Raw genomic sequence first — 54757 nt, 5'->3', positions numbered from 1 at the left:
CTTTGTCGTGATCGGCGGCGGGCGCATGCTGGCGCTGCTGGCGGTCTGGGGCGCGGGCATCGAGCTGCCGCCGCAGCAGCTGATGGCCGGCCTGTTCGGCTACGGCCTGCGCAGCCTGGGCGCCAGCGGCGCGCCGGTGGCCGGCAGCCCGCTGGGCATGGCGGCCCTGGTCGGCGGCGGCATGGTGTTCGCGCTGGCCCTGGTGCTGCCGGGCCTGGTCTATCTGCGCGGCTGCTGCGCGGTCTACCTGGTGCTGCGCGGCGCGCCGGAGGACGAGCGGGCGTGACGGTGGCACCTGTCCGCATCGCCAGCCTGGTGCCCTCGATCAGCGAGCTGCTGGTCGCGCTGGGCCTGGCGCCGCTGCTGGTGGCGCGCACCGGTTTTTGCATCCACCCGGCCGAGGCGATGGCGGCGATCCCCAAGGTCGGCGGCACCAAGGACGTGAACCTGGCCAAGCTGCGCCGGCTGGCGCCCACGCATGTGATCGTCAATGTCGACGAGAACCGGCTCGAGACCTTGCAGGCGCTGCGCGAGTTCGTGCCCGAGGTGCTGGTGACCCATCCGAACGGACCGGCCGACAACCTGACCCTGCTGGCGCAGCTGGTCGAGGCCTTCGGCGACGCCCTGCCCGGGGTGCGCGAGCGCGCCGCGGCGCTGGCCGAGGCGCTGCGGGCCGAGCTGGCGCGCTGCGCCGCCACGCCCTGGCCGGGCGAGCGGGTGCTGTACCTGATCTGGCGCGAGCCCTGGATGACGGTGGCGCGCGACACCTATATCGCGCGCATGCTGGCCCAGGTCGGCTGGCAGAGCTGGCCGGCCGTCGAAGGCGGCCCGCATGGCGCGGCGCGCTATCCGGTGCTGGCCGGCGACGAGCCCTGGCTGACCGGTATCGAGCGCGTGCTGCTCAGCTCCGAGCCCTACCGTTTCGACGCCGGCCACCTGCCGCTGGCCCAATCCCTGTGCCCGCAAGCGCGGGTGCAGCTGGTCGATGGCGAGCTGCTCAGCTGGTACGGCCCCCGGGCGGCCCAGGGTCTGGCCTATTTGCGCGCCCTGGCCGGCGCCGCACAATGACGCGATGGATCTGTACAAACCGCTGATCGCCCTGCTGGCGATCGTCAACCCGATCGGGGTCGTCCCCTTCTTCATCCACTTCACCCAGAGCTTCACGCGCCAGCAGCGCCAGCGCACGATCCGCGTCAGCGCCTTCACCGCCTTCATCGTGATCGGCGTCAGCGCGCTGGCCGGCCTGAAGGTGATCGAGTTCTTCAACATTTCGCTGGCCAGCTTCCAGGTCGGCGGCGGCACCCTGCTGCTGATCAGCTCGCTGCAGATGCTGAATGCCCAGCCGGCCGAAAGCCGCAAGGAGGATGTGCAGGAGGGCGCCGACAAGGCCGACGCCGGCGCCAGCATCGCGGTGGTGCCGCTGACCATCCCGCTGCTGACCGGCCCGGCGACCATCTCGACGATGGTCATCTATGCCGACAAGACCCGCTACTGGTGGGAACTGGGCGTGCTGGTCGGCTATGGCGTCGTGGTCGGCCTGGTGACCTTCGCGGTGTTCTCGGCCTCGGGCCGCATCGCCCGCGTGCTGGGCCAGACCGGCATCAACATCATGACGCGGCTGATGGGCCTGATCCTGGCCGCGCTGGCGGTGGAGCTGCTGGCCGACGGCCTGACCAAGCTGTTCCCGATCCTGTCCTCGCACCTGGCCCGGTGATGTCCGCCCCCCGCCAGCGAGTACCCTGGCGGCCCCCCGAGGGGGCGCAAGCCGTTCTTGGGAGCGGCCCGGCGAACGGCTTGAGCCGGGCTGCCCTGCTGCTGCTGGAGGATGACCCGGCGATCGCCCAGACCGTGCAGTTCGCGCTGGAGCGCGAGGGCTTTGCTGTCGAGCCTTGCGGCTGGCTGCAGGAGGCGCGCATGCGGCTGGCGCGCGGCGGCATCGCCGCCGCCATCCTCGACGTCGGCCTGCCGGATGGCAGCGGGCTGGACCTGTGCCGCGAGCTGCGCGCCGGGCCGCAGGCGCGGCTGCCGATCCTGATGCTCAGCGCGCGCAGCGAGGAGATGGACAAGGTGCTGGGCCTGGAGCTGGGCGCCGACGACTACCTGGCCAAGCCCTTCAGCCCGCGCGAGCTGGTGGCGCGGGTGCGCGCGCTGCTGCGCCGGGCGGCGCCGCAGCCCGCCGATCCGGCGCCGGCCTTCGTCGTCGAGGGCGCGGGATCGCGGGTGCGTTTCCATGGCGAGCTGCTGAGCCTGACCCGGCGCGAGCTGGGCCTCCTGCTGAAGCTGCTGGACGCGCCGCAGCGCATCCACAGCCGCGAGCTGCTGCTGGACGCGGTCTGGGGCCAGGACGCCGACAGCGCCGACCGCACGGTGGACACCCATATCAAGACCCTGCGCGCCAAGCTGCGCGCGGTGCGGCCCGAGCCGGACCCGATCCGCACCCATCGCGGCCTGGGTTACTCGCTGGAATGAGGAGCCTGCCTTGCGGCTCGGCTTGCGCCTGTTCTTCGCCTTCTTCCTGATCGCCGGGCTGTCGTCCTTCCTGCTGCTGCGCGTGGTGCTGACCGAGGTCAAGCCCAGCGTGCGCGAGGTGATGGAGGACATCATGGTGGACACGGCCAATCTGCTGGCCGAGCTGGCGCTGGACGATCTGGCCGCCTTGCCGCCCGGCGGCGACCTGCGGGCCAGCCGCTTTGCCGAGCGGGTGCAGGACTATGCGCGCCGCCCCATCGACGCGCAGATCTGGGGCCTGCGCAAGCAGAGCCTGGACTTCCGCATCTATGTCACCGACGCCCGGGGCCGGGTGCTGCTGGACACCGGGCCGGGCGCGGCGGTCGGCGCCGACTATTCGCGCTGGCGCGATGTGGCCCTGACCCTGCGCGGCGACTATGGCGCCCGTTCCAGCCGCGCCACCTATGGCGACGACCGCAGCACCGTGCTGTACGTGGCCGCGCCGGTGCGCCGCGGCCAGCAGGTGCTGGGCGTGGTCACGGTGGCCAAGCCGGTCGCGACGATCCAGCCCTTCATCGACCGGGCCGAGCGCCGCATCCTGATCGCCGGCCTGGCGCTGCTGGCGCTGTCGCTGGCGGTCGGGGTCGCGGTGACCTGGTGGATGGTGGCCAGCGTGCGGCGCCTGCGCCGCTATGCGCAGCAGGTGCAGGCCGGGCGGCGCGAACCGCCGCCGCCGGTGCCGGGCGAGCTGGGCGAACTGGCCCTGGCGATGGACGCGATGCGCGGCCGGCTCGACGGGCGCGAGCATATCGAGCACACGGTGCGCGCGCTGACCCATGAGCTGAAGAGCCCGCTGGCCGCGCTGCGCGGCGCCGGCGAGCTGCTGCAGGAGGAGCTGGCGCCCGCCGACCGCCAGCGCTTCGCCGGCCAGGTGGTGGCGCAGAGCGAGCGCCTGACCGAGCTGGTCGAGCGCCTGCTGGAACTCTCCAAGCTGGAGCTGCAGCAGGGTCCCGGGCATCCGGCCCTGCTGCGCCTGGACCAGGCGGTGGAGCAGGCGCTGGCGCGCCTGGCCGACCGGCTGGCGCAGCAAGACCTGACCCCGCATTGGACCGCGCGCGCGGCGCCGGAGGTGCGCGCCGATCCGGAGCTGCTGGCTTTGGCGCTGGCCAATCTGCTGGGCAATGCGCTGGACTTCGCGCCGGCGGGCTCGGTGCTGGAGCTGGCGGTGCGCGTGGAAGGCACGCAAGCCGTCTTCGAGCTGCGCGACCAGGGCCCCGGCGTGCCGGAGGCGGCGCGGCCCCAGCTGGGCCAGCGCTTCTTCTCGACCGCGCGGCCCGGCAGCCTGCGCAAGGGCTCGGGCCTGGGCCTGGCGATCGTGCGCCGCGTCGCCGAGCTGCATGGCGGGCGGCTCGCGTTCGAGCCGGCCGAACCGGGGCTGCGCGTGCGCCTGTTCCTGCCGCTGGCCTGACTTCACGCTGGCCTCACAAACTTCCTCGTCCGCTCACCGAGCGCTTCCAGACTGCGGCTCCTGTTCAATAGAAGGAGGAGCCCGAGATGGGATCGTCGCGTGCCTTGTTGTGGAAGCTGATCATCCTGGCCGGGGTCAGCCTGTTGCTGTCGGTGGTGCTCTTGCGCATCGGTTTCCTGGTCGACGAGCGCCAGGGCCGTCAGCGCGAGGCCTTCGAGAGCGTGGTGCAGGCCCAGGCCGGCGCGCAGACCCTGCTGGGCCCGTTGCTGCTGCGCCATTGCAGCGAGGAATGGGAGAGCGTCAGCGGTGAGGGCAAGGACCGCCGCGTCAGCCGCGAGAAGCGCCAGTTCATGCTGAGCGCCGTGCCCAGCCAGCTGAATCTGAGCGGCGCGCTGAACCAGGAGCCGCGCTACCGCGGCATCTTCAAGGTCAATGGCTATGCCGGCCCGCTGCAGCTGGAGGCGCAATGGGCCTCGCTGGAGGCGCTGCAGCCGCGCGCCGAGCATGCCGGCTCGCGCCTGAGCTGCGAGGACCCGGTCGTGATGCTGGCGGCCAGCGATGCGCGCGGCCTGCGCGCCGCCGAGCTCAAGCGCGGCCAGGAGCTGCTGCGCATCCGCCCCGGCACCCGCCATGACTGCTATCCGCGCGGCCTGCACGCGGTGCTGCCGGAGCTGGCGCCGGACCAGCCGCTGCAGCTGAACCTGCGGCTGGAGCTGGCCGGCACCCAGCGTTTCGCGCTGGTGCCCGCCGCCGCCGCGACGCGGATGAACCTGCGCTCCGACTGGCCGCATCCCAGCTTCGGCGGGCGCTTCCTGCCCGGTGAGCGCGAGATCGGCGAGGCCGGCTTCGGCGCCGTCTGGCAGATCACCGAGCTGGCCAGCAGCGCCGCGGCCGATGTGCTGGCGCAGCGGCCCATCGGCGAGCTGGACACCTTGGAGTTCGCGATGGTCGACCCGGTGAACCCCTATGTGATGAGCGACCGCGCGATCAAGTACGGCCTGATGTTCATCCTCCTGACCTTCGTCTGCGTCGGACTGGTCGAGCTGCTGGCCGGCGCGCGGGTGCATCCGGTGCAGTACCTGCTGGTCGGCCTCGCTTTGAGCGTGTTCTTCCTGCTGCTGCTGAGCCTGTCGGAGCACCTGAGCTTTGCGCTGTCCTATGCGCTGGCGGCCGGTGCGGCGGTGGCCCTGCTGGGCTTCTACGGTGCGGCGATGCTGGGCGGCTGGGCGCGCGGCCTGGGCTTCGGCGCGCTGGTCGCGGGCCTGTACGCGGCGCTCTATGCGCTCCTGAACATGGAGCAGACCGCGCTGGTGATCGGCGCGCTGCTGATGTTCGCGGTACTGGCAGCTGTCATGACGCTGACAAGGCGCATCGACTGGTATGCGCTGGGCGCAACAGCCCGGGGGGCGACTCGGTAGCAATGCCCTTGTCCGCACCGCTGGCCTGGGCCAGCATCGCGGGCATGAGTTCTTCCGCGTTCGACTACATCATCGTCGGCGCCGGCACCGCCGGCTGCCTGCTGGCCAACCGGCTCAGCGCCGACCCGCGCAAACGGGTGCTGCTGCTGGAGGCCGGCGGGCAGGACGACTACCACTGGATCCACATCCCGGTCGGCTATCTCTACTGCATCGGCAACCCGCGCACCGACTGGCTCTACCAGACCGAACCGGCCGCGGGCCTGAACGGGCGCAGCCTGCGCTACCCGCGCGGCAAGGTGCTGGGCGGCAGCTCCAGCATCAACGGCATGATCTATATGCGCGGCCAGGCGCGCGACTACGAGGGCTGGGCCGAGGCCAGCGGCGAGGAGAGCTGGCGCTGGGGCCAGGTCTTGCCATTCTTCAAGAAGCACGAGAACCATTGGCGCCTGGACGACGGCGCGGGCTCGGACGAGTTCAAGGCCCTGCACGGCCATGGCGGCGAATGGCGGGTCGAGAAGCAGCGCCTGTCCTGGGACATCCTGGACGCCTTCTCGCGCGCCGCGCAGCAGGCCGGCATCCCGGCCAGCGAGGACTTCAACGGCGGCAACAACGAGGGCGTCGGCTATTTCGAGGTCAACCAGCGCGCCGGCCTGCGCTGGAACACCGCCAAGGCCTTTCTGCGCCCGACCTGCCTGGGCCGGCCCAACTTCGAGCTCTGGACCGGCGTCCAGGTGCAGCGCCTGCTGCTGGAGCGCAGCGATGGCGCACTGCGCTGCCAGGGCGCCGAGGTGCGCACGCCGCAGGGGCTGGAGACGGTCTCCTTAAGCCCCGGCGGTGAGCTGCTGCTGGCGGCCGGCGCGATCGGCTCGCCGCAGATCCTGCAGCTCTCCGGCCTCGGGCCGGCCGCGCTGCTGCAGCGCCATGGCATCGAGGTGCAGCAGCATCTGGGCGGGGTCGGCGCGAACCTGCAGGACCATCTGCAGATCCGCGCGGTGTTCAAGGTGCAGGGCGCGAAGACGCTCAACACCCTGGCCGCCAGCCCCTGGGGCAAGGCGCGCATCGGCCTGGAATACCTGCTGCGCCGCAGCGGGCCGATGAGCATGGCGCCCTCGCAGCTGGGCGCCTTCGCGAAGAGCTCGCCCGACCTGGCCTGGCCCGACCTGCAGTACCACGTGCAGCCGCTGTCGCTGGACGCCTTCGGCGAGCCGCTGCATGGCTTCAACGCCTTCACCGCCAGTGTCTGTAACCTGAACCCGACGAGCCGCGGCACGGTCGAGATCCGCTCGGCCGACGCGGCCGAGGCGCCGCTGATCGCGCCCAACTACCTCGGTACCGAGGAGGACCGCCGCATCGCCGCCGAGAGCCTGCGCCTGACGCGGCGCATCGTCGCGCAGCCGGCGCTGGCGTCCTACCGGCCCGAGGAATACAGGCCCGGCCCGCAGTACCAGAGCGACGAGGAGCTGGCGCGCCTGGCGGGCGATATCGCGACCACGATCTTCCATCCGGTCGGCACCTGCAAGATGGGCCGCGCCGAGGACGAGATGGCGGTGGTGGACGGCCGCCTGCGGGTGCATGGGGTGGCCGGCCTGCGCGTGGTGGACGCCAGCGTGATGCCCAGTATCACCAGCGGCAACACCAATTCGCCGACCCTGATGATCGCGGAGAAGGCGGCCGCCTGGGTGGCCGAGGCGGCTGCCCACCCATGACCGATGGCAGGGGTGGTCCCGCGCCCCTAAGCTCGCGCGGCTCGCCGCCTGGCGAGGGGATGGGGACCACCAGCGATGAAAACATTTGAACTGCTCGTCAACGGCGAGAAGCGGCGCGTGCGCGCCGAGGCCGACAAGCCACTGCTCTGGGTGCTGCGCGAGGACCTGGGCCTGAGCGGCACCAAGTTCGGCTGCGGCGCCGCCCACTGCGGGGCCTGCACCGTGCATGTGGACGGCGCGCCGATGCGCTGCTGCGTCGTGCCGGCGCCGGCCCTGGCCGGGCGCCGCATCACGACGATCGAGGCCCTGTCCGGCGAGGCGCGCGGCCGCGCGCTGCAGGCGGCCTGGATCGCGCACCAGGTGCCGCAATGCGGCTATTGCCAGAGCGGCATGCTGATGGCCGCCGCGGCCCTGCTGGCCGAGCATGCAACGCCCAGCGATGCACAGATCGACGCGGCGATGACCAATCTGTGCCGCTGTGGCACCTACCCGCGCGTGCGCGCGGCGATCCATGCGGCGGCGCGCGAGCTGGCCGGGAGCCGGCCCTCATGATGCAGCGCCGCGATTTCATGCTGCGCTCCGGCCTGGTCGCCGGGGCCTGGGTGCTGGCCGGGCCGTTGCCGGCCGCGACGCCGGCGCAGGCCGCGCCGAGTTTCTCGCCCTGGCTGCGCTTCGAGCCGGACGGCCGGCTGATCGTGCTGAGCAATGTCGTCGAGATGGGCCAGGGCGCGCATCTGGGCGTGCAGCGCCTGGCGGCCGAGGAGCTGGACCTGCCGCTGGCGCGGGTGGTGGTCGAGCAGGCGCCGGTGGCGGCCCGCTACGCCAGCCCGGCGATCAAGACCTATGCCAGCTACGGCAGCCTGGGGCTGGAGCTGTCGTTTCGCGACCTGCGGCCGGCCTGCGCCGCCGCGCGTGAGATGCTGAAGCAGGCCGCGGCCGCGCGCTGGGGCGTCGACGCGCCGGCCTGCCGCACCGCCGAGGGTCAGGTCTTGCATCCGGACGGCAGCCAGCGCCTGGACTATGCCGCGCTGCTGGCCGAGGCCGCGCGCCTGAGCCCGCCGGAGAAGCCGGCGCTGAAGCCGCCGGCCGACTGGCGGCTGCTCGGCAAGAGCGCGCCGCGCGCGGACCTGCCGGCCAAGGTGGACGGCAGCGCGCGCTTCGGCATCGACGTGCGCCGGCCCGGCATGAAGGTCGCGACCGTGGCCCATGCGCCGCAGTTCGGCGCCAAGCTGCTGGCGCTGGACGAGAAACCGGCGCTGAAGATCGCCGGCGTGCGCCGCGTGCTGCGCCTGCCCGGCGGCACCGTGGCGGTGGTGGCCGACAGCTACTGGAGCGCGCGCCAGGGCCTGCAGGCGCTCAAGCCGCGCTGGGCCGATGGGCCGCAGGCGGGGCTCGATGCCGAGCCCTTCCGCCAGCGCCTGCTGGCGGCGGCCCAGGCCGGCGAGGGCAAGCCCTTCGAGAAGCACAACGACCCGCGCATCGACCGACCCGCCGTCGCGCAGGCGCTGGCCGGTGCGGCCCAGCTGCTGGACATCAGCTACGACGTGCCCTTCCTGGCCCATGCGACCCTGGAGCCGATGAACGCGATCGCCGAGGTGAGCCCGGACGGCGCCCGGCTCTGGCTCTCGACCCAATGCGCGCAGGACGTGCAGCTGGGCGTGGCGCGCGTGCTGGATCTGCAGCCCGAGCGGGTGCAGGTCCTGCCGCAGCTGATCGGCGGTGGTTTCGGGCGGCGCCTGGAGCATGGCTTCGCGATCGAGGCCGCGCTGATCGCGAAGGCGATGAAGGGCGTGCCGGTGCAGCTGATCTGGTCGCGCGAGACCGATATGCGCGCCGGCGGCTACCGGCCCGCGGCGGCGGCGCGGGTGCGCCTGGCGCTGGACGCGGCGGGGCAGCCGACCGCGCTGCGCGTCGATGCGGCCAATCCCTCGCTGCTGGAGTACACCACCCTCACCAACGGCACGCCCAGCCCCGAGTTCGACTGGTCGGCCGGCATGGGCCTGATGTGGCAGGACTATGCGCTGGGGCCGATGCAGCTGGGCTGGACCCGGGTCGACGCCGGCGTGCCCTGCGGCTACTGGCGCTCGGTCGGCGCCTCGCAGAACGTGTTCTTCCTCGAATGCACGATCGACCGCGCGGCGGCGCTGGCCGGCATCGACCCACTGGCCTACCGGCTGCGCCTGCTGGCCGAGCGGCCGCAGACCCGGCGCCTGCTGGAGGCGCTGGCCGAGCGCGCCGGCTGGGGCCGGCCGCTGCCGGCCGGGCATTTCCGCGGCATGGCGATGAGCGCCGGCAACTCGGCGCGCAGCGCCCATGTGGTCGAGATCGCGCTGGCCGGGCCGGGGCGCTTCCGCCTGGTGCGCATCCATGCGGCGGTCGATGCCGGCATGGTGATCAATCCGGATGCGGTCGAGGCGCAGATGATGGGCGGCACCCTGTTCGGCCTGTCGGCCGCGCTGGCCGGCGAGATCACCCTGGCCGATGGCCGGATCCAGCAGGGCGGCTTCGACAGCTACCCGCTGGTGAGCCTGGCGCAGACGCCGCCGCTGAACGTGCTGGTGCTGGGCAACGGCAACCGGCCGCGCGGCGTCGGCGAGGAAGGCCCGGCCTCGATCGGCCCGGCCATCGCCAATGCGCTGTTCGCCGCCACCGGTCGGCCGGTCCAGCGCCTGCCGCTGACGCGGGCCGGCTGGACTCTCGCCGACTGAGGGCGCTCAGCCCGTGAAGCGCTGCTCCAGATAGGCCAGCAGGGTGCGGATGGTCTGCGCCTCGCCGCCGATCGGGCGGCCGGGGCGGGGGCCGTCGTTCCAGGCGAACAGGTCGATGTGCAGCCAGTCCTGGTGCTCGGGCACGAAGTACTCGAGGAACAGGGCGGCATTGATCGCGCCGGCGAGGGCACTCTTGCCGGTGTTGACGATGTCGCCGATGGTGCTTTCGATGCCGCCCTTGTAGGGCGCCCACAGCGGCATGTGCCACAGCGGGTCGTCCAGCTTCAGGCCCAGATCGACCAGGTCGCGCGCGGTGTCATGGTGCTTGCTGAACAGCGCCGGCAGCTGCGCGCCCAGCGCGACGCGGGCCGCGCCGGTCAGGGTCGCCAGGTCGATGATCAGCTCGGGCTTGCCCTCGCTGGCATAGGCCAGCGCGTCGCTGAGGATCACGCGGCCCTCGGCATCGGTGTTGCCGATCTCGATCTGCAGGCCCTTGCGGGTCGGCACGATGTCGCCGGGGCGGTAGGCATTGCCCGCGATCGCGTTCTCGACCGCCGGGATCAGCACCTGCAGGCGCACCGGCAGCTTGCAGGCCATGATCAGGGTGGCCAGGCCCAGCGCATTGGCCGCGCCGCCCATGTCCTTCTTCATCTGGCGCATGCCGTCGGCCGGCTTGATGTCCAGGCCGCCGGTGTCGAAGCAGACGCCCTTGCCGACGATGCTGACCAGCGGATGCTTGGGGTTGCTGCCCCAGTTCAGCTCGATCAGGCGCGGCGCGCGGGTCGCGGCGCGGCCGACCGCATGCACAGCCGGGAAGTTCTTCTTCAGCAGCGCGTCGCCGACGATCTGGCTGAACTTGGCGCCATGCTGCTTGGCCACCAGCTGTGCCGCCTTGGCCAGCTCCTCCGGGCCCATATGCTCGGCCGGGGTGTTGACCAGGTCGCGCGTCGCGCTGATCGCGGTGGCCAGGGCCAGGCCGCGCTGGGCCGCGGGGCTGTCGGCCAGCGCCAGGGTGGCCGGGGCACGCAGGCTGCCGGGCTTCTTGTAGATGTCGAAGCGGTAGGCACCCAGCTCCCAGGACATGGCCGCGGCCTCGGGATCCAGCACCAGGCCCGCCTCGGCCAGCTGGTAGACGCCCTCCGGCAGGGCCAGCGGCAGGCTGGCCAGCGCGAACGGCGCATTGGCCTGGGCCACGCCGGCGAAGACCTGGCCCAGCTTGCCGTCGGCGCCGGGTACCAGCGCATGGGTGTCGGGCGCGCCCTTGAAGCCCAGGGTCTCCAGCCAATGGCGGGTGGGCGCGGGCAGCTGGGGAGCGAGGGCCTGGAAGGCGGCGCGGTCGACCACGGTAATGGCGATCGCGGCGGCCGACATCTTGTTCTTGAGTTGAACCGTCATGGCTGTGAGGGGGTTTTGTGCGAAGCGGGGATTGTCTCAGCAGCTGCTCTGCAGCCGGGCGAGCAGCGCTTTCGCGGCCGGGCCGGCCTCGGCGGGCGGATCTGCTGCGTCCTGCAGGCTGGTCAGCAGGCGCTGGGCGGTGGCCAGCTGGGGCGTCAGCGGGCCGATGAACAGCAGCTCGCGGCCGCGCCCGACCAGCAGGGTCGGGAAGGTCTCGACCTCCAGGTCATCGACCAGCTCGGCATCGTCCTCGATGTCCACCCAGACGAAGCGCCAGTCCGGATGCTGCTCGCGCAGCGCGGCGAACACCTCGTGGTAGCCGTCGCAGACCCGGCACCAGCCGGCGCACAGGCAGGCCACCAGCATGGTGGCGGGGGGCGGCGAGGCGGGGGCGGCGGTGGACCTCGGTCCCGACTGTAGCGCCTGCGGCCCTGCAAAGATTTGTTGCACCCCGCTGTCAACCATGCACCGCGAGCCGGCGTTGAACCGGCACTGTGGCCTCGTTGGGCACCAGAATGAGGCAAAAAAACGCCATGAAAAGTCAGCATCGCACCGAACCGCAACCCCGCCGCCAGCCGCTGCCGGACTGGAATCCCGACAACAAGGGCCGCAAGCACGAGGCTTTCGAGGCCGTCAGCCTCGGTTGCGACCGCCGCAGCCTGGCCCGCGCGCTGCGCTTCGACAGGAAGCGTTGACCACCCCCTACGGCCTTCGGCCGCCCCCTGAAGGGGGCGAGTCCAGCGGCCCGGCGGAGCCGGATCCTCGGACTCCGCGCGGTAAATGCACCACGACGGTGCTTTTTGCTAGCCCAAGGGCGCCAGCAGCAGTTTCAGGTCTTCCTCGGTGAACTTGGCCGCTTCGGCCGGGTCGCTGCCCAGAATGCCTTCGGCCAGCGCCCGCTTGCGGCGCTGCAGTTCCAGCATCCGCTCCTCGATGCTGCCCTCCACCACCAGCTGATAGACCAGCACCGGCTTGTCCTGGCCGATGCGGTGTGCCCGCGCGCTGGCCTGGTCCTGCACGGCCGGGTTCCACCAGGGGTCGAGGTGGATCACCATGTCGGCCGCGGTCAGGTTCAGGCCGACCCCGCCGGCCTTCAGGCTGACCAGCAGCAGCGGCACCTCCTCGGCCTGGAAGCGCCGCACCACCTCGGCACGCCGGGCCGGCGCGGTGGCGCCGGTCAGGCTCAAGCAGTCCAGCCCGCGCTCCCGCAGCGCCGCCTCGACCAGCTCCAGCAGCCGGGCGAACTGCGAAAACACCAGCACCCGCCGTCCCTCGGCCAGCAGCTCGGGCAGCATGTCCAGCAGCAGCGCCAGCTTGGCACTCTGGGCGCCTTCCGCCCCCTGGGTTCCGCTGGGCAGCAGCCGCGGGTCGCAGCAGACCTGGCGCAGCTTCAAAAGCGCATCCAGCACCGTGATCTGGGCGGCGCCGAAACCCTGCTTGGCCAGCGCGCGCCGCACCTGGATGTCGGCCGCAACGCGCACGCTCTCGTACAGCTCCAGCTGCCGGCCCTCCAGCGCGACCCGACGCAGGGTCTCGGTCAGCGGCGGCAGCTCGGCCGCCACCTCGCTCTTGCGCCGGCGCAGGATGAAGGGCCGCACCCGGCGCGCCAGCAGCTCGGCGCGCAGGGTCTCGCCGCCCTCCTCGATCGGCTTGCGCCAGCGCTGCTGGAAGCTGCGCGCATCGCCCAGGAAGCCCGGCATCAGGAAGTCGAACTGCGCCCACAGCTCGCCCAGATGGTTCTCCAGCGGTGTGCCGGTCAGCGCCAGCCGGTGCCGGGCGCGCAGCTGGCGCAGCGCCTTGGCCGAACGGCCGGCGGCGTTTTTGACCCATTGCGCCTCGTCCAGCACCAGCAAGTGCCAGGGCTGGGCCTGCAGCGCGCGGGCATCGCGCCACAGCAGCGCATAGCTGGTCAGCACCAGGTCGGCCCGGCCCAGTTCGGCGAACTGCTCGTGCCGCTGCGGGCCATGCAAGGTGAGTACCCGCAAACCGGGAGCGATGCGCCGGGCCTCGGCCTGCCAATTGAACAGCAGCGAGGTCGGTAGCACCACCAGGGCCGGGCGGTCGAGCCGGCCCGCCTCTTTTTCGAGCAGCACATGGGCCAGGGTCTGGGCGGTCTTGCCCAGGCCCATATCGTCGGCCAGCACGCCGGCCAGCCCCTGCGCGCGCAGGTATTGCAGCCAGGCCAGGCCCTGCAGCTGGTAGGGCCGCAGCCGCAGCGCCAGGCCGGCGGGCGCCGCCACCGGCGGCGGGCTGCCGGCGGCCAGCAGGGTCTGGGCCATGCGGCGCAGGTCCGCGTCGCCATGGATCTGCCAGCGCGTCCGGTCGTCGAGCAGCGGCGCCAGGCGCAGCGCGTCCCAGTCGTCCAGCAGCAGCGCGCCGTCCGGCGCCGTCTCGCGCGGCAGGGTCAGCAGGTCCACCATCGCGCCGACGATGGCCTTCAGCAGCTCGGCCGGCGCATGCACGCGCCGCCCGCCGGGCGCGCGCAGCGGGATCAGCGCCAGGTCGTCGATGCCGGCCAGCGCCTCGCGGCTGCTCCAGCGGCTGTCGCGGCGCAGCAGGTCGGCGATCAGCGGCGCCAGGTCCAGGTTCTCGCCATCGACCTCGACGCCCAGGCTGACCAGCCAGGAGCCCTGGCGGTTCGGCAGGCTGACCGGCTCGATCTTCAGCTGCCAGCCCGAGGCCGCAGCCGGCCGGTGCGCGAAGCCGGGCCGGACCTCAATCTCCCAGTCGTGGGCCTTCAGCAGCGGCACCTGCTCCAGCCAGAAGTCGCCGAAGAACTCCTCCTGGGCCAGGGTCCAGAGCTTGTCATGCCCGCGCGCGGCGGCCGGGCTGCGCCATTGCAGCCGGCCCGGCTCCAGCGGCAGCAGGCCGGTGGCCCAGAGCTGGTCGCGCGCCTCGGCCTCGGCGCCCAGGTCGCGCGCGATCAGGCGCTCGCCATGGGCATGGCTGGCGCCCGGCCGGCTGTTCAGCAGGCTGCGCGGCGCCGGGATCTCCAGCGGCTCGGCGCCGGCGGGCCGATAGATCCAGTCCACCCGGGCCACCGTGACCTGCTCGCCGCGCGGCCCGATCGCACCCTGCGGCGTCAGGCCCAGCAGGCCGTCGCCGCGGCTCAGGGTCTGCAGCAGCAGGCGCGCTCGGAACGGCGCGGCCTCGCCGACCGCTGGCGCCGCTGGCGCAGCGGCCGGGGCCGGCGCCTCCTCCTCCGGCTGATTCAGCATCAGATCCATCAGTCGGGCCGCGTCGGCCTCGGGCAGGCGCGGCAGGGCCTGCAGCTCGGTGCGGCTGGCGCGCCGGCGCAGGGCCTGGACCCAGGTCTGCAACAGGGCCTCGCGGCGCGGCGCGTCGGCCTCGTGCACCAGGCGCTGCAGCAGGGCGGCCGCATGCTCGCAGAAATGGCGGGTCTTGCAGCTGCACAGCGCGCTGTAATGCGGCCGCCCCTGCGCGTCCGGCACGCCCTGCAGCACCAGCTCATGCTCGTCCAGGCGCGCGCTGGCGCCCTGCGCATCGGCGCGCACCTGCTGCAGCCGCGGCTGCAGCGCCACCCCGCGCTTGAGCCGCGCCGGTGTGAACAGGCGGCGCAGCTCCGCCTCCTCGGGCGGCCACAGGCGGGGGGACGGGTGCGGTGTCGACATCGGCCGCGATTGTCTCCGCGGCCGCGCCCGCCTCAGCGCGGTCGGCGCGTCAGCGGCACCAGCAGCAGCGCGCCCAGGCCCAGCACCGCGACGCCGACAAGGGCGCCGGCCTTCACATAGACCAGGCTGGCCCACAGCAGGTAGAGGCAGCAGGCGACGAACAGCAGCGGCAGCAGCGGGTACAGCGGCACCCGGAAGGGCCGCGGCGCCGCGGGCTCGTGCCGACGCAGCACGATCAGCGCCGCGCCCGACAGGCTCAGGAAGAACCAGTAGACCGGCGACAGATAGTCCACCATCGTCGCGAAGCCGCCGCGCGTGGCGGCGCCGAAGGCCACCAGGGCCAGCGCGACCGCGCTGGTCGCCAGCACCGCCGCGGTCGGCGTGCCGCGCTTCGCGTTCCATTGCCCGAGCCGCAGCTCACGCTGCAGGTCGCGCGCCGCCGCATAGGTGGTGCGCGGCCCGGCGATCAGGATCGCGTTCATCACCGACAACGCGGTCAGGGTGACGATGCCGACGATCACAAGCTCGCCGCCGCGCCCGAAGGCCGCGCGCATCAGCGCCGCCGCCGGCGCCTCGCTGGCCGCCAGGCCGGCCAGGCCCAGGCCCTGCAGATAGGCCCAGTTGGCCAGCAGATACAGGCCGGTCACCAAGGCCAGGCCGATCAGCAGCGCGTGCGTGATGCCGCGGCGCGCGTCGCGCATCTCGGCCGACAGGGTGGCCGCGTCGCTCCAGCCGCCATAGGCCAGGAACACGAAGATCAGCGCGGTGCCCCAGTCGCTGCCGCTGGCGGCGTTCGCCGCGGCTTGCGGCGGCGGTGCCGCGACGCCGGCCGCGCCCAGCAGCAAGAGGCCCAGCAGCACCACGCCCATCAGCGAGAGCTGGGTGCCCAGGCCGACGCGCAGCCCGGCCAGGTTCAGCCCGGTCAGCAGCAGGATCAGCGCCGCCGCCAGCCAGGCGCTGGCCGCCTCGCCCAGCCAGGGCCGCAGGTCGACCGCCTGGGCCAGGTAGTCGCCGAACACGAAGGCCAGCAGGGCCATCGAACCGGTGTGGATCACCGCGAAGCGCGACCAGGCGAACAGGAAGCCCAGGCGCTGGCCATAGGCGCGGCGCAGGAAATGGTAGTCGCCGCCGGCGTCCGGAAAGGCCGCGGCCAGCTCGGCGAAGCACAGCGCGCCGACGAAGGACAGCAGGCCGCCCAGCGCCCAGGCCAGGTAGAGCTCGGCCGGGCTGCTCAGCGCGGCGGCGGCCATCGGCGAGGTCTTGAAGATGCCGGCCCCGATCACCATGCCGACGCAGACCGCGACGGCATGGCGCACATCGAGCTGGCGCTGGGGCAGGGCGGCGGGTGTGGCGCAGGACATGGGCGGCGATGCTAACCGCGGGCCGCCGCATGAGCATATGCCCATTGCGTCCTTGGTCCGGGCCGCGGCCCGGGCTAGGCTCGGCGGGGTCAGTTCTTGCTCTCCCCGCCTCGATGCACAGAAGAAAAGTCCACCCCCTCGCCGGCCTGATGCTGATGCTGCTGCCGGCCCTGACCGCCCAGGCCCAGACCCCCAGCCAGCTCGAGCAGGTGCTGGTCACCGGCACCCGCGCCAAGGATCGCAGCCTGCTGAACACGCCGGTGCCGGTCGATGTGCTGAGCCGCGAGGACCTGCGCCGCGCGGCGGCCGGCGACGGCAATCTGGCCGGCGCGCTGCAGACCCTGCTGCCCTCGTTCAACTTCCCGCGCCAGTCCAACTCCGGCGGCGGCGACCATGTGCGCGCGGCCCAGCTGCGCGGCCTGTCGCCGGACCAGGTGCTGGTGCTGGTCAACGGCAAGCGGCGCCACAACAGCGCGATCGTCAATCTGGAGTCCAAGACCGGCAAGGGCACGAACCCGGTCGACTTCGCCAGCATCCCGGTCTCGGCGATCCAGCGCATCGAGGTGCTGCGCGACGGCGCGGGCGCGCAATACGGCTCCGACGCGATCGCCGGCGTGATCAACATCATCCTGGACGAGGCCCGCAGCGGCGGCGAGCTGGAGGGCACGCTGGGCGCCCATCACACCGATTTCAAGCCGACCGGGCAGCGCCTCACCGACGGCCGCAGCCGCGAGCTGCGCGCCAAGCTGGGCCACCGGCTCGGCGATGCCGGCTTCCTGCGCTGGGGCGCCGAGGCCGCGCAGCGCGACGGCACGAACCGCGCCGGCGCCGACCAGCTGCCGCCCTGGGAGGTGCAGACGCCGGCCAACCTGGCCACCGTCGGCCGGCGCAATTACGCACCCGGCGAGCCCGAGACCGACAGCCTGCAGCTCTGGTTCAACAGCGGCCTGCGCCTGGCCGGCGATGCCGAGGCCTATGCCTTCGCGACCTACCAGCGGCGCAAGAGCGTCGGCGCCGCCTACTTCCGCTACCCGGACAGCGCGGCCAATCTCCGCAGCGTCTATCCGGAGGGGTTCCGCCCCCAGACCAGCGGCGACAACCGGGACCTGCAGCTGGTCGCCGGCCTGCGCGGCGCCTGGGGCGCCGACTGGAACTACGACGCCAGCCTGAACCTGGGCCGCAACGAGTTCGACTATGGTCTGCGCCGCTCGCTCAACACCTCGCTGGGCGCGGCCAGCCCGACGCGCTTCGACCTCGGCGACTTCGGCAGCCGCCAGCTGACGGCCAGCCTGGACCTGACGCGCGAGCTGGCGCTGCCGGGGCTGGAGAAGCCCGCGACCCTGGCGCTGGGTGCCGAGGCGCGGCATGAGCGCTTCGAGACCGGTGCCGGCGATCCGGCCTCCTACGCTGTCGGGCCCGTCGAGGGGCCGGCCGGCGCGCAGGCCGGGCCGGGCCTGCAGCCGGGCGATGCGGTGCGCCGCTCGCGCCGCGTCGCCGGCCTGTATGCCGATCTCGGTGCGGACCTGACGCCGGCCCTGTTCGCCAATGCGGCGCTGCGCTGGGACCATTACTCGGACTTCGGCTCGGCCGGCACCGCCAAGCTGTCCGGGCGCTATGCCTTCACGCCGACGCTGGCGCTGCGCGGTGCGCTGTCCAGCAACTTCCGCGCGCCCTCGCTGGCGCAGAGCGGCTTCTCTTTCACCGTCACCGACCGCGGCGAGGGCGGCGTGCTGAGCCAGGTCAAGACCCTGCCGGCGGGCGGGGCTGTGGCCCGTGCCCTGGGCGTGCCGGCGCTGAAGGCCGAGAAGGCCGGCAATGCCAGCCTGGGCCTGGCCTGGCGGCCCACCGCGGCGGCCAGCCTGTCGCTCGACGCCTATTCGATCCGGGTCAAGGACCGCATCACCCTGTCGGAGCGCCTGTCCAGCGACGCGCTGCGGGCGCTGCTGGCCGGCAGCTTCGGCCAGCCGGGCGTCGACGGGGTCAATTTCTTCACCAATGCGGTCGACACCCGCACCCAGGGCCTGGACCTGGTCGGCCAATGGCTGCAGCCGGCCTTCGGCGGCGAGCTGCGCTGGAGCCTGGCCAGCGCCTACAGCCGCACCCGGCTGCAGAACATCCGCGCTAGCTCGCCCGAGCTGGCGGCGCTGGGCATCGCGCGGCCGCTGGTCGGCACCGAGGAGCGCAACACCCTGACCGATGCCGCACCGCGCCAGCGCCACCTGCTGTCGGCCAGCTGGAGCGGCGGGGACTGGCAGCTGCTGGCGCGCGCGACCCGCCATGGCAAGGCGCGGCGCGTGTTCGACTTCGGCGGCGGCTTCACGCCCGGCCAGACCTATGCGGCGCGCTGGCAGCTGGACCTGGAGGCCGAGTGGAAGCCGGCGCCAGGCCTCAGCCTGGTGTTGGGCGGCGTCAATGTCGGCGACCGCTATCCGAGCCGCTCGGAGGCCGACATCGGCTACTTCGGCAACTTCCCCTACGACGTGCTGTCGCCGATCGGCTTCAACGGCGCCTACTACTACGCCCGGGCGCGCTACAGCTTCTGAGCCGGGGCTTCATGCAAAGCTGGCAGACTGCCGGCCGATGAGAAGTCGTACCGTCGTATTCCGTTGCCTGGGCTGGCTGCTGCTCGCCCTGCTGCTGGCGCTACCCTTGGGCGCCGCGCTGATGTTGCAGACCGCGGCCAGCGTGCCGCCGCCGGCCGCGATCTCGCCGGCCGATGTCGAGCGGGCCCGCCTGTTCCTGCGCCGCAACGACCCGCGCCAGACCCCGCCGGGCGAGCTGCGCACCGTGCGCGTCGGCCAGGCCGAGCTGAGCCTGCTGATGAACTACCTGTCCAGCCGCTACCCGCGCGCCGCGGCGCGGCTGCAGCTGCGGCCGGACGATGTGCGCGCCGAGGCCAGCCTGGCGCTGGCCGGGCCCTTCTGGCTCAATGCCAGCGCGCGCCTGGTGCCCAATGGCGGGCTGCCGCATCTGCAGGACCTGCGCCTGGGCCGGCTGCCGGTGCCGGACTTCATGGCTTCCTGGGCGCGCGAGCGCCTGCTGGAGCGCTGGACCGATACCGAGGAGGCGCGGCTGGCGCGCCAGCTGGTCAAGCATGTGGGCCTGGACGGCGGCCAGCTGACCCTGGTCTACGAATGGCAGCCCGACGGCTACCGGCGCCTGCTCGACAGCCTGCTGCCGATGCCCGAGCAGGCGCGGCTGCGCGTCTATGCGGACCGGCTGCTGCAGCTGGCCGGCGCCCATGGCGGCGCTCCGATGTCGCTCAGCGCGGCGCTGCCGCCGCTGTTCGCGCTGGCGCTGGAGCGCAGCGCGGCCGGCGAGGATGCGGCGGCCGAGAACCGCGCCCTGCTGCTGGTGCTGGCGGCCCAGGCCAGCGGTCGCGGCCTCGGCGCGCTGCTGCCGGCGGCGCGCGACTGGCCGCGCCCGGCGCTGGAGTTCAGCCTGCATGGCCGGCCCGATTTCCCGATGCACTGGCTGATCTCGGCCGCCTTGGCCGCCCATGCCGGCGGGCCGCTGGCCGATGCGGTGGGCATCTACAAGGAGATCGCCGACACCCGCGACGGCAGCGGCTTCAGCTTCAACGACATCGCGGCGGACCGCGCCGGCAGCCGCCTGGGCCAGATGGCCGTCAGCGCGCCGCGCGGCCTGCAGCAGCGCCTGGCCGCCGGCGTGGCCGAGCTGGAGCTGCTGCCCGATGTGTCGGACCTGCCGGAGTTCCTCAGCGCGGCCGAGTTCCGCCAGCGCTACGGCGCGGTCGGCAGCCCGGCCTACCGCGCGATGCAGCAGGACATCGAGGCGCGCCTCGATGCCAACCCGCTGCTGTCGCGCGCGCACTTGTTGCCCTGATGGCGCCCGGCGCATACTGCTGCCCGTGACCCAGGACCTCTCCGACGATCACCCGCTGCGCGACACCCTGGCCAGTTACGCGGCCCTGGTGGACCACATCCCGCAAAGCGTCTTCATCAAGAACACGCAGGGCGTCTACCTGGCGGCGAACCGCCAGTACGCCGCCTGCTTCGGCCTGGAGACCACCGCGCTGCTGGGCCAGGACGACTACGCGCTGTATCCGCGCGAGCTGGCCGAGAAGTACCGCGCCGACGATGCGCGCGTGATGGCCGGCGGCCGGCCCGAGGCCTTCGACGAGCGCCATCTCGAGCAGGGCCGCGAGACCGTGGTGCACACGATCAAGACCCCGATCCTGGACGGCGGCGGCCGCGCGATCGGTATCTGCGGCATCTTCTGGGAGGTGGCCGAGCAGCGCGAGCTGGAGCGCCGGCTGACCGACAGCGAGGCCAAGCTGCGTGCGATCTACGACAAGGCGCAGGAGGGCATCCTGGTGGCCAGCCTCGACGTCGGCCGGCTGCTGATGGCGAATCCGGCCTGCTGTCGCATGCTGGGCTACGAGGCGGCCGAGCTGCTGGCGCTGGACCCGGCCGAGCTGCACCCGCCCGAGACCCGTGCCTGGGTGCGCAAGCTGATCGGCCGCATGGAGCAGGGCGACTACAGCCTGGCGCAGGAACTGGCCTTCCAGCGCAAGAACGGCGAGATCTTCTATGCCGATGTCAGCCCGATGCTGGTGACCCTGGCCGAGGGGCCCTGCCTGCTGGCGGTGCTGCGCGACGTGACCGAGAAGCGCCGCGCCACCGAGCAGCTGGCGCGCAGCGAGGCCCTGCTGGCCGAGGCCCAGACCCTGGCGCAGATCGGCAACTGGAACGTCGACCTGCGCAGCGGCCAGTCCAGCTGGTCGGACGAGGAGTACCGCCTGTTCGGCTTCGCGCCCGGCTCGGTGCAGCCCAGCGCCGCGCTGTTCAAGCAGGTCGTGCATCCGGAGGACTACGAGGCGGTCGAGGCGCAGCTCGCCGCGCTGCTGGCCGCCGGCCATGACGGCCATTACCACGCCGAGTTCCGCGTGCTGCGGCCCGATGGCGAGCGGGTGCTGGAGGAGGTCGGCGAGGTCAAGTTCGATCCCCAGGGCCGGCCGCTGCGCATGTTCGGCACCACGATGGACGTGACCGAGCGGCGCCGCGCGGCCCAGGCGCTGGCAGACAGCGAGCAGCGCTTTCGGCTGCAGATCGAACTGGCGCCGGAGGCGATCGTGGTGTTCGACCTCGATGCCGGCCGCTTCATCGAGGTCAACGAGAACGCGCTGCGCCTGTTCGGCCTGCCGCGCGAGGAGCTGGTGCGGCGCAGCCCGGCCGAGCTGAGCCCGCCGCGCCAGCCCGACGGCCGGCCCAGCGACCTGTCGGCGATGGGCTGGATGCTGCGCGCGCTGGACGGCGGCCAGCCGGTGTTCGAATGGCTGCACCGCCATGCCAGCGGCCGCGAGATCCCGTGCGAGGTGCGGCTGGTGCGCATGCCGGCCAGCGGCCAGCGCCTGGTGCGCGGTTCGATCACCGACATCAGCGACCGCAAGCTGGCCGAGACCCGGCTGCGCCAGCTCAACGAGGAGCTGGAGCAGCGCGTCACGCAGCGCACCGCCGAGCTGACGCGCGCCAAGCAGGAGGCCGAGCGTGCCAATGCCGCGAAGAGCGATTTCCTCTCGCGCATGAGCCATGAGCTGCGCACGCCGCTGAACGCGATCCTCGGCTTCGGCCAGCTGATGGCGCTGCAGTCGCGCGAGCCGGCCACCGGCGACTATGTGCAGGAGATCCTGAAGGCCGGCCAGCATCTGCTGGAGCTGATCAACGAAGTGCTGGACCTGGCGCGCATCGAGTCCGGCAAGTTCAGCGTCGCGCGCGAGACGGTGGCGCTGGCGCCGGTGCTGGCCGACTGCCTGTCGCTGCTGCGTCCGCAAGCCCAGGCGCGCGAGATCCAGCTGCCGGCCGAGACCTTGGGCGTCGAGCAGCAGGTCTGGGCCGACCCGGTGCGGCTCAAGCAGGTGCTGCTGAACCTGCTGTCCAACGCGGTCAAGTACAACCGGCCCCGGGGCCGGGTCAGCCTGGCCAGCCGCGTCGTCGAGGACCGCCATGGCGCGCGCCTGCGCCTGACCGTGGCCGACCAGGGCCCCGGCCTGAGCCCGGCGCAGATGGCGCGATTGTTCGTGCCCTTCGAGCGCCTGGATGCCGACCGCGCCGCGATCGAGGGCACCGGCATCGGCCTGGCGATCGCCAAGCGCCTGGTGGAGTTGATGGAGGGCCGCGTCGGCGTCGACAGCCGGCCCGGCGAGGGCTGCGAGTTCTGGGTCGAGCTGCCGCTGGCGCCGCCGGCTCAGGCCCTGCCCGCGCCGCAGCCCGCGCTCACGGCGAGCGCTTGCGATGCCGACGGGGCCGCCAACGGCGCGCTGTCGCTGCTGTGCATCGAGGACAACCCGGCCAATCTGCTGCTGGTGGAGAGCATCCTGGCGCTGCGCCCCGGCGTCGAGCTGCTGAAGGCGCTGGGCCCGGCACAGGGCCTGAGCCTGGCGCGCGAGCGCGCCCCCGCCCTGGTGCTGCTGGACATCAACCTGCCGGAGATGGACGGCTACGAGGTGCTGCGGCGCCTGCGCGCGGATCCGGCGACGCGCGCGCTGCCGGTGGTGGCGGTCAGCGCCAACGCCAAGGCCGAGGACCTGGCGCGCGGCCGCGCCGCCGGTTTCGACGACTACCTGACCAAGCCGCTTGACGTGGCGCGGCTGCTGGCCCTGGTCGATGCGCTGCCGCGCGGGGCCGTGGCGGCGCGCTGAATATCTAGGCGTTACCGTTGATGCGGAAGTCCTGGAACGAACCTCGTCTAGACCAATAGACGATGCCCCAGCTCTGACTCCCGCCGTCGCACCAGACTTGCGCCTGGCCATCGTCCTCGAGCGGCAGGGCGCCCGCGGCCGCGACGAAGGCGGCATAGATCTTGATCTCCTTGCCATCGCGGAATGCGGCGTACTGACCCCGGTACTCCGCATCGGGCTGGAGCCGGACCATGTTTCCCGAGCGCTGCAGATGAGCGATCAACTGACGCTGCAAGGTGGCGATCTCGGAGGGTGACGGCAACCACACCTTCCCCTTCGGCGTGGGGGCGTCGCGAGAGCATTGCCGGAACAGCGCCGGCGCGGCGGATGCATCCAGCTTCAGCGGACCCTTGCGGCTGAACAGCTTGTCGGTGCCGGCTGAGGCCGCCGTGGCCATCAGGAGCGAGGCAATGAACAGGAGATGACGCATGGCGGCTGGCTTGGCATGAAGAAGGGCGCCGGGGATTCCGACATCGCGGCTGGCGATTTTGATCGGCGCAAAGCGCATAAGCAAAGCAGAAGTTCTTGGTTCTCTTGCTAAGGGGGCTTGCCTAGAGTGGCGTTCACCCTTTCAGCCACCCCGGAACCAGAACAACCATGAAGCAACAGATCGTCCGCCGCACCCTGCTCGCCCTGGCCCTCGGGGCCGCCTCGCTGGCCGCCCAGGCCCAGGTCACGCTGCTGAACGTCTCCTACGACCCGACGCGCGAGCTCTATCAGGATTTCAACGCCGCCTTCATCAAGCAATGGAAGGCCAAGACCGGCGAGACCATCACGATCAAGCAGTCGCATGGCGGCTCCGGCAAGCAGGCCCGCTCGGTGATCGACGGCCTGGAGGCCGATGTGGTGACCTTGGCGCTGGCCTATGACGTCGATGCGCTGCACGACGTGGCCAAGCTGATCCCGGCGGACTGGCAGAAACGCCTGGCCAGCAATGCCGCGCCCTACACCTCGACCATCGTGTTCCTGGTGCGCAAGGGCAACCCGAAGAAGATCAACAACTGGCCCGACCTGGCGCGCAGCGGCGTCGACGTGATCACGCCCAACCCTAAGACCTCGGGCGGCGCGCGCTGGAACTACCTGGCCGCCTGGGCCTATGCGCTGAAGCAGCCGGGCGGCAATGCCGATTCGGCCAAGGCCTTCGTCAAGCGCATCTACTCGAACACCAAGGTGCTGGACTCCGGCGCGCGCGGCTCCACCACCACCTTCGTCGAACGCGGCATCGGCGATGTGCTGATCGCCTGGGAGAACGAGGCCTATCTGGCGGTCAAGGAACTCGGTCCGGACAAGGTCGAGATCGTCACGCCCAGCCTGTCGATCCTGGCCGAGCCGCCGGTCTCGGTGGTCGACAAGACGGTCGACAAGAAGGGCACGCGCAAGCAGGCACAGGCCTATCTGGACTATCTCTACAGCCCGGAGGGCCAGGAGATCGCCGCCAGGCATTACTACCGCCCGCGCGATGCCAAGGTCGCGGCCAAGTACGCCAAGCAGTTTGCGCCTGTGACCCTGTTCACGATTGACGATCTGTTCGGCGGCTGGCGCACCGCGCAGAAGACCCATTTCGACGATGGCGGCGTGTTCGACCAGATCTACACGCCGGGCCGCTGAGCCGCTTCGTTAAACGCCATCTCGACCAGGCCGCCCACCATGTCCCTGCTGCTGATCGCCGCCAGTCCCAGCGCCTCGTCGCGCTCCGCCAGCCTGCTGGCCGGGGCCGGCGAGCGGCTCAAGCATCTGGGCCTGGCGACCCGCACCCTGAGCCTGCGCGAGCTGCCCGCCGAGGCGCTGCTGCAGGCGCGCGCCGATGCGCCGGGCCTGCGCGAGGCGTTGCAGCAGGTGCGCGAGGCGCGCGTGGTGGTGCTGGCCACGCCGATCTACAAGGCCGCCTACAGCGGCCTCCTGAAGGTCTTCCTGGACCTGCTGCCGCAGGACGGCTTCAAGGGCAAGCTGGTCTGGCCGCTGGCCACCGCCGGCAGCCCGGCCCATCTGCTGGCCATCGACTATGCGTTGCGGCCGGTGATCGCGGCCCTCGGCGCGCGCGAGGTGGTGGACCCGGTGTTCGCCGCCGACACCCAGCTGCCGCGTTCGGCCGGCGGCGAGTACCTGCTGACCGACGAGATCCTGCGTCGCCTCTCCGACGGTGCGGCCCGCGTGTTCGAACGCGCGCCGCAGCTGCTGGTCGAGGCGGAACGATGTAGCGCCTGAGATTCTTTCCTTGTCCCAGTTGTCTCCTCGATAGCACCCGGGTGCCGAGGTCTGGCGTGGCTGCATGCAACAACCAATGCGCCGCCAGCGCTTCGCGGGCTATCGCTTGCTCACTTGAGCCGCCCTGTCGTGAGGCGTGCCCGGATCTTTCCGGACGCGCCCGGGGGCTCCTTTTTTCCAAAGGATCCATGACGATGACATCGACCCAGAAAAAGAACTCGGGCCTGCGCGGTCTGCTGCTGGCCGGCCTCGGCCTGCTGCTGGCGCTGCCGGCGCTGGCCCAGACCGAGCTTCGCATCGGTTATCAAAAGTACGGCACCCTGACCCTGCTGAAGGCCAAGGGCGACCTGGAGAAGCGCCTGGCGCCGCAGGGCGTCACGGTCAAGTGGACCGAGTTCCCGGCCGGCCCGCAGTTGCTGGAGGGGCTGAACGTCGGCTCGATCGACTTCGGCACCGTCGGCGAGGCGCCGCCGATCTTTGCCCAGGCGGCCGGCGCCGACCTGGTCTACCTGGCCAACCAGCCGCCGGCGCCCAGCGCCGAGGCCATCGTCGTGCCCAAGGATTCGGCGATCAAGAGCGTCGCCGGCCTGAAGGGCAAGAAGGTGGTGCTGAACAAGGGCTCCAACGTCCACTACCTGCTGGTCAAGGCGCTGGAGAGGGCCGGGCTGAAGTACAGCGATGTGCAGGTCGTGTTCCTGCCGCCGGCCGATGCGCGCGCCGCCTTCGAGCGCGGCTCGGTCGATGCCTGGGTGATCTGGGATCCCTTCCTGGCCGCGGCCGAGAAGCAGCTGGGCGCCCGCGTGCTGGCCGATGGCCGCGGCCTGGTCTCGAACCACCAGTTCTACCTGGCCGCGCGCGGCTATGCCGACAAGCAGCCGCAGGTCGTGCAGGCCGTGATCGAGGAGCTGGCGCGGCTGGACCGCTGGGCCGAGGGCAACCCCAAGGAGGTCGCGCAGTTCCTGGCGCCGCAGATCGGCCTGGACCTCGCGATCACCGAGCTGGCCGCCGGCCGCTTCAGCTACGGCATCCAGCCGATCAGCGCGGCCGCCGCGGCCGAGCAGCAGAAGATCGCCAACGTCTTCTTCGACCTGAAGCTGATCCCCAAGCCGCTGAAGATCGCCGACGCGCTGCCCAAGACCCTCCGCACGGCCTCGTCCAACTGAGCTCATGAAGATCCTCTGGTTCATCCCCACCCACGGCGACTCGCGCTACCTCGGCACCTCGCGCGGCGCGCGCACCGCCGACTTTGCCTACTTCAAGCAGATCGCGATCGCGGCCGACACCCTGGGCTACGAGGGCGTGCTGCTGCCGACCGGCCGCAGCTGCGAGGACTCCTGGGTGGTGGCGGCCAGCCTGATCGATGCGACGCGCCGGCTCAAGTTCCTGGTCGCGCTGCGGCCGGGCCTGGTGGCGCCGGTGCAATCGGCCCGCATGGCCGCGACCCTGGACCGCCTATCCGGCGGGCGCCTGCTGGTGAACCTGGTGACCGGCGGCGATGCCGAGGAGCTGGCCGGCGACGGCCAGTTCCTGCCGCATGCCGAGCGCTACCAGCAGTCGACCGAGTTCCTGCAGATCTGGCGCGAGGCCCTGGCCGCCAGCCACGAGGGCCGCGCCTTCGACTACGAGGGCGAGCATCTGCGCGTGCAGGGCGGCAAGCTGCTCTACCCGCCGATCAACAAGCCCTATCCGCCGGTGTTCTTCGGCGGCTCCTCGGAGGCCGCGCATGAGCTGGCCGCGGCCCAGGTCGACACCTACCTGACCTGGGGCGAGCCGCCGGCCGCGGTGGCCGCCAAGCTGGCCGATGTGTGCGCGCGCGCCGCCCGGCAGGGGCGCGAGCTGGACTACGGCATCCGCCTGCATGTGATCGTGCGCGAGACCGAGGACGAGGCCTGGCGCGCCGCGGCCGAGCTGGTCCAGCATCTGGACGAGAACGTGGTGGCGGCCGCGCAGGCGAAATTCGCCAGCATGGACTCGGTGGGCCAGCGCCGCATGGCCGAGCTGCACCAGGGCAAGTTCGACAAGGCCGATGTGCGCGCGGGCCTGGAGATCGCGCCGAATCTGTGGGCCGGCGTCGGCCTGGTGCGCGGCGGCGCCGGCACGGCCCTGGTCGGCAACCCGCAGCAGGTGGCGGACCGCATCAAGGAATACGCGGCGCTGGGTCTGAACTACTTCGTGCTGTCCGGCTATCCGCATCTGGAGGAGGCGCACCGCTTTGCCGAGCTGGTGTTCCCGCTGCTGCCGCTGGACCTGCGCGAGCGCCTGAACGGCCCGCAGCTGACCGGGCCCTTCGGCGAGATCGTCGCCAACCATTACGTGCCCCAGAAGGTGGCCAGCGCATCATGACCCAGGCCCTGGTCGACCATGTGCAGCTGCCGATGCCGCCCGGCGGCGCACGCGCGGCGCGGCGCTTCTACCAGGAGCTGCTGGGCCTGGCGGAGCAGCGCGATCCGGCGCTGGACCGGCCCGGCGTGCTGCGCTTCGCGCTGGGTGGCGCGCAGCGCCTGGACCTCAGCGAGGGCCTGTACACCGGCGTCGCGCCGCAGGCCCATCTGGCCCTGAGCGTGCAAGACCTGACCCCGGTGCTGCAGCGCCTGCGCGCGGCCGGCCATCCGGTCGACCAGGCCCGTCTGGCCGACAACCTGGCCTATACCGAGGACCCCTTCGGCAACCGCCTGAAGCTGCTGCAGTCGCCGGGCGGCGCCCTGTCCCGCAAGGATCACCATGTCACCGAAGTCCGCCTCGCGCTCTAGCGGCATCGGCGCCGCGGCCCTGCCCTGGCTGCTGCCGCTGGGCCTGCTGCTGGCCTGGCAGGCCAGCAGCCAGCTGGGCTGGCTGTCCAGTCGCGTGCTGCCCGAGCCCTGGGCCGTCGCCAAGGCGGCCTGGGCGCTGGCCGTCTCCGGCGATCTGTGGACCCATCTGCGGGTCAGCACCGGCCGGGCCCTGCTGGGTTTCGCGATCGGCGGCGGCCTGGGCCTGCTGCTGGGCCTGCTGACCGGCTCGCTACGCTGGGCCGAGACGGTGCTGGACTCCAGCCTGCAGATGCTGCGCAACATCCCGCCGCTGGCGCTGATCCCGCTGGTGATCCTGTGGTTCGGCATCGACGAGACCGCCAAGCTGTTCCTGGTCGCGCTGGGCGTGTTCTTCCCGATCTACCTGAACACCTTCCACGGCATCCGCTCGGTCGATGCCGGCCTGATCGAGATGGCGCGCTCCTACGGCCTGTCGGGCTGGCGGCTCTACACCCAGGTGATCCTGCCGGGGGCCACCGCTTCCATCCTGGTCGGCCTGCGCTTCTCGCTGGGTCTGATGTGGGTGCTCCTGATCGTCGCCGAGACCATCTCGGCCCAGGCTGGCATCGGCTACATGACGATGAACGCGCGCGAGTTCCTGCAGACCGATGTGGTGCTGGTAGGCATCCTGCTCTACGCCCTCTTGGGCAAGCTGGCCGACCTGCTGGCGCGCGGCCTGGAACGCGCCTGGCTGCGCTGGCATCCGGGGTATCAACGACCATGAGCTTCGTGCACGAGATCGACATGCTGAACGCCGGCGCGCTGGCGCCGCTGCTGCCGGCCGCCGAGCCGCTGGCCCGGGCAGCCCTACCGGCCGCCGAGGCACGGCGCGGCGGCGCGCTGCGGCTGCGCGGTCTGGCCAAGCGCTTCGGCGAGCGCCAGGTGCTGAAGGCGCTGGACCTGCGGATCGCGCCGGGCGAGTTCGTCGCGATCGTTGGTCGCAGCGGTTGCGGCAAGAGCACCCTGCTGCGCCTGCTGGCCGGGCTGGAGACGCCCAGCGAGGGCCATATCGAGGGCCTGGCGGCCGACGACACCCGCTTCATGTTCCAGGACGCGCGGCTGCTGCCCTGGGCGCGGGTGCTGGACAACGTGGCGCTGGGCCTGCATGGAGCCCCCAGGTCGCCGCAAGCGGCGCCCGCCCCCCGAGGGGGTGAGGAAGCCTTGGGGCGGCACGGCGGCTTCCTCGGACGTGCCGACGCGCGCGAACGCGCCGCCCGCGCGCTGACCCAGGTGGGCCTGGCCGAGCGTGGCGGCGACTGGCCGGCCCGGCTCTCCGGCGGCCAGCGTCAGCGGGTGGCGCTGGCGCGCGCGCTGGTGCACACGCCGCGTCTCCTGCTTCTGGACGAGCCGCTGGGCGCGCTGGACGCGCTGACCCGCATCGAGATGCAGGGCCTGATCGAGGGCCTGTGGCAGCGCCACGGCTTCACCGCGCTGCTGGTGACCCACGATGTCAGCGAGGCGCTGGCGCTGGCCGACCGCGTGCTGCTGATCGAGGACGGCGGCGTCGCGCTGGACTGGCGCGTCGACCTGCCGCGCCCGCGCCGCCATGGCCCCGAGTTCGCGGCGCTGGAACAGCGCCTGCTGGAGCGGGTGCTGCTGACGCGGCCGGACGTCGAGGCCGCGCCCGCAACGGCCGCCGCGGACCCGGTGGCGGCCGGGGCGCTGCGCTGGGCCTGGTGAGGCCTTAAGCCTCTGCGCCGCAGAGTTCGGCGAACTGGCGATAGACGATCTCGCGGTCTGCCGGCCGCTGCGCGTAATGCTGGTCGAGCTTGTGGCCGGCACCGGCGATGCGGTGATGGCGGCGCCAGGCCGCAGCGGCGGCGGCTTCGTACAGGCGCGGCGGGATCTCCGGCGGGATCACCGCGTCCTCGTCGGCCGACAGCACCAGCAGCCGGCCGCGGTAGGCCGACAGGATCTCGAAGGCGTCGGTATCGGCCCAGCTGTGTGGCCGGCGGATGCAATCGGCAAAGCGCGGGCCGAAGGGCAGGGTCCAGGCGCCGGGCGTGTAGGCCGCCGGGATCGCCAGGCCCAGGCCCGCCGGTGGGCGCAGGGCCACGACCCGGGTCGCGACATAGGCGCCCATGCTGAAGCCGATCAGGGTCAGCTGGGCGGCGTCGAGCGCCAGCGCGTCCTGCACCGCCAGCACCTGGGCCGCGCGGTCGGACAGGCTGGAATCGGCCAGCGCGCCGCCGGTGCGGCCATGGCCGATGAAATCGAAGGCGGCGCTGGCGAAGCCCTGGGTCGCCAGGTGGCGCCGCAGCGGCTCGAAGCCGGCGCCGCTGGAGTTGCCGCCGCCATGCAGCACCAGCACCTCGCCGCGCGCCGGCGCTGCGGGTTGCCAGCGGTCGCCGATCAGGCGCAGGTGGCGATAGGGGATGTCGAAGGGCTGGATCGTCGCGAGTTCGGGCATGGCCGCGCATCATACGGAGGCGCCATCCATGCCAAGATCGCGGCCCCATGTCGCGCCCCCGCTGTCCCCGCTGCCTGCACCCCCTGAGCACCTGCCTGTGCGATCTGGTGCGCCCGGTCGAGAACCGCACCGGGCTGCTGATCCTGCAGCACCCGCTGGAGGAACATCAGGCCAAGAACACCGCGCGGCTGCTGCAACTGTGCCTGGCGCGCAGCGAGCTGCGGGTCGGCGAGCGCTTCGACGAGGCGGCCGCGCTGGCGGGCGCGGTGCTGCTCTATCCCGGCGAGGGCGGCGCGCCCTGGCCGGACGAGCCGCCGCGCCGCCTGGTGGTGCTGGACGGCACCTGGCGCAAGAGTCGCAAGATGCTGGCGCTGAACCCGGCGCTGCGGGCGCTGCCGCGCCTGTCCTGGGCCGAGCCGCCGGCCTCGCGCTACGCGGTGCGCAAGGCGCAAAAGCCCGAGCAGTTGTCGACCCTGGAGGCGGCGGCGCTGGCGCTGCAGCAGCTGGACGGGACCGACTACGGGCCGCTGTGGGCGGCCTTCGAGGGCCTGATGGCGCGCCTGGCGCGGCACCGGAATCGGGGGTGATCCCGCCCCTCAACATGGGGGTAGGGCTTGCGCACAAGCGCAGACTGTCGCCGGAGAATGGGACAAACCCCTTCCCACCCCTAGGTCAACACCATGATGCACTCGCGGCGCATCGGCGCCTTCTTCTCCGGTGCGGCCCTCTACAGCGCCGCGATGCTGCTCAGCGGCCATATGGCCGAACTGCTCGGCCCGCGCGACTTCCTCTACCTGTTTGGCAGCCATGGCAGCCTGGGCCGGCTGTTCGGTGAGGCGCTGACCTATGCGCTGCCGGTGTTCCTGCTGGCGCTGGGCTGGAGCTATGTCACCGTGCGCCCCTACCGGCGCGGCCGCCGCCCGACCACCGCCTGGTGCTTGGGCGGCATGGCCCTGGCCTGGATCGGCTGGCTGTTCTACGGCGTGGTGGTCGCGGCCGAAGGCCCGCAGTACAGCGTGCCGCTGGCGGCCCTGCTGCTGTCCTCGCTGGTGCCGCCGCTGTGGGGCCTGCTGAACAGCTTCGCCGCGCTGGCCGGCGTCGTGACCGCGGGCTCGCTGGCCAAGCGGGTCGTGATCACCGCCTAGCGCTGCACCCAGCCGCTCGCCGCGATCTGCTCGGCCACATGGTCGAGAAAGCAGGCGATGCGCGCGGCCAGCTGGGTGTTGCGGTAGTAGACCGCGTTGATCGGCTGCAGCACCTCGACCGTGTCCCTCACCAGCAGCTGCACCAGGTCGCCGCGCCGTCGGTCGGCCTCGGTCATGAAATCCGACAGACAGGCGATGCCCTGACCGGCCAGGGCCAGCTGGCGCAGGGTCTCGCCGTTGGAGGCCAGCAGGCCGGGCGTGATGTGCAGGCTGTCGCCCTGGGCATGGCGCAGCGGCCAGTCGTTCAGCGCGTCCAGATGGCTGAAGCCCAGCAGGCTGTGGCCGGAGGCCAGCTCGGCCACGCTGCGCGGCCGGCCATGCGCCTTCAGATAGGCCGGGCTGGCCAGCACGCGGATGCGGCTGCTGCCCAGCGGCCGCGCATGCAGGGTGGAATCGCGCAGCGCGCCGATGCGGAAGGCCACGTCGGTGCGCTGCTCCAAGAGGTCGATGTTCAGCTCGTCGCTGTCCAGCACCAGCTCCAGCTCGGGATAGCGGCCGCGCAGCCCGTCCAGCATCGGCAGCAGCACATGCAGCATGAAGGGCGTCGCGGCGTTGACGCGCAGCCGCCCGGCCGGGCGCTGGCGGCGCGCGGCCAGCTGCTCCTCGGCCTCCTCCACCGCGTCGAGGATGCGGCGCGCGCGGGCCAGGAACAGCTGGCCCTCCTCGGTCAGCGCCAGGCGCCGCGTGGTGCGGTTCAGGAGGCTGGTGCCCAGCTTGTCCTCCAGCCGCGCCAGCGCCCGGCTCAGGCCGGAGACGGTCTGCTCCAGGCGCTCGGCGGCGGCCGTGATGGAGCCGCTGTCCACCACGGTGACGAAGGCCAGCAGTTCGTCGAGCGTCGTCTTCATGATTCTTGAAGTCTAGTCAAGAATCTTCTGCGGCCGACGCGGTTTTTCGGCGGGATGGATCGGACCATCATGCCGGCATCGCAACCGCCAACCTCCCCCGTCCATGATGAACACCATGCCCCCGCTGGGCCTCGGCACCTTCCGCCTGCAGGGCCAGGCCGTCACCGATTCCGTGCGCCATGGCCTGCAGCTCGGCTACCGCCTGATCGACACCGCGCAGATCTACGGCAACGAGGCCGAGATCGGCGCGGCCATCGCCGCCAGCGGCGTGCCGCGCCGCGAGCTGTTCCTGACCACCAAGATCTGGACCGAGCATCTGGCCGGCGACCGGCTGATCGCGAGCCTGAAGGACAGCCTCGCCAGGCTGCGCAGCGAGGCGGTCGAGCTGACCCTGATCCACTGGCCCTCGCCGAATGGCGCGGTGCCGCTGGCCGAGAGCCTGCAGGCCCTGGCCGAGGCGCAGGCCCAGGGCCTGACGGCGCGCATCGGCGTCTCGAACTTCCCGGTGGCGCTGCTGCGCGAGGCGGTGGCCCTGCTGGGGCCGGACCGCGTGTTCACCAACCAGGTCGAGCTGCACCCCTATCTGCAGAACCGCGCGGTGGTGGCCGCCGCGCGCGAGCTGGGCGTGGGCATCGGCTCCTACATGACCCTGGCCTATGGCGAGGCGCTGCAGGATCCGGTGGTGCGGGCGATCGCGGCCGCGCGCACGGCGACGCCGGCCCAGGTGCTGTTGGCCTGGGCGCTGCAGCAGGGCTACGCGGTGATCCCCTCGTCGACCCGGCGCGAGAACCTGCAGAGCAATCTGCGCGCGGCCGAGCTGCGCCTGAGCACCGAGGAGATGGCGCGCATCGCCGCGCTGGACCGCGGCCGGCGCCTGGTCAACCCCGAGGGGCTGGCGCCGGCCTGGGACTGAGCTTTCTTACTTTATTAGAACGACTCCCATTCGTCGGTGACCGCCGGCCCGGGTTTGGGCGTCGGGGCGGGGGCGGTCGGCGCAGGGGCCTTCCTGGCGGCGGCCGGCTTGGGCTTGGTAGCTGCAGCGGCCGTAGGCTTCTTCGCCGCTGGCGCGGCGGGCCGGAAGGCCTTGGTGGCGGGAGCGGCCGCGGCGACGACCTGCCGGTCCACCTTGAACACCGAGACCGCCTCGGCCAGGCGCGCCGACTGCTCGCGCAGCGACTGCGCGGCGGCGGCCGATTCCTCGACCAGCGCGGCGTTCTGCTGGGTCATCTGGTCGAGCTGGGTGACGGCCTGGTTCACCTGGGCGATGCCGTCGCGCTGCTCGCCGGCGGCCGAGGCGATCTCGCCGATCAGGTCGGTGACGCGCTTGACGCTGTGCACGATGTCGTTCATCGCCGAGCCGGTCTGCTCGACCAGCTGGGCGCCGGCCTCGACCCGCTCGACCGAGACGCCGATCAGGCCCTTGATCTCCTTGGCCGCCTCGGCGCTGCGCTGCGCCAGGCTGCGCACCTCGGAGGCCACGACCGCGAAGCCGCGGCCCTGCTCGCCGGCGCGCGCGGCTTCCACCGCGGCGTTCAGCGCCAGGATATTGGTCTGGAAGGCGATGCCGTCGATGGTGCCGATGATGTCGCCGATGCGGCGCGAGCTCTCGGTGATCTGGGCCATATTGCCGACCACCTGCTCGACCACCTGGCCGCCGCGCGTCGCCGCCTCGGCGGCCGAGCTGGCCAACTGGTTGGCCTGGCGCGCGGTGTCGGCGGAATGGCCGACGGTGGCGGTCAGCTCCTCCATCGAGCTGGCGGTCTGCTGCAGGCTCGAGGCCGTCTGCTCGGTGCGGGCGCTGAGGTCATGGTTGCCGGTGGCGATCTCGCTGGAGGCGGTGGAGACCGATTCGATGCCCTGGCGCACCTCGCCGACCACCTGGCGCAGCTGGCCGGCCATGCGGTCCATCGCGCCCAGCAGCAGGCCGAACTCGTCCCGGCGGTTCACCGCGACGCGGGTCGTCAGGTCGCCGCCGGCGATCTGGCCGGCCACCTCCATCGCCTGGGCCAGCGGCTGCTGGATCGAGCGCACCAGCCAGAACGCACCGGCCACCAGGCCGGCGACGACGATCACGATCAGCAGCGCGGCGATGCGCACCGTGCTCTTGCGCTGCTCGGCCAGCTCGGCCAGCAGCCGGGCCTTGCTGCTGGTCTGCAGGTCGGCGAACTCGGACAGCGACTTCAGGTAGATGTCCACCGCCGGGTTGAAGCGCTGCGTCAGTTCCTGGGCGGCGGCGGCCGGGTCGGCGGCCTTCTGGCCGCGGATCTTGCCCAGCGAGTCCAGCACGGTCTTGCGCTCGGCCGCGATGCGCTCCATCAGCGCCTTGTCCTCCGGGCTGAGGTCCATCGCCTCGATCGACTTCTGCACCTGGCTGATCTCGCTGATCGAGCTGGCCAGGCGCTCCTTGAACATGCTCTCGATCACCGGCTCGGCGCTGGCCGCCGTGGCCTGCACCCGCACCACATTGGCGGTGGTCAGCCCGGCCCAGCGGCGCGCGGCGTCGACCTTGGCATCCATCGCGGCGGCGATCGCGGTGGTCTGCTCCTGCACCTGGTTGCTGCGCCAGGCCGAGAAGCCGATCACCGCGAACAGCGCGGCGATGACCGCGAGCACCGAGGCCCAGAGCCGGAAGGCCACGCTATGGCGACCCAGAGTGGGGGATGTGGACATGTTTTGCATGGGGTCTGGAGGGGGAAGAAGGGGTGGCAGGTCCACAGACTAGTGCGGCGGGCCCACCCGGTTCCAGGGTAAAGGCCCCGAGATCGGCGCTTTTTGCGATTTAAGTCGGCTTTTCGGGGCCTGATTTCCCCCATGGTGTGGCTTGACCGCCGCAGCGCCGGCGCATGCAATGGCGGCCTGGCCCATCCGACCGGAGCGTTCCGATGCAACTGTCCGCCGTCCGCCTGTTCGTGCGCGAACTGGCCCCCGCCCGCGTCTTCTACCAGCAGGCCCTCGGCCTGGAACTGCGGCTGGACCAGCCGCAGCAAGGCTTCTGCCTGTTCCGCAGCGCCGGGCTGGACCTGCTGCTGGAACGGGTGCCGCCCGAGGCGCCGGCCGAGGAGCAGGCCCTGGTCGGGCGCTTCACCGGCCTGTCCTTCCGGGTCGAGGACATCCGGGCCAGCCATGCGGCGCTGGGCGCGGGCGGCGTGCGCTTCGATGGCGAGCCGGAGCTGCAGGCCTGGGGCGGCTGGCTCGCCACCCTGTTCGATCCGGCCGGCAATGGCCTGCAGCTGGTGCAGCCGCCGGCCGGGGCCTGAGATGCGCCCACAGCCAAAAACCCGCCGCGCCGCGCTGGCGCTGCTGGCCTGCTTGGGCCTCGGCCCGCAACGGGCGCTGGCCGAGGCGGAAACCCGGCCGCTGCGCCTGATCCTGCCGGTCAGCGCCGGCTCGGGCGTCGACACCATCATGCGCGCGGTGACGCCGGCCCTGGGCCGCGCGCTGGGCGGCCAGCCGGTCGTGATCGAAAACCTGCCCGGCGCCGGCGGCCTGACCGGCACCGCGATGCTGGTGAAGGCCGCGCCCGACGGCCTGACCCTGGGCGTGGTCTCGAACAACCATGTGGTCAACCCGAGCGTCTACAAGCGCATGCCCTTCGACCCGCTGGCCGACATCACGCCGATCATGGTGGCCGGCGCCACGCCCTTCGTGCTGGTGGTCAACCCGGGCCGGCTGCCGGCGCAGAACCTCAAGGAGCTGCTGGCCCTGCTGAGGGCGCGGCCGGATGGCTACAACTACGGCTCCTCCGGCAACGGCACCATCCTGCACCTGGCCGCCGAGATGTTCATCGACGAGGCCGGCGTGGCGCTGCGCCACATTCCCTACAAGGGCGTGGCGCCGATGCTGGCGGACCTGATCGGTGGCCAGGTGGACCTGGGCATCGTCGCCCTGCCCTCGGTGCAGGCCCATCTGAGGAGCGGCGCACTGCGGGCGATCGGCGTCGGCTCCGCTGCCCGGCTGCCGGCCGCACCGGAGATCCCGACCCTGGCCGAGCAGGGCCTGCCGGACTACCAGCTCGAGGGCTGGTTCGCGGTGGTCGGCCCGGCCCGGCTGCCGCCGGCCCTGGTGAAGCGCTGCCACGCCGCCTTCCTGGCCGCCTTCGCCACGCCCGAGGTCCGGGAGGCGATGGCCAAGCAGGGCAATCTGATCAACCCGGGCTCGCCGGAGGCCGCAGCCGCCTTCTTTCGCAGCGAGCAGGAGCGCTATGCGCGGCTGGTGAAGAAGGCCGGCATCGGCCTGGACTGACCCCCCGGGCCGCGGGGGAGCGGCGGGAAAACACCGAGCCATCGCGCCCCTGCGCGCTTTTTAAGAAAGGTTTAATGCTCGCCTTCGAAGATGTGAGGGTGCCGGGGAAGCCGGCGGGAGCGGATGGAGTCGATGATGAAGGCGGTGGATTTCGGCCGGACGGGCCGGCTGGCGTGGCAGATTGCCCTGCTGGCGCTGATCGCGCTGCTGAACCCCCATACCCTGTTCGGCCGGGATCCCGGCCGCGAGTACTGGCTCGCCGCCTTCCTGCTGCCGCTGCTGCTGGCCGCCGGCGTGGCGCTGGCCCTGCGGCACCGCCCCAGCAAGCCCTGCTTCGCCCGCCTGGGCTGGCAGGCCAGCGCCCTGGTGCTGCTGTTGCAATGGGCCGACGTCTGAGCCGCTCAAACCACTAGCGTTTGAGTCTGGCGGGCCCGTGGAAGGCCCGCGCCGCCGCTTGGCGACGCCAGGCTCCTAGAATCCTGCCCGGGGCACAGGGCCCGACAGGATTCGAAGAAGATGCTTAAGCAGATCGTCGTTGTGAAATGGGGCCAGCGTTTCGGGCCCGAATATGTGAACCGCATGTATGCGATGGCGGCTCGCAACATCACCGGCCCGTTCAAGCTGGTCTGCCTGACCGACGATCCCAGCGGGCTGCGCCCCGAGGTCGATGCACAGCCGCTGCCCGAGCTGGGCTGCGAGTGGCCGAAGAACAGCATGGGCAAATGGCGCAAGCTGGTGCTGTGGGGCGAGTCCCTGCCGGGCCTGCAGCCGGGGCCGGCGCTGTTCGTGGACCTGGACTCGGCCATCGTCGACAACATCGACGGCTATTTCGAATACGGCCATCCCGACGACGTGATCCTGGCCCGCAACTGGGCCAAGCCGCTGCAGCGCCTGGGCCAGACCTCGGTGTTCCGCTACCCGGTGGGCCGCTATCCGCAGATCCTGGCCAACTTCCGCAAGGACCCGCAGGGCGTGGCCGACCGCTGCCATTTCGAGCAGCACTACATCACCGAGGCGGTGCCGGGCGGCATCAAGCTCTGGCCCGAGCATTGGACCCGCCATTTCCGCCTGCACTGCCTGCCGATCTTCCCGCTGCGCTACTTCTTCGTGGCCCGGCAGCCCAAGGGCGCCAAGATCGTCACCTTCCCCGGCGGCCCGAACCCCGGCGAGGTGATCGACGGCCGCTGGGTCGAGACCCAGCTGAAGCGCCCCTCGCGCTGGCAGCATGTGCTGGACACCTTCCATCCCGAACGCCGCATCGAGAAAAGCGCCTGGAAGCACCTGACGCGTTATGTGCTGCCGGTGCCGTGGTTGCAGAAGCATTGGGCGGAGTGACGCGGAGCCCCTCGCCCACGGGTACGTGGGCGGTCCCCCGAGGGGACGGTAAGCAGGCCTTGGGAGCGGCCCGGCGGCCGGCTTCAAATCACCCTAGCGCGGTGACGTCGGCATAGAAGGCCCGCGCCACCTCCGGGTGCGAGCGCAGCCGGCCCTTCAGGAAGTTGCGGCCGGCATGGTCCAGCAGCGGGTTCAGCGGGTCCTGCTCGATGCCGCGGGCGCGTGCGGCCAGGGCCGGTGGCAGCGGCAGGGCGGGCAGCTGCGCGTCCAGGCGCGGGCCGAGGAAGAAGGCGACCGAGAGCCGGTCCACGCCGGCCGGCGGGCTGACGACGCGGTGCCGGGTGGCGCGCAGAAAGCCGTCGGACAGGATCTCCAGCACCTCGCCCAGATTGACCACCAGGCTGCCCGGTAGCGGCGGCACCTCGGACCAGGCGGCGCCGGGCTCGCGCTGCACCTGCAGCCCGCCCTGGCGGTCCTGCAGCAGCAGGGTCAGGCAGCCGCTGTCCTTGTGCGGGCCGACGCCCTGGTCGGAGTCCCCGGGCTGGCGGCCCGGGTAGCGGATGATCTTCAGGTGCTGCACCGGCGCTCCCTCGAAGGCCGCCGCCAGGCGCGCCTCGGGCTGCTCCAGCGCCAGGGCCAGCGCGCGCAGCAGGGTCAGGCCGACCTCGGTCAGGCGCTGCTGCCAGTCCAGCAGGCAGGGCCGCAGCGTCGGCAGCTCGGCCGGCCATTGGTTCGGGCCCTGCAGGCGGCGCCAGGCCGCGTCGGCCGCGCCGCTCTCCGGCAGCGGTGCGCGCTCGGCGCCGATGTCCAGCTGCTCGCGCCAGTCGCGCGCGCCGCGCGTGATCTCGTCGCCGGCCGCGGTGTAGCCGCGGAAATGCGGCGAGTTCGCCATGTGCAGCGCCTGCTTGACGGCGCGCGGCAGCGCGAAGAAGGCGCGCGACTGGCGCAGCAGCTCGGCCTGCTCGCGCTCGGTCAGGCCATGGCCGCGCAGGTAGAAGAAGCCGGCGCCATGGGCGGCCTCGCGCAGCCGGGCGACGAAGGGCGCGCGGGTGGCCGGGTCGGCAAAGTCGCGCAGGTCCAGCAGCGGCAGCGGGGCGGAGTCTTCGAGCGTCGTCATGATGGCGCCAACATAGCCGCGCCGGCGGCGCGCGCGAAGCAAGGCTTTTGCATTTGCTATGCCGCATTTGCTTATGCGGCGAACGCAGTTCACGCGCCGCCGCGCCGCACCTAGCCTGGGCTCTCGTCACGATCACCCAGACTGGAGAGCCGCATGAGCGATGTTGTTGCTGAAGAAGGGCCGCAGGCCCAGTGCCGCCCGACCCTGAACCCCGACTGGCGTTTCGAGACCCGCTCGGTGCATGCCGGCTATGCGGGCGACCCGACGACGCGCGCGGTCGCGGTGCCGATCTACCAGACCGTGGCCTATGCCTTCGACAGCGCCCAGCATGGTGCCGACCTGTTCGACCTGAAGGCCACCGGCCCGATCTACACCCGCATCAACAACCCGACCCAGGACGTGCTGGAGCAGCGCCTGGCCGCGCTGGAGGGCGGCATCGCGGCGTTGGCCCTGGCCTCGGGCCAGGCGGCGGTGACCTACGCGATCCTGACCATCGCCGAGGCCGGCGACAACATCGTCGCCTCCAGCGCGCTCTACGGCGGCACCTACAACCTGTTCGCCCATACCCTGCCGCAATACGGCATCCAGACCCAGTTCGCCGACTACCGCAAGCCCGAGAGCTTCGAGGCGCTGATCAACGAACGGACCAAGGCGGTGTTCGTCGAGTCGCTGGGCAACCCGCAGGGCAATATCACCGACATCGCCGCGATCGCCGCGATCGCGCACCGCCATGGCGTGCCGCTGATCGTCGACAACACCGTGCCCAGCCCGGTGCTGGTGCGGCCGATCGAGCATGGCGCCGACATCGTCGTGCATTCGCTGACCAAATACCTGGGCGGCCATGGCGCCGCGGTCGGCGGCGCGATCATCGACTCCGGCAAGTTCCCCTGGGCCCAGCACAAGCAGCGCTTCAAGCGCCTGAACGAGCCGGACGTCAGCTACCACGGCGTGGTCTACACCGAGGCCGCCGGCGACGCGGCCTACATCACGCGCGCCCGCGTCGTGCCGCTGCGCAACACCGGCGCGGCGATCTCGCCCTTCAACGCCTTCCTGATCCTGCAGGGCATCGAGACGGTGGCGCTGCGCGTCGAGCGCATCAGCGACAACGCGCTGGCGGCGGCCCGCCATCTGCGCGGCCATGCCAAGGTCGCCTGGGTCAACTACGCGGGCCTGGAGGACCATCCCGACCATGGCCTGGCGAAGCGGTACCTGGGCGGCCGGGCCTCGGGCGTGCTGACCTTCGGGCTGAAGGCCGCCGACGGCGAGGCCGCGCGCGCGGCCGGTGCGCGCTTCCTCGACGCGCTGCAGCTCTTCACCCGTCTGGTCAATATCGGCGACGCCAAATCGCTGGCCACCCATCCGGCCTCCACCACGCACCGCCAGCTCTCGCCGGCGGAGCTGGACCGCGCCGGCGTCGGCGAGGACCTGGTGCGCCTGTCGCTGGGCATCGAGCATATCGACGACCTGCTCGCCGACCTGGACCAGGCGCTGGCGGCCGTCTGAGGCCGCGCCCTGTAGCTTATGCAGGCGGCACCCAAGCAAACGCGATTTGCTTCGTGGCCGCCCGCGGCGCCGGACCTTAGTCTGAGAGCCTGGAAGAGGAGAAGAAAGCAGCCAGCGAGCCGCAAATCAGGGAGCGATCGAATCAATAACAACAGCACATGCCGGCCTTGAGGCCGGCATGGGGACGGGCCAGGCCGTGGTCGGGTTGTCATGGGGTGTCATAGGGGTATGGCGAAGGAGACACCCGACCACGGTTCTGGACCTTTCTTTTTCTCCAACGTCTCACCCTCCCGCAGTTTCTTCCGATGAGCCTGACCTCCGAATCCCTCGCCGCCCGCCCGAGCGCCTCGGCCACCAACACGCTGGAGCGCCTGATCGAACAGCTGGCCGAGACCGCGGTCGAACGCGACCGCGCCGGCGGCCATGCGGCGCGCGAGCGCGAGCTGATCCGCGCCAGCGGCCTGCTGGCCCTGAGCATCCCGCGCGAGCTGGGCGGGCAGGGCGGCGAGGCCGCCGAGCTCTTCGACGCGGTGCGGCGGATCGCCCGGGTCGACAGCGCGCTGGCCCATGTGTTCGGTTTTCACCATCTGCAGCTCTACGGCGTGCGGCTCTACGCCGGCCCGGCCGCGCAGCAGCATGGCACGCGCTACCTGAGCGACACCGCCGAGCAGCGCCTGTTCTGGGGCAATGCGCTGAACCCGGCCGACCAGCGGCTGCGTGCCCGGCGCGTCGATGGCGGCTGGCGGCTCGAGGGCGTCAAGAGCTTCTGCTCCGGCGCCTATGGCTCGGACCGCCTGACCCTGTCGGCCACGACGGCCGACGCGGGCTTCCTGATCGGCATCGTGCCGACGCGCCGCGAGGGCGTGACGGTCGAGAGCGACTGGGACGCCTTCGGCCAGTGCCAGACCGACAGCGGCACCGTGCGTTTCGAGAACGTCTGGCTCGCCGATGCCGAGCTGCTGCAGCTGCCCGGCAGCGTGCCGACGCCGCGCGCCACCCTGCGCTCGCAGGTGGCGCAGCTGGTGATGAGCCATCTCTACCTGGGCCTGGCCGAGGGCGCCTTCGAGGCCGCGCGGCGCTACACGGTCGAGCAGTCCCGGCCCTGGTTCGCCGCCGGCGTCGAGCGCGCCGCCGACGAGCCGATCCTGCAGCAGCGCTACGGCGACCTGTGGCTGAAGGTGCGCGCCGCCCAGCTGGCGGCCGCGGCCGCGGTGACGCGCCTGCAGCAGGCGCTGGCGCGCGGCGAGGCCCTGAGCGCCGACGAGCGCGGCGAGGTGGCGATCGCCGGCGCCGAGGCCAAGGTGCTGGCGCATCGCGCCGCGATCGAGATCGGCTCGCAGCTGTTCGAGCTGACCGGTGCGCGCAGCACCTCGGGCCGCCTGGGCCTGGACCGCTTCTGGCGCAATGCCCGCGTCCACACCCTGCACGACCCGGTGGACTACAAGCTGCGCGACCTCGGCCGGCACCGCCTCGACGGCCGCTTCCCCGAACCCACCGCCTATTCCTGAAATCCCTGAATCCGACGATGAGCTCTTCCACGGTGCAACACCTGACCCCCGCCGAGGCGCCGCCGCTGATCCGGCTGGAGAACCTGGACAAATCCTTCGCGCTGCCCGACGGGCGGCGCTTCGACGCGGTCAAGAACGCCAGCCTGCAGGTGCGCGAGGGCGACATCTTCGGCCTGATCGGCAAGAGCGGCGCCGGCAAGTCCACCCTGCTGCGCCTGATCAACCTGCTGGAGCGGCCCGAGGCCGGCCGCGTGATCGTGGCCGGGCGCGAGCTGAGCGCGCTGTCCAAGCGCGAGCTGCGCGCGGCGCGCCAGCAGATCGGCATGATCTTCCAGCAGTTCAACCTGCTGCAGAACGCCACCGTGGCCGAGAACGTGGCCTTCCCGCTGCGTCTGCATGGCGGCATCGGCCGTGCCGCGATCGAGGCCCGCGTCGCCGAATGCCTGGCCCTGGTGGGCCTGGCCGACAAGGCCGGCAGCTATCCGGCCCAGCTCAGCGGCGGGCAGAAGCAGCGCGTCGCGATCGCGCGCGCGCTGGCGCCGCGGCCGGCGGTGCTGCTGTGCGACGAGCCGACATCGGCGCTGGACGCCGAGACCACGCGCGAGCTGCTGGCCACCCTGGCCGACATCAACCGCAGCCTGGGCGTGACCCTGGTGATCGTCACGCATGAGCTGGCGGTGGTGCAGCAGCTGTGCCGCCATGTCGCGGTGATCGAGGACGGCCGCATCGCCGAGCAGTTCGCGGTCGCGGAGGCCGCCACCAAGGGCCGCAGCGCGCTGGCGCGCGAGCTGGCGGCGCTGCAGCGCCTGGCCCAGCTGCAGCAGCAGGCCGAACGCGAGCAACAGGAGGCCCTGCATGCCTGAGAGCATCGTCGCGATCCTGCCCGAGCTGTGGGTCGCCTTCGGCCAGACCGCGCTGATGCTGGCCATCGGCCTCTCGGCCGCCATCATCTTCGGCGGCCCGCTGGGCGTGCTGCTGTTCCTCTTGAGCCCGGGCCAGTCGCTGGACCGGCCGGCCGCCTATCGCGTGCTGAACTGGCTGGTCAACACGGTGCGCAGCTTCCCCTTCATCATCCTGCTGGTCGCGCTGGTGCCCTTCACCCGCGTGATCGCCGGCACCTCGATCGGCCCGCTGGCCGCGGCGGTGCCGCTGTCCTTCGCGGCGATTCCCTATTTCGCGCGCCTGGTCGAGCAATGCATCCGCGAGGTGCCGCGCGGCGTGATCGAGGCGGCCCATGCGATGGGCGCTTCCGAGCTGCAGATCGTCTGGCGGGTGCTGGTGCGCGAGGCGCGCGCCGGCCTGGTCAGTGCGCTGACGGTGCTGGCGATCAGCTTCCTGTCCTATTCGGCGGTGGCCGGCGTGGTCGGCGGCGGCGGCATCGGCGACCTGGCGATCCGCTACGGCTATTACCGCTTCCAGACCGACGTGATGGTCCTGACCGTCGCGGTGCTGATCGCGCTGGTGCAGATCATCCAGTTCGTCGGCAACACGGCGGCGCGGCGGCTCGACAAGCGCTGACCCCTCCATTCCCTTCCCACCAGACTCGCCCATGAAAACAGCACGACGCTCCCTGATCGCCCTGGCCCTCGCGGCCGCCACCCTGCCCGTCCTGGCCCAGGCCAAGAAGGAACTCGTGATCGGAGCCACCGCCGGCTCCAATATCGAGGTGCTGCGCTTGGGCATCCAGCCGCTGCTGGAGAAGAAGGGCTACAAGCTCAAGCTGGTCGAGTTCAACGACTATGTGCAGCCCAATTTCGCGCTGGCCCAGGGCTCGCTGGATGCCAACTTCTTCCAGCACATCATCTACCTGAACAAGTTCAAGACCGACCAGAAGCTGGACCTGGTCGAGATCGTGCAGGGCCCGATCGCGCCGCTGGGCATCTACTCGAAGAAGCGCAAGAGCATCGCCGAGATCAAGGCCGGCGACCGCATCACCCTGCCCAACGACCCCAGCAATCTGGCCCGCGCCCTGGTGCTGCTGGAGCAGCACAAGCTGCTGACGATCAAGCCGGGCCTGGACCCGCTGCGCGTCAGCGAGAAGGACATCGCCACCAACCCGCTGGGCCTGCGCCTGCAGCCGCTGGAGGCGGCCCAGCTGCCGCGCACCCTGGACGATGCCGAGTACGCGATCGTCAACGGCAACTTCGCGATCTCCTCCGGCCTGAAGCTGACCGAGGCGGTGGTGCTGGAGAAGACGCCCGACCATTACCTGCTGGTCGCCGCGGTGCAGGGCAAGCACAGGGACCTGCCCTGGGCCCGCGACATCGCCGAGGCCTTCCGCGCGCCGGAGTTCAAGGCCGTGCTGGAGCAGAAATTCCCGGGCTATGCCCGGCCCAGCTTCCTGCAATGAGCCTCAAGCCGATCAGGTTCAACGCCTTCGCGATGAACACGGTGGGGCATCAAAGCCCCGGCCTGTGGACGCATCCGCGCGACCAGTCGCATCGCTACACCGATCCGGCCTACTGGCAAGACCTGGCCCGGCTGCTGGAGCGCGGGCGCTTCGACGGCGTGTTCCTTGCCGATGTGCTGGGGGTCTACGACGTGCATGCCGGCAGCGCCGCGGCGGCGCTGCGCCATGGCGTGCAGCTGCCGCTGGGCGACCCGTTGGCCCTGGTGCCGCTGATGGCGGCCGCGACCGAGCACCTGGGCTTCGGGGTCACCTGCGCGCTGACCTATGAGCATCCCTACAGCTTCGCGCGCCGGATCTCGACCCTGGACCATCTGACCCGCGGCCGCATCGGCTGGAACATCGTCACCGGCTATCTGGACAGCGCCGCGCGCAACCTCGGGCTGGAGGCGCAGATCGGCCATGACGAGCGCTACGACCTGGCCGACGAGTACCTGGAGGTGGTCTACAAGCTCTGGGAACTGAGCTGGGACGAGGATGCGCTGCGGCGCGACAAGGCCGGCCGCGTCTTCACCGATCCGGCCAAGGTGCATGCGATCCGGCATCGGGGCGCCCATTACCGCGTGCCGGGCATCCACCTGAGCGAACCCTCGCCGCAGCGCACGCCGGTGCTCTACCAGGCCGGCACCTCCAGCCGCGGCAAGGCCTTCGCCGGCCGGCATGCCGAATGCGTGTTCGTCAGCGGCCCCAGCCGGCAGGTGCTGCGCGCCTATGTGGACGGCGTGCGCGCGTCCGCGCTGGCGGCCGGGCGCCGCGCCGAGGATGTGCTGGTCTATGCCCAGGCCCTGATCATCACCGGCGAGACCGAAGCCGCCGCGCGCGCCAAGCTCGATGAGTACCGCGCCCATATCGATATCGAGGCCGCGCTGACCCTGCTTTCCGGCTGGACCGGGGTGGACTTCTCGCGCTACCCGCGCGATGCGATGATCGAATACCTGGACACCCAGGCCGGCCGCAGCGCGCTGGCCTCCTTCAGCAGCGCCGACCCGGACCGGCGCTGGACCGTCGGCGAGGCGGCCGAGTTCATCGGCCTGGGCGGGCGCGGCCCGGTGCTGGTCGGCGACCCGGCCCAGATCGCCGAGCAGCTGATCGACTGGCAGGACGCCACCGGCATCGACGGCTTCAACCTCGCCTATGCGGTGGCCCACGAAACCTTCCGCGACGTGGTGGAGCTGGTCGTGCCCGAGCTGCAACAGCGCGGCCGCTACCGCCGCGACTACCGGCCGGGCACCCTGCGCCAGCAGCTGTTTGGCGCCGGCTCCCGTCTCAACGAACGCCATGCCGGCCGCAAGGTGCGGCTGGACGCACCGCCACTGGAGAACGCCGCATGAGCCTCACCCGCCGCCAAGGTCTGGGCCTCGCCCTGGCCAGCGCCCTGCCCGGCCTGGGGCGTGCCGCCGAGGCGCTGCCCAGGGAGCTGCGCCTGGACTATGCCTACTACTCGCCGACCAGCCTGGTGCTGCGCCGCTTCGGCTGGCTGGAGGAGGAGCTGAGGAAGGATGGCATCGCCGTCCGCTGGGTGCTCAGCGCCGGCAGCAACCGTGCGCTGGAATACCTGAATGCCGGCAGCCTGGACATCGGCTCCACCGCCGGGCTGGCCGCGCTGCTGGCGCGCGCCAATGGCAACCCGATCCGCGCGCCCTATATCTTCTCGCGTCCCGAATGGACGGCGCTGGTGGTGCGGCCCGACTCGGGCATCCGCAGCCTGGCCGACCTGAGGGGCAGGAAGATCGCCGCCACCAAGGGCACCGATCCCTATCTGTTCCTGCTGCGCGCGCTGCACACGGTGGGCCTGAAGCGCGGCGACATCGAGCATGTGGCCCTGCAGCATGCCGACGGCCGCGCGGCGCTGGAGCAGGGCCGGGTCGATGCCTGGGCCGGGCTGGATCCGCATATGGCGGCCAGCGAGCTCGATGCCGGCTCGCGCCTGCTCTACCGCAATGTCGGCTTCAACACCTATGGCTTCCTGAATGTGCGCGAGGAGTTCCTCGGCAGGCATCCGCAGCTGGTGCAGCGCGTGATCGCCGGCTATGAACGCGCGCGCCGCTGGACCCAGGCCAACCCGAGCGAGGCCGCGAAGATCCTGGCCGAGGAGGCCAAGGTCAGCCTGCCGGTGGCGCTGCTGCAGGTGAAGCTGCGCACCGACCTGTCCCAGCCCCTGCCCTCGGCCGAGCATGTGAAGGCCCTGCAGATGGCCGCGCCCATCCTGCTGGACGAGCAGCTGGTCAAGCCCGGCACCGACCTGGGCCGGGCCGTGACCCAGCTGGTGGACACCCGCTTCGCCGCGGGCCTGCTGGCCAGGGCCTGAGGCGGCCGGCGGAGCGCGACGCGATGGAGCATGAGCTGATCGCCCAGCTGAACCGGGTCGCAGTGTCATCGGCCACGCCGGCCGCCGCGCCCGCGCCCCGCCGCCTGGCGCCGCCGGCCTGGCTAGGCCTGGCGCTGCCGCTGGCCCTGCTGGCGGCGCTGGAGCTGGCGGTGCGTGCCGGCTGGATCGCACCGCATCTGCTGCCGGCGCCCAGCGAGGTGCTGCAGACCCTGTGGCAGCTGGCCCGGGGTCAGGGCTTGTTGGGGCATCTGGCCGCCAGCAGCGCGCGCGTCGCGATCGGTTTTGCGCTGGGCACCGCGCTGGCGGTGCTGCTGGGCGCGCTGGTGGGCCTGTCGCGCTGGGCCGAGGCCCTGCTGGATCCGAGCTTCCAGGCGCTGCGCGCGATCCCCTCGCTGGCCTGGGTGCCGCTGCTGCTGCTGTGGCTGGGCATCGACGAGGCGCCCAAGCTCACGCTGATCGCGATCGGCGCCTTTTTCCCGGTCTATATGGGCGTGGCCGCGGGCTTTCGCGACGTGGACCGCAAGCTGGTCGAGGTGGCGCGGCTGCGCGGCCTGGCCGGCCTGGCGCTGGCGCGCCGGGTGCTGCTGCCCGCCGCACAGCCGGCCCTCTTGACCGGGCTGCGCAATGGCCTGTCGCTGGCCTGGATGTTCATGGTGGCGGCCGAGCTGATCGCCGCCAGCCGCGGCCTGGGCTATCTGCTGACCGACGGCCGCGAGACCAGCCGCGCCGACATCGTGTTGGCCGCGATCCTGCTGCTGGCCCTGCTGGGCAAGGCCAGCGATTCGCTGATGGCCCGGCTGGAGCGCCGCGCGCTGCATTGGCGCGACGGTTTCGGAGCCCCCTGATGCTGGAGCTGCAGCTGCAGCACAAGCGCTTCGCCGGCGCACACGAGCCGGTGTTGGGCGAGCTGTCGCTGCGCCTGGCCGCGGGCGAGGTGCTGGCCCTGGTGGGCGCCAGCGGCTGCGGCAAGAGCACCCTGCTGCGCCTTGTCGCCGGGCTGGAGCGGGATTTCGAGGGCCGGCTCTGGCTGGACGGCGCGCCGCTGGCCGGCCCGTCGCGCGCGATCGGCTATGTATTCCAGGAGCCGCGGCTGTTTCCGTGGCTGACGGTGGCCGAGAACGTGGGCTTTGACATCGGCCAGGGCTGCGACCGTGAGCGCGTCGCCGCGCTGCTGGCCGAGGTGGGCCTGAGCGAGCTGGCCGGCGCGCTGCCCAAGCAGCTCTCCGGCGGCCAGGCCCAGCGCGTCGCGATCGCCCGCGCGCTCTACACCCGGCCGCGCCTGCTGCTGCTGGACGAACCCTTCTCGGCGCTGGATGCCTTCACCCGGCTGCGGCTGCAGGACCTGGTGCTGGCGCTGGCGCGCGCCCATGGCACGGCGCTGCTGCTGGTGACGCATGACGTTGACGAGGCGCTGCGCCTGGCCAACCGCGTGCTGGTGATGCAGGCCCGGCCGGGCCGCATCGCGCGCGAGATCGCCGTGCCGCGCCACGCGGACGCCGGCGCGGCCGGGCTGCGCGCTGAGCTGCTGCAGGCCTTGCAGGCCGTGCACGCCCTCTGAATCCCTCCAACCCAAGCAACACATGACCATGAAGAAACGGCAACTCCTGCTGACCGCCGCCCTGACGCTCGCCTTCGCTGCCGCCTCGGCCCAGGATCACACCATCAAGATCGCGGTCACCAACGGCCCGCATGCCCAGATCGCCGAGGTCGCGAAGAAGGTGGCGGCCGAGCGCGAGGGCCTCAAGCTGCAGATCGTCGAGTTCGCCGACTACATCCAGCCCAATGCCGCGCTGGACGCCGGCGATGTGCAGGCCAACAGCTACCAGCACCTGCCCTTTCTGCAGAGCCAGATCCAGGCGCGCGGCTACAAGATCAGCCCGGTCGGCTACACGGTGACCGCGCCGCTGGGCTTCTATTCGAAGAAGTTCAAGAGCCTGGCCGAGCTGCCCAAGGGCGCCCGCATCGGCATCCAGAACGACCCCAGCAACAGCGGCCGCGCGCTGAACCTGCTGGCCAAGAACGGCCTGATCAAGCTCAAGCCCACGGCCGGCATCAGCGCCAGCCTGGCCGATATCGCCGAGAACCCGCGCGGCCTGCAGATCATCCCGGTCGAGGCCGCCCAGCTGCCGCGCACCCTGGACGACCTGGACGCCAGCGCGATCAACACCAACTTCGCGGTGCAGGCCGGCCTGGTGCCGACCCGCGACGCGATCGCGATCGAGGAGTCCCGCGCCAACCCCTATGCCAATCTGCTGGCGGTGCGCAGCGCCGACAAGGACCAGGCCTGGGTGCCGAAGCTACTGCGGGCCTTCCAGTCGCCCGAGGTGCGCGCCTTCGTCGAGGGTCAGCTGAAGGGCTCGTTGATCCCTGCTTTCTGAGCAAATCAGAAAATTGGCAAAGCAAATTCCGGATAAGCAAATACGAAAACTGTCGTTCCGCGAATAAGCGCTTCTTGGCACTCTTCGGGTCTTCAAACGCATAAAGACCCGCGGGTCGCAACGAGAAACGCATGTTGACCAAGCCGATCACGATCCTGACCCTGGGCCTGTCCTCCGCCCTGCTGGCCCTGCCGGCCCTGGCCCAGGACGCGTCCCTGCTGAACGTCTCCTACGACGTCAGCCGCGAGCTCTACAAGGACATCAACCCGGCCTTCGCCAAGCAGTACCAGGCCAAGACCGGCAAGAGCGTGGCGGTCAGCCAGTCGCATGGCGGCTCCAGCCGCCAGGCCCTGTCGGTGGTCGGCGGCCTGGAGGCCGATGTGGTGACGATGAACCAGGCCACGGACCTGGACCTGCTGGCCGAGAAGGGCCTGATCAAGAACGACTGGCGCAACGCCCTGCCGCATGGCGCCGCGCCCTACACCACCACCACGGTGTTCCTGGTGCGCAAGGGCAACCCGAAGGCGATCAAGGACTGGGCCGATCTGGCGCGCAGCGGCGTCGCGGTGATCGTGCCGAATCCCAAGACCTCGGGCAACGGCCGCTACACCTATCTGGGCGCCTGGGGCTCGGTGATCGCCAAGGGCGGCAACGATGCGCAGGCGCGCGAGTTCGTGGCTAAGCTGCTGGCCAATGTGCCGGTGCTGGACGGCGGCGGCCGCGGTGCCACCACCACCTTCACCCAGCGCGACATCGGCGATGTGCTGGTGACCTTCGAGAACGAGGCCGAGCTGATCGAGAACGAGGTCGGCAAGGGCAAGTTCGACGTGGTCTACCCCAGCATCACGATCGAGGCCGAGGCGCCGATCGCGGTGGTCGAGAAGGTCGTGGCCAAGAAGGGCACGGCCGCCGCGGCCAAGGCCTATGCCGATTTCCTGTTCTCGCCCGAGGGCCAGGACATCATCGCCAAGCACAACTTCCGCCCGCGCGACAAGGCGGTGGCGGCCAAGCATGCGGCGCGCTTCCCGGCGGTCAAGACCTTCACGGTGGACTCGCTGCTGGGCGGCTGGCCGGCGGTCGCGAAGACGCATTTCGCCGATGGCGGCATCTATGACCAGCTGGTCGTGACCAAGCGCTGAGCGGTTCCCCTTTATTCCAGCCTTCGCCATGAACACCGCCGTTCTCGACGGCGCGCCGCCCGCGGCCGCGCCCAAACGCAAGCCGCGCCGCGTGCTGCCCGGCTTCGGGCCCACGATGGGCTTCACCCTGTTCTACCTGTCGCTGCTGGTGCTGCTGCCGCTGACGGCGGTCTTCATGAAGGCCGCGGGCCATGGCTTCGACGCCTTCTGGGCCGCGGCCACCGCGCCGCGCGTGCTGGCCTCCTACAAGCTGAGCTTTGGCGCCGCGGTGCTGGCCGCCGCGATCAATGTGGTGTTCGGCCTGATCCTGGCCTGGTCGCTGGTGCGCTACGAGTTTCCGGGCAAGAAGCTGGTCGACGCGCTGGTCGATCTGCCCTTCGCGCTGCCCACCGCCGTCGCCGGCATCGCGCTGACCGCGCTCTACGCCGGCAACGGCTGGCTCGGCAAGCTGCTGGAGCCCTGGGGCATCAAGGTGGCGTTCACGCCGCTGGGCATCCTGGTGGCGCTGATCTTCATCGGCCTGCCCTTTGTCGTGCGCACGGTGCAGCCGGTGCTGGAGGACATGGAGACCGAGCTGGAGGAGGCCGCGGCCTCGCTGGGCGCGCATCGCTGGCAGACCTTCCGCCTGGTGGTGCTGCCGATCGTGCTGCCGGCCCTGCTGACCGGCTTCGCGCTGGCCTTTGCGCGCGCGGTGGGCGAATACGGCTCGGTGATCTTCATCGCCGGCAACATCCCGATGGTGAGCGAGATCACACCGCTGATGATCATCTCCAAGCTCGAGCAGTACGACTATGTCGGCGCGACCGCGATCGCGACCGTGATGCTGATCTTCTCCTTTGTGCTGCTGCTGGCCATCAACGGCCTGCAGGCCTGGAGCGCACGCCGCAATGGCGAGGGGAGGGGCCGCTGATGTCCGGTGCTGCTACTTCCACTCTGAGCCTGGGCGCCGCCAAGGGCGGCCGCTACCAGAGCAACCCCGCGACGCGCGAGGCGCCCTGGGTCCGCTACACCCTGCTGACCCTGGGCCTGGCCTTCTTTGCGCTGTTCCTGATCCTGCCGCTGGTGACGGTGTTCGCCGAGGCGCTGCGCAAGGGCTGGCAGGTCTATTTCGACGCCCTGGTCGAGCCCGATGCGGTCTCGGCCGTCAAGCTGACCCTGATCGCCGCGTTGATCTCGGTGCCGCTGAACCTGGTGTTCGGCGTCAGCGCCGCCTGGGCCATCGCCAAGCATGACTTCCGCGGCAAGCAGCTCCTGATCACCTTCATCGACCTGCCCTTCTCGGTCTCGCCGGTGGTGGCGGGCCTGATCTATGTGCTGCTGTTCGGCGCCCAGGGCTGGTTCGGCCCCTGGCTGCAGGCGAACGACATCAAGATCATCTTCGCGGTGCCGGGCATCGTGCTGGCCACGGTGTTCGTGACCTTCCCCTTCGTCGCCCGCGAGCTGATCCCGCTGATGCAGGCCCAGGGCCGCGACGAGGAGGAGGCCGCCACGGTGCTGGGCGCCTCCGGCTGGCAGACCTTCTGGCATGTCACCCTGCCCAACGTCAAATGGGGCCTGCTGTACGGCGTGATCCTGTGCAATGCCCGCGCGATGGGCGAGTTCGGCGCGGTCTCGGTGGTGTCGGGCCATATCCGCGGCCAGACCAACACCCTGCCGCTGCATGTCGAGATCCTCTACAACGAGTACCAGTTCGCCGCGGCCTTCGCGGTGGCGTCCCTCTTGGCCCTGCTGGCCCTGGTGACCCTGGTGCTGAAGCAATTCATCGAATGGCGCGCCAGCGTGGCCGTCAAGGAAGCCGCCGCATCATGAGCATCCAGGTCCGCAACATCCACAAGTCCTTCGGCAGCTTCACCGCGCTGGGCGATGTGTCCCTCGACTTCCCGACCGGCGAGCTGGTCGCGCTGCTGGGCCCCTCGGGCTGCGGCAAGACCACCCTGCTGCGCATCATCGCCGGGCTCGAGACCGCCGACCGGGGCCAGGTCTTGCTGGAGGGCGAGGACGCCTCCGACACCCATGTGCGCGAGCGCCAGGTCGGCTTCGTGTTCCAGCATTACGCGCTGTTCCGCCACATGACGGTGTTCGACAACGTCGCCTTCGGCCTACGCGTCAAGCCGCGCAAACAGCGCCCCAGCGAGAGCGAGATCAAAAGGAAGGTGCACGAGCTGCTGAACCTGGTGCAGCTGGACTGGCTGGCGGACCGCTTCCCGCCGCAGCTCAGCGGCGGCCAGCGCCAGCGCATCGCGCTGGCCCGCGCGCTGGCGGTGGAGCCCAGAGTGCTGCTGCTGGACGAGCCCTTCGGTGCGCTCGATGCCAAGGTGCGCAAGGAGCTGCGCCGCTGGCTGCGCCGCCTGCACGACGAGCTGCACATCACCAGCATCTTCGTCACCCATGACCAGGAGGAGGCGCTGGAGGTGGCCGACCGCGTGGTGCTGATGGACCATGGCCGGGTCGAGCAGGTCGGCACGCCGGCCGAGGTCTACGAGCGCCCGGCCACGCCCTTCGTCTACGGCTTCCTCGGCGCGGTGAACCGCTTCGACAAGCACGACGAGATCGGGCTGCTGGGCAGCCAGGCCCCGGCCGGCCAGGTGCAGGCCTATGCCCGCCCGCATGAGCTGCAGATCATCACCGACCCGGCCGCCACCGGCCTGGCCGCCAAGGTCGAGCGGGTGCTGAGCTTTGGCGCGGCCAGCCGGGTCGAGCTGAGCGCCGCCGACGGCCGCCATCTGGAGGCCGAGCTGAGCCGCGAGCAGGCCGCCGCGCTGAACCTGCAGTCCGGCCAGGCGGTACGCTTGAGCGCGTCGCGCCTGAGCCTGTTCGAAACCAGCAAAGCCGCATGAACTTCCAGCAACTGCGCATCATCCGCGAGGCGGTGCAGCGCAACTTCAACCTGACCGAGGTGGCGGCCGCGCTGTTCACCTCGCAGTCCGGCGTCTCCAAGCACATCAAGGACCTGGAGGACGAGCTGGGCGTCGAGCTGTTCGTGCGCCGCGGCAAGCGCCTGCTGGGCCTGACCGATCCGGGCAAGGAGCTGGCGGTGATCGTCGAGCGCATGCTGCTGGACGCGAAGAACATCAAGCGCCTGGCCGAGCAGTTCTCCGGCGCCGAGCAGGGCCGGCTGACGATCGCCACCACGCATACCCAGGCGCGCTACGCGCTGCCGCAGGTGGTGGCGCGCTTCAAGGCGGCCTATCCGCGCGTGCACCTGGTGCTGCATCAGGGCAGCCCGGCCGAGATCGTCGCGCTGCTGCAGTCGGGCGAGGCCGACATCGGCATCGCGACCGAGGCGCTGCAGGAGGTGAGCCAGTTCGTCACCTTCCCCTATTACGACTGGCACCATGCCGTGGTCGTGCCCGAGGGCCATGCGCTGACGCGCGCCGGCGTGCCGAGCCTGGAGAGCCTGGCCGAGCATCCGCTGATCACCTATCACGAGGGCTACACCGGCCGCGCGCGCATCGACGCCAGCTTCGCCGCCGCCGGCCTGACGCCGGACATCGTGATGTCGGCGCTGGATGCCGACGTGATCAAGACCTATGTGCAGGTGGGCCTGGGCGTGGGCATCGTCGCCGCGATGGCCTTCGAGCCGCAGCGCGACTCGGGCCTGCAGCTGCTCGACGCCTCGCACCTGTTCCGCGCCAACACCACCCGTATCGCGCTCAAGCGCGGTCATTACCTGCGCGGCTTCGCCTACCGCTTCCTGCAGGAATGCGTGGCCGATCTGCGCGAGGACGTGGTGCGCGAGGCGATGAACGGCGGCGACCGGCCACAGGACTGAGGGGCTCGGCTCAGGGCGGCGCGTCGAGCGCCGCCAGCGCCGGCCCGCGCAGCAGCTCGGCCGGCAGCTGGTCGTAGTAGGCCGCGATGCGCGCGCCGTAGCGGGCGCGGGTCTGCGGCGTCAGCGCCGGATCGAAACTGGCCTTCAGCGCGGCGATGCCGGCCGGCGTGGCCAGCAGCTGGCGCAGCCGCTGCGCGACGCGCGCGCCCCAGGCGTTGCGCGGGCAGGCGATGCCGGAGATCTGCGGCTCGCTCTGGCCCTGCAGCGGCACGGTCACCAGGTCCTGCAGCGCCGGGAACCAGTCCTTCTGTTGCTGCAGGCTGAAGTCGTAGTCCAGCGTGTAGTCGGCCCGGCCGGCCGCCACCAGCTGCAGCACGCGCATGCCGAAATCGCCCGGCACATGGCTTTCCATCGCGCCCGGCGGCCGCTGCGCCAGCAGCTGGTCCAGCTGCGCGCCATAGCTGCGGCCCTCGATCAGGGCGCCCTTCAGGCGCTGCTGGCGCCACAGCCGCTCCAGCTCCACCTCGCCGGCCGCATTCAGCGGCAGCAGGGCCAGCGCCTGGCGATGGGTCACCAGCTGCAGCGGCGGCACCAGATGGGTGTTGACGAAAAAGGCCTGGCTCTCGCGCTCGGGCGTGCGCAGCGAGACCAGGTGGCAGACGTTCTCGCCGGCGCGCAGCAGGCTCCAGCTGCGCTTGGCATTGGCCAGCAGCACGCGCTGCGGCACGTTCCACTGC

Annotated in this window: 52 protein-coding genes (2 of these 52 running past the window's edge); 42 read left to right on the top strand and 10 right to left on the bottom strand. The window is 71.5% G+C overall.

All coding sequences use genetic code 11. The features are described from left to right. From G8A07_RS27510 to G8A07_RS27470, 9 genes are all read left to right on the top strand, one after another. Positions 1-286: the end of a hypothetical protein gene (locus G8A07_RS27510; RefSeq protein ID WP_195795076.1), read on the top strand. It extends 632 nt beyond the left edge of the window; 286 of the gene's 918 nt are visible here — the last part of the coding sequence; its start codon lies beyond the left edge, outside the window; the stop codon is at positions 284-286. Continuing rightward, positions 283-1068: a helical backbone metal receptor gene (locus G8A07_RS27505; RefSeq protein WP_195795075.1), complete on the top strand. Its 786-nt coding sequence runs from the start codon at positions 283-285 to the stop codon at positions 1066-1068. Before G8A07_RS27510 ends, G8A07_RS27505 begins: the two co-directional genes overlap by 4 nt. Positions 1069-1072: 4 nt before the next feature. Beyond that, positions 1073-1714 (top strand): MarC family protein, encoded by a 642-nt coding sequence (locus G8A07_RS27500; RefSeq protein ID WP_195795074.1) that lies wholly within the window; start codon positions 1073-1075, stop codon positions 1712-1714. 80 nt (positions 1715-1794) lie between these two features. Beyond that, a complete protein-coding gene (creB, locus tag G8A07_RS27495; RefSeq protein WP_249937168.1) occupies positions 1795-2469 on the top strand; it encodes a two-component system response regulator CreB in 675 nt (224 codons plus the stop codon). Positions 2470-2479: 10 nt separating this feature from the next. Then, positions 2480-3916: a two-component system sensor histidine kinase CreC gene (gene creC, locus G8A07_RS27490; RefSeq protein WP_195795073.1), complete on the top strand. Its 1437-nt coding sequence runs from the start codon at positions 2480-2482 to the stop codon at positions 3914-3916. An 86-nt stretch (positions 3917-4002) separates the two neighbouring features. Further along, positions 4003-5334 carry a cell envelope integrity protein CreD gene (creD, locus tag G8A07_RS27485; protein WP_195795072.1) on the top strand — a complete coding sequence of 444 codons (1332 nt, stop codon included), beginning with the start codon at positions 4003-4005 and terminating at the stop codon, positions 5332-5334. A gap of 44 nt (positions 5335-5378) precedes the next feature. After that, positions 5379-7040, top strand: coding sequence for a GMC family oxidoreductase (locus tag G8A07_RS27480; RefSeq protein ID WP_195795071.1), 1662 nt, complete (start codon positions 5379-5381; stop codon positions 7038-7040). Positions 7041-7115: 75 nt separating this feature from the next. Continuing rightward, complete coding sequence (locus G8A07_RS27475) at positions 7116-7592, top strand: (2Fe-2S)-binding protein (protein ID WP_195795070.1); 477 nt, start codon at positions 7116-7118, stop codon at positions 7590-7592. Next, positions 7589-9748: a molybdopterin cofactor-binding domain-containing protein gene (locus tag G8A07_RS27470; RefSeq protein ID WP_195795069.1), complete on the top strand. Its 2160-nt coding sequence runs from the start codon at positions 7589-7591 to the stop codon at positions 9746-9748. Before G8A07_RS27475 ends, G8A07_RS27470 begins: the two co-directional genes overlap by 4 nt. A 6-nt stretch (positions 9749-9754) precedes the next feature. On the opposite strand, the gene G8A07_RS27465 is transcribed toward G8A07_RS27470, so the two are convergent. Continuing rightward, entirely contained in the window at positions 9755-11143 is a 1389-nt protein-coding gene (locus tag G8A07_RS27465) for a M17 family metallopeptidase (protein ID WP_195795068.1), read from the bottom strand. A gap of 36 nt (positions 11144-11179) precedes the next feature. Continuing rightward, positions 11180-11509, bottom strand: coding sequence for a thioredoxin family protein (locus tag G8A07_RS27460; protein ID WP_195795067.1), 330 nt, complete (start codon positions 11507-11509; stop codon positions 11180-11182). Between the two features lie 167 nt (positions 11510-11676). Here G8A07_RS27460 and G8A07_RS27455 point away from each other — a divergent pair, with 167 nt between their 5' ends. Continuing rightward, on the top strand, positions 11677-11838 hold the full coding sequence (locus G8A07_RS27455) for a hypothetical protein (protein ID WP_195795066.1): 162 nt from the start codon (positions 11677-11679) through the stop codon (positions 11836-11838). 108 nt (positions 11839-11946) lie between these two features. Here the strand turns inward: G8A07_RS27455 and G8A07_RS27450 are convergent, their stop codons facing one another. Together G8A07_RS27450 and G8A07_RS27445 are read right to left on the bottom strand one after the other, a co-directional pair. After that, positions 11947-14775 carry a DEAD/DEAH box helicase gene (locus G8A07_RS27450; protein ID WP_213086209.1) on the bottom strand — a complete coding sequence of 943 codons (2829 nt, stop codon included), beginning with the start codon at positions 14773-14775 and terminating at the stop codon, positions 11947-11949. A 32-nt stretch (positions 14776-14807) separates the two neighbouring features. Then, positions 14808-16136: an APC family permease gene (locus G8A07_RS27445; RefSeq protein ID WP_195795065.1), complete on the bottom strand. Its 1329-nt coding sequence runs from the start codon at positions 16134-16136 to the stop codon at positions 14808-14810. A gap of 149 nt (positions 16137-16285) precedes the next feature. Here G8A07_RS27445 and G8A07_RS27440 point away from each other — a divergent pair, with 149 nt between their 5' ends. The 3 genes from G8A07_RS27440 to G8A07_RS27430 are packed head-to-tail and all read left to right on the top strand — an operon-like array spanning position 16286 to position 22797. After that, positions 16286-18679, top strand: a complete 2394-nt coding sequence (locus tag G8A07_RS27440; RefSeq protein WP_213086208.1) for a TonB-dependent siderophore receptor — start codon at positions 16286-16288, stop codon at positions 18677-18679. A gap of 37 nt (positions 18680-18716) precedes the next feature. Next, complete coding sequence (locus tag G8A07_RS27435) at positions 18717-19982, top strand: hypothetical protein (protein ID WP_195795063.1); 1266 nt, start codon at positions 18717-18719, stop codon at positions 19980-19982. Positions 19983-20007: 25 nt separating this feature from the next. Then, a complete protein-coding gene (locus G8A07_RS27430) occupies positions 20008-22797 on the top strand; it encodes a PAS domain-containing hybrid sensor histidine kinase/response regulator (RefSeq protein ID WP_195795062.1) in 2790 nt (929 codons plus the stop codon). 4 nt (positions 22798-22801) lie between these two features. On the opposite strand, the gene G8A07_RS27425 is transcribed toward G8A07_RS27430, so the two are convergent. Next, positions 22802-23266: a hypothetical protein gene (locus tag G8A07_RS27425; protein WP_195795061.1), complete on the bottom strand. Its 465-nt coding sequence runs from the start codon at positions 23264-23266 to the stop codon at positions 22802-22804. A 167-nt stretch (positions 23267-23433) separates the two neighbouring features. On the opposite strand from G8A07_RS27425, the gene G8A07_RS27420 reads away from it, so the two are divergent. From G8A07_RS27420 to G8A07_RS27390, 7 genes are all read left to right on the top strand, one after another. Continuing rightward, positions 23434-24444 carry a sulfate ABC transporter substrate-binding protein gene (locus G8A07_RS27420; protein WP_195795060.1) on the top strand — a complete coding sequence of 337 codons (1011 nt, stop codon included), beginning with the start codon at positions 23434-23436 and terminating at the stop codon, positions 24442-24444. A 39-nt stretch (positions 24445-24483) separates the two neighbouring features. Further along, the gene (gene ssuE, locus G8A07_RS27415; RefSeq protein ID WP_195795059.1) at positions 24484-25041 is read left to right on the top strand and encodes an NADPH-dependent FMN reductase; all 558 of its coding nucleotides are present in this window, start codon (positions 24484-24486) and stop codon (positions 25039-25041) included. A gap of 188 nt (positions 25042-25229) precedes the next feature. Further along, positions 25230-26204 carry a sulfonate ABC transporter substrate-binding protein gene (locus G8A07_RS27410; RefSeq protein ID WP_195795058.1) on the top strand — a complete coding sequence of 325 codons (975 nt, stop codon included), beginning with the start codon at positions 25230-25232 and terminating at the stop codon, positions 26202-26204. Positions 26205-26208: 4 nt separating this feature from the next. Then, positions 26209-27384, top strand: a complete 1176-nt coding sequence (gene ssuD, locus G8A07_RS27405; RefSeq protein ID WP_195795057.1) for an FMNH2-dependent alkanesulfonate monooxygenase — start codon at positions 26209-26211, stop codon at positions 27382-27384. Beyond that, complete coding sequence (locus G8A07_RS27400) at positions 27381-27791, top strand: VOC family protein (protein ID WP_195795056.1); 411 nt, start codon at positions 27381-27383, stop codon at positions 27789-27791. Before ssuD ends, G8A07_RS27400 begins: the two co-directional genes overlap by 4 nt. Beyond that, the gene (ssuC, locus tag G8A07_RS27395) at positions 27763-28554 is read left to right on the top strand and encodes an aliphatic sulfonate ABC transporter permease SsuC (RefSeq protein ID WP_195795055.1); all 792 of its coding nucleotides are present in this window, start codon (positions 27763-27765) and stop codon (positions 28552-28554) included. The genes G8A07_RS27400 and ssuC overlap by 29 nt, the downstream gene beginning before the upstream one ends. Positions 28555-28574: 20 nt before the next feature. Then, the gene (locus G8A07_RS27390; protein ID WP_195797989.1) at positions 28575-29510 is read left to right on the top strand and encodes an ATP-binding cassette domain-containing protein; all 936 of its coding nucleotides are present in this window, start codon (positions 28575-28577) and stop codon (positions 29508-29510) included. A gap of 4 nt (positions 29511-29514) precedes the next feature. On the opposite strand, the gene G8A07_RS27385 is transcribed toward G8A07_RS27390, so the two are convergent. Then, on the bottom strand, positions 29515-30240 hold the full coding sequence (locus tag G8A07_RS27385) for an alpha/beta hydrolase (RefSeq protein ID WP_195795054.1): 726 nt from the start codon (positions 30238-30240) through the stop codon (positions 29515-29517). A 47-nt stretch (positions 30241-30287) separates the two neighbouring features. Here G8A07_RS27385 and G8A07_RS27380 point away from each other — a divergent pair, with 47 nt between their 5' ends. Together G8A07_RS27380 and G8A07_RS27375 are read left to right on the top strand one after the other, a co-directional pair. Continuing rightward, the gene (locus G8A07_RS27380) at positions 30288-30827 is read left to right on the top strand and encodes a tRNA-uridine aminocarboxypropyltransferase (protein WP_195795053.1); all 540 of its coding nucleotides are present in this window, start codon (positions 30288-30290) and stop codon (positions 30825-30827) included. Between the two features lie 93 nt (positions 30828-30920). Beyond that, the gene (locus G8A07_RS27375; RefSeq protein ID WP_195795052.1) at positions 30921-31385 is read left to right on the top strand and encodes a hypothetical protein; all 465 of its coding nucleotides are present in this window, start codon (positions 30921-30923) and stop codon (positions 31383-31385) included. Here G8A07_RS27375 and G8A07_RS27370 read toward each other — a convergent pair. After that, the gene (locus G8A07_RS27370; RefSeq protein ID WP_195795051.1) at positions 31382-32290 is read right to left on the bottom strand and encodes a LysR family transcriptional regulator; all 909 of its coding nucleotides are present in this window, start codon (positions 32288-32290) and stop codon (positions 31382-31384) included. The genes G8A07_RS27375 and G8A07_RS27370 overlap by 4 nt on opposite strands. A 103-nt stretch (positions 32291-32393) precedes the next feature. Here G8A07_RS27370 and dkgB point away from each other — a divergent pair, with 103 nt between their 5' ends. Further along, positions 32394-33203, top strand: coding sequence for a 2,5-didehydrogluconate reductase DkgB (gene dkgB, locus G8A07_RS27365; protein WP_371816404.1), 810 nt, complete (start codon positions 32394-32396; stop codon positions 33201-33203). Between the two features lie 14 nt (positions 33204-33217). Here dkgB and G8A07_RS27360 read toward each other — a convergent pair whose 3' ends face one another. Continuing rightward, positions 33218-34960 carry a methyl-accepting chemotaxis protein gene (locus tag G8A07_RS27360; RefSeq protein ID WP_195795050.1) on the bottom strand — a complete coding sequence of 581 codons (1743 nt, stop codon included), beginning with the start codon at positions 34958-34960 and terminating at the stop codon, positions 33218-33220. 212 nt (positions 34961-35172) lie between these two features. Here G8A07_RS27360 and G8A07_RS27355 point away from each other — a divergent pair, with 212 nt between their 5' ends. The 4 genes from G8A07_RS27355 (at position 35173) to G8A07_RS27340 (ending at position 37867) form a co-directional block, all read left to right on the top strand. After that, positions 35173-35547, top strand: a complete 375-nt coding sequence (locus G8A07_RS27355; RefSeq protein WP_195795049.1) for a VOC family protein — start codon at positions 35173-35175, stop codon at positions 35545-35547. A 1-nt stretch (position 35548) separates the two neighbouring features. Then, positions 35549-36532 (top strand): tripartite tricarboxylate transporter substrate binding protein, encoded by a 984-nt coding sequence (locus tag G8A07_RS27350; protein WP_195795048.1) that lies wholly within the window; start codon positions 35549-35551, stop codon positions 36530-36532. Positions 36533-36664: 132 nt separating this feature from the next. Next, positions 36665-36928: a hypothetical protein gene (locus tag G8A07_RS27345; RefSeq protein ID WP_195795047.1), complete on the top strand. Its 264-nt coding sequence runs from the start codon at positions 36665-36667 to the stop codon at positions 36926-36928. 120 nt (positions 36929-37048) lie between these two features. After that, positions 37049-37867 carry a glycosyl transferase gene (locus G8A07_RS27340; RefSeq protein WP_195795046.1) on the top strand — a complete coding sequence of 273 codons (819 nt, stop codon included), beginning with the start codon at positions 37049-37051 and terminating at the stop codon, positions 37865-37867. An 88-nt stretch (positions 37868-37955) separates the two neighbouring features. Here the strand turns inward: G8A07_RS27340 and G8A07_RS27335 are convergent, their stop codons facing one another. Further along, positions 37956-38984, bottom strand: a complete 1029-nt coding sequence (locus G8A07_RS27335; protein WP_195795045.1) for an isopenicillin N synthase family oxygenase — start codon at positions 38982-38984, stop codon at positions 37956-37958. A 153-nt stretch (positions 38985-39137) separates the two neighbouring features. Between G8A07_RS27335 and G8A07_RS27330 the strand changes: the two genes are divergently transcribed. The 15 genes from G8A07_RS27330 (at position 39138) to G8A07_RS27260 (ending at position 54020) form a co-directional block, all read left to right on the top strand. Further along, positions 39138-40487, top strand: a complete 1350-nt coding sequence (locus G8A07_RS27330; RefSeq protein ID WP_195795044.1) for an O-acetylhomoserine aminocarboxypropyltransferase/cysteine synthase family protein — start codon at positions 39138-39140, stop codon at positions 40485-40487. Between the two features lie 305 nt (positions 40488-40792). Continuing rightward, on the top strand, positions 40793-41995 hold the full coding sequence (locus tag G8A07_RS27325) for an acyl-CoA dehydrogenase family protein (protein WP_195795043.1): 1203 nt from the start codon (positions 40793-40795) through the stop codon (positions 41993-41995). Positions 41996-42012: 17 nt separating this feature from the next. Then, entirely contained in the window at positions 42013-42858 is an 846-nt protein-coding gene (locus tag G8A07_RS27320; RefSeq protein WP_195795042.1) for a methionine ABC transporter ATP-binding protein, read from the top strand. Further along, positions 42851-43513, top strand: a complete 663-nt coding sequence (locus tag G8A07_RS27315) for a methionine ABC transporter permease (RefSeq protein WP_195795041.1) — start codon at positions 42851-42853, stop codon at positions 43511-43513. Before G8A07_RS27320 ends, G8A07_RS27315 begins: the two co-directional genes overlap by 8 nt. 31 nt (positions 43514-43544) lie before the next feature. Then, positions 43545-44345, top strand: a complete 801-nt coding sequence (locus G8A07_RS27310) for a MetQ/NlpA family ABC transporter substrate-binding protein (RefSeq protein WP_195795040.1) — start codon at positions 43545-43547, stop codon at positions 44343-44345. Then, positions 44342-45733: an LLM class flavin-dependent oxidoreductase gene (locus G8A07_RS27305; protein WP_195795039.1), complete on the top strand. Its 1392-nt coding sequence runs from the start codon at positions 44342-44344 to the stop codon at positions 45731-45733. The genes G8A07_RS27310 and G8A07_RS27305 overlap by 4 nt, the downstream gene beginning before the upstream one ends. Continuing rightward, positions 45730-46710: an aliphatic sulfonate ABC transporter substrate-binding protein gene (locus G8A07_RS27300; protein ID WP_195795038.1), complete on the top strand. Its 981-nt coding sequence runs from the start codon at positions 45730-45732 to the stop codon at positions 46708-46710. The genes G8A07_RS27305 and G8A07_RS27300 overlap by 4 nt, the downstream gene beginning before the upstream one ends. Positions 46711-46733: 23 nt before the next feature. Continuing rightward, positions 46734-47576: an ABC transporter permease gene (locus tag G8A07_RS27295; RefSeq protein WP_195795037.1), complete on the top strand. Its 843-nt coding sequence runs from the start codon at positions 46734-46736 to the stop codon at positions 47574-47576. Further along, complete coding sequence (locus G8A07_RS27290; protein WP_195795036.1) at positions 47576-48289, top strand: ABC transporter ATP-binding protein; 714 nt, start codon at positions 47576-47578, stop codon at positions 48287-48289. The genes G8A07_RS27295 and G8A07_RS27290 overlap by 1 nt, the downstream gene beginning before the upstream one ends. A 28-nt stretch (positions 48290-48317) precedes the next feature. Continuing rightward, positions 48318-49109, top strand: coding sequence for a MetQ/NlpA family ABC transporter substrate-binding protein (locus G8A07_RS27285; protein ID WP_195797987.1), 792 nt, complete (start codon positions 48318-48320; stop codon positions 49107-49109). Positions 49110-49240: 131 nt separating this feature from the next. Beyond that, positions 49241-50248 (top strand): sulfate ABC transporter substrate-binding protein, encoded by a 1008-nt coding sequence (locus G8A07_RS27280; RefSeq protein ID WP_195795035.1) that lies wholly within the window; start codon positions 49241-49243, stop codon positions 50246-50248. 28 nt (positions 50249-50276) lie between these two features. Further along, positions 50277-51158, top strand: a complete 882-nt coding sequence (gene cysT, locus G8A07_RS27275; RefSeq protein ID WP_195795034.1) for a sulfate ABC transporter permease subunit CysT — start codon at positions 50277-50279, stop codon at positions 51156-51158. Continuing rightward, positions 51158-52057 carry a sulfate ABC transporter permease subunit CysW gene (gene cysW, locus G8A07_RS27270; RefSeq protein WP_195795033.1) on the top strand — a complete coding sequence of 300 codons (900 nt, stop codon included), beginning with the start codon at positions 51158-51160 and terminating at the stop codon, positions 52055-52057. The genes cysT and cysW overlap by 1 nt, the downstream gene beginning before the upstream one ends. Next, positions 52054-53085 (top strand): sulfate/molybdate ABC transporter ATP-binding protein, encoded by a 1032-nt coding sequence (locus tag G8A07_RS27265; RefSeq protein WP_195795032.1) that lies wholly within the window; start codon positions 52054-52056, stop codon positions 53083-53085. Before cysW ends, G8A07_RS27265 begins: the two co-directional genes overlap by 4 nt. Further along, positions 53082-54020, top strand: a complete 939-nt coding sequence (locus G8A07_RS27260; protein ID WP_195795031.1) for a CysB family HTH-type transcriptional regulator — start codon at positions 53082-53084, stop codon at positions 54018-54020. The genes G8A07_RS27265 and G8A07_RS27260 overlap by 4 nt, the downstream gene beginning before the upstream one ends. A gap of 10 nt (positions 54021-54030) precedes the next feature. On the opposite strand, the gene G8A07_RS27255 is transcribed toward G8A07_RS27260, so the two are convergent. Continuing rightward, positions 54031-54757, bottom strand: the 3' portion of a protein-coding gene (locus G8A07_RS27255; protein ID WP_195795030.1) for a hypothetical protein. Its footprint extends 203 nt past the window's final position; 727 of the gene's 930 nt are visible here — the last part of the coding sequence; the start codon falls outside the window, past its right edge; the stop codon is at positions 54031-54033.

This window comes from Roseateles sp. DAIF2 (genome assembly GCF_015624425.1).
Taxonomy (GTDB): domain Bacteria; phylum Pseudomonadota; class Gammaproteobacteria; order Burkholderiales; family Burkholderiaceae_C; genus Kinneretia.
Note: the sequence above shows the minus strand (reverse complement) of the source record. Positions and strands in the feature narration are given on the sequence as shown.

Excerpts from the sequence above, each read along its gene's own strand:
- G8A07_RS27500 (WP_195795074.1), top strand. The coding sequence starts at position 1,073 with ATGGATCTGTACAAACCGCTGATCGCCCTGCTGGCGATCGTCAACCCG.
- creD (WP_195795072.1), top strand. The coding sequence starts at position 4,003 with ATGGGATCGTCGCGTGCCTTGTTGTGGAAGCTGATCATCCTGGCCGGG.
- G8A07_RS27480 (WP_195795071.1), top strand. The coding sequence starts at position 5,379 with ATGAGTTCTTCCGCGTTCGACTACATCATCGTCGGCGCCGGCACCGCC.
- G8A07_RS27475 (WP_195795070.1), top strand. The coding sequence starts at position 7,116 with ATGAAAACATTTGAACTGCTCGTCAACGGCGAGAAGCGGCGCGTGCGC.
- G8A07_RS27470 (WP_195795069.1), top strand. The coding sequence starts at position 7,589 with ATGATGCAGCGCCGCGATTTCATGCTGCGCTCCGGCCTGGTCGCCGGG.
- G8A07_RS27465 (WP_195795068.1), bottom strand. The coding sequence starts at position 11,143 with ATGACGGTTCAACTCAAGAACAAGATGTCGGCCGCCGCGATCGCCATT.
- G8A07_RS27460 (WP_195795067.1), bottom strand. The coding sequence starts at position 11,509 with ATGCTGGTGGCCTGCCTGTGCGCCGGCTGGTGCCGGGTCTGCGACGGC.
- G8A07_RS27455 (WP_195795066.1), top strand. The coding sequence starts at position 11,677 with ATGAAAAGTCAGCATCGCACCGAACCGCAACCCCGCCGCCAGCCGCTG.
- G8A07_RS27450 (WP_213086209.1), bottom strand. The coding sequence starts at position 14,775 with ATGTCGACACCGCACCCGTCCCCCCGCCTGTGGCCGCCCGAGGAGGCG.
- G8A07_RS27445 (WP_195795065.1), bottom strand. The coding sequence starts at position 16,136 with ATGTCCTGCGCCACACCCGCCGCCCTGCCCCAGCGCCAGCTCGATGTG.
- G8A07_RS27440 (WP_213086208.1), top strand. The coding sequence starts at position 16,286 with ATGCTGATGCTGCTGCCGGCCCTGACCGCCCAGGCCCAGACCCCCAGC.
- G8A07_RS27435 (WP_195795063.1), top strand. The coding sequence starts at position 18,717 with ATGAGAAGTCGTACCGTCGTATTCCGTTGCCTGGGCTGGCTGCTGCTC.
- G8A07_RS27425 (WP_195795061.1), bottom strand. The coding sequence starts at position 23,266 with ATGCGTCATCTCCTGTTCATTGCCTCGCTCCTGATGGCCACGGCGGCC.
- G8A07_RS27420 (WP_195795060.1), top strand. The coding sequence starts at position 23,434 with ATGAAGCAACAGATCGTCCGCCGCACCCTGCTCGCCCTGGCCCTCGGG.
- ssuE (WP_195795059.1), top strand. The coding sequence starts at position 24,484 with ATGTCCCTGCTGCTGATCGCCGCCAGTCCCAGCGCCTCGTCGCGCTCC.
- G8A07_RS27410 (WP_195795058.1), top strand. The coding sequence starts at position 25,230 with ATGACGATGACATCGACCCAGAAAAAGAACTCGGGCCTGCGCGGTCTG.
- ssuD (WP_195795057.1), top strand. The coding sequence starts at position 26,209 with ATGAAGATCCTCTGGTTCATCCCCACCCACGGCGACTCGCGCTACCTC.
- G8A07_RS27400 (WP_195795056.1), top strand. The coding sequence starts at position 27,381 with ATGACCCAGGCCCTGGTCGACCATGTGCAGCTGCCGATGCCGCCCGGC.
- ssuC (WP_195795055.1), top strand. The coding sequence starts at position 27,763 with ATGTCACCGAAGTCCGCCTCGCGCTCTAGCGGCATCGGCGCCGCGGCC.
- G8A07_RS27390 (WP_195797989.1), top strand. The coding sequence starts at position 28,575 with ATGCTGAACGCCGGCGCGCTGGCGCCGCTGCTGCCGGCCGCCGAGCCG.
- G8A07_RS27385 (WP_195795054.1), bottom strand. The coding sequence starts at position 30,240 with ATGCCCGAACTCGCGACGATCCAGCCCTTCGACATCCCCTATCGCCAC.
- G8A07_RS27380 (WP_195795053.1), top strand. The coding sequence starts at position 30,288 with ATGTCGCGCCCCCGCTGTCCCCGCTGCCTGCACCCCCTGAGCACCTGC.
- G8A07_RS27375 (WP_195795052.1), top strand. The coding sequence starts at position 30,921 with ATGATGCACTCGCGGCGCATCGGCGCCTTCTTCTCCGGTGCGGCCCTC.
- G8A07_RS27370 (WP_195795051.1), bottom strand. The coding sequence starts at position 32,290 with ATGAAGACGACGCTCGACGAACTGCTGGCCTTCGTCACCGTGGTGGAC.
- dkgB (WP_371816404.1), top strand. The coding sequence starts at position 32,394 with ATGATGAACACCATGCCCCCGCTGGGCCTCGGCACCTTCCGCCTGCAG.
- G8A07_RS27360 (WP_195795050.1), bottom strand. The coding sequence starts at position 34,960 with ATGTCCACATCCCCCACTCTGGGTCGCCATAGCGTGGCCTTCCGGCTC.
- G8A07_RS27355 (WP_195795049.1), top strand. The coding sequence starts at position 35,173 with ATGCAACTGTCCGCCGTCCGCCTGTTCGTGCGCGAACTGGCCCCCGCC.
- G8A07_RS27350 (WP_195795048.1), top strand. The coding sequence starts at position 35,549 with ATGCGCCCACAGCCAAAAACCCGCCGCGCCGCGCTGGCGCTGCTGGCC.
- G8A07_RS27345 (WP_195795047.1), top strand. The coding sequence starts at position 36,665 with ATGATGAAGGCGGTGGATTTCGGCCGGACGGGCCGGCTGGCGTGGCAG.
- G8A07_RS27340 (WP_195795046.1), top strand. The coding sequence starts at position 37,049 with ATGCTTAAGCAGATCGTCGTTGTGAAATGGGGCCAGCGTTTCGGGCCC.
- G8A07_RS27335 (WP_195795045.1), bottom strand. The coding sequence starts at position 38,984 with ATGACGACGCTCGAAGACTCCGCCCCGCTGCCGCTGCTGGACCTGCGC.
- G8A07_RS27330 (WP_195795044.1), top strand. The coding sequence starts at position 39,138 with ATGAGCGATGTTGTTGCTGAAGAAGGGCCGCAGGCCCAGTGCCGCCCG.
- G8A07_RS27325 (WP_195795043.1), top strand. The coding sequence starts at position 40,793 with ATGAGCCTGACCTCCGAATCCCTCGCCGCCCGCCCGAGCGCCTCGGCC.
- G8A07_RS27320 (WP_195795042.1), top strand. The coding sequence starts at position 42,013 with ATGAGCTCTTCCACGGTGCAACACCTGACCCCCGCCGAGGCGCCGCCG.
- G8A07_RS27315 (WP_195795041.1), top strand. The coding sequence starts at position 42,851 with ATGCCTGAGAGCATCGTCGCGATCCTGCCCGAGCTGTGGGTCGCCTTC.
- G8A07_RS27310 (WP_195795040.1), top strand. The coding sequence starts at position 43,545 with ATGAAAACAGCACGACGCTCCCTGATCGCCCTGGCCCTCGCGGCCGCC.
- G8A07_RS27305 (WP_195795039.1), top strand. The coding sequence starts at position 44,342 with ATGAGCCTCAAGCCGATCAGGTTCAACGCCTTCGCGATGAACACGGTG.
- G8A07_RS27300 (WP_195795038.1), top strand. The coding sequence starts at position 45,730 with ATGAGCCTCACCCGCCGCCAAGGTCTGGGCCTCGCCCTGGCCAGCGCC.
- G8A07_RS27295 (WP_195795037.1), top strand. The coding sequence starts at position 46,734 with ATGGAGCATGAGCTGATCGCCCAGCTGAACCGGGTCGCAGTGTCATCG.
- G8A07_RS27290 (WP_195795036.1), top strand. The coding sequence starts at position 47,576 with ATGCTGGAGCTGCAGCTGCAGCACAAGCGCTTCGCCGGCGCACACGAG.
- G8A07_RS27285 (WP_195797987.1), top strand. The coding sequence starts at position 48,318 with ATGAAGAAACGGCAACTCCTGCTGACCGCCGCCCTGACGCTCGCCTTC.
- G8A07_RS27280 (WP_195795035.1), top strand. The coding sequence starts at position 49,241 with ATGTTGACCAAGCCGATCACGATCCTGACCCTGGGCCTGTCCTCCGCC.
- cysT (WP_195795034.1), top strand. The coding sequence starts at position 50,277 with ATGAACACCGCCGTTCTCGACGGCGCGCCGCCCGCGGCCGCGCCCAAA.
- cysW (WP_195795033.1), top strand. The coding sequence starts at position 51,158 with ATGTCCGGTGCTGCTACTTCCACTCTGAGCCTGGGCGCCGCCAAGGGC.
- G8A07_RS27265 (WP_195795032.1), top strand. The coding sequence starts at position 52,054 with ATGAGCATCCAGGTCCGCAACATCCACAAGTCCTTCGGCAGCTTCACC.
- G8A07_RS27260 (WP_195795031.1), top strand. The coding sequence starts at position 53,082 with ATGAACTTCCAGCAACTGCGCATCATCCGCGAGGCGGTGCAGCGCAAC.